This is a genomic window from Nonomuraea sp. LPB2021202275-12-8, from assembly GCF_037044575.1.
Lineage (GTDB): Bacteria > Actinomycetota > Actinomycetes > Streptosporangiales > Streptosporangiaceae > Nonomuraea.
In genome coordinates this window covers 1-55,596 of the sequence record NZ_JBAHWD010000018.1, presented here as the reverse complement: position 1 = coordinate 55,596, position 55,596 = coordinate 1, and the positions used below count along the sequence as shown (strand labels likewise).

Annotated in this window: 57 protein-coding genes (1 of these 57 only partly in view); 36 read left to right on the top strand and 21 right to left on the bottom strand. The window is 70.3% G+C overall.

The features are described 5' to 3' along the window. Together V5E28_RS28760 and V5E28_RS28755 are read left to right on the top strand one after the other, a co-directional pair. Positions 1-1,197, top strand: partial view of a glycoside hydrolase family 3 protein gene (locus tag V5E28_RS28760; RefSeq protein ID WP_336211272.1) — the 3' portion only. The gene continues 282 nt to the left of window position 1, outside the view; only the last 1,197 of its 1,479 coding nucleotides appear in the window; its start codon lies off the left edge, out of view; its stop codon occupies positions 1,195-1,197. Between the two features lie 4 nt (positions 1,198-1,201). Next, positions 1,202-1,873 carry a pentapeptide repeat-containing protein gene (locus V5E28_RS28755; protein WP_336211270.1) on the top strand — a complete coding sequence of 224 codons (672 nt, stop codon included), beginning with the start codon at positions 1,202-1,204 and terminating at the stop codon, positions 1,871-1,873. Positions 1,874-1,892: 19 nt separating this feature from the next. On the opposite strand, the gene V5E28_RS28750 is transcribed toward V5E28_RS28755, so the two are convergent. Beyond that, the gene (locus tag V5E28_RS28750; RefSeq protein WP_336211268.1) at positions 1,893-2,549 is read right to left on the bottom strand and encodes an NIPSNAP family protein; all 657 of its coding nucleotides are present in this window, start codon (positions 2,547-2,549) and stop codon (positions 1,893-1,895) included. Between the two features lie 216 nt (positions 2,550-2,765). Between V5E28_RS28750 and V5E28_RS28745 the strand changes: the two genes are divergently transcribed. The 3 genes from V5E28_RS28745 to V5E28_RS28735 all read left to right on the top strand — a co-directional run bounded on the left by V5E28_RS28745 (position 2,766) and on the right by V5E28_RS28735 (position 4,300). Beyond that, on the top strand, positions 2,766-3,023 hold the full coding sequence (locus V5E28_RS28745; RefSeq protein WP_336211264.1) for a hypothetical protein: 258 nt from the start codon (positions 2,766-2,768) through the stop codon (positions 3,021-3,023). A gap of 88 nt (positions 3,024-3,111) precedes the next feature. Then, positions 3,112-3,375, top strand: a complete 264-nt coding sequence (locus V5E28_RS28740) for a hypothetical protein (RefSeq protein ID WP_336211261.1) — start codon at positions 3,112-3,114, stop codon at positions 3,373-3,375. 94 nt (positions 3,376-3,469) lie between these two features. Beyond that, complete coding sequence (locus V5E28_RS28735) at positions 3,470-4,300, top strand: ATP-grasp domain-containing protein (RefSeq protein ID WP_336211258.1); 831 nt, start codon at positions 3,470-3,472, stop codon at positions 4,298-4,300. Here V5E28_RS28735 and V5E28_RS28730 read toward each other — a convergent pair. Genes V5E28_RS28730 through V5E28_RS28720 form a run of 3 tightly spaced genes read right to left on the bottom strand, consistent with a single transcriptional unit; the run spans position 4,290 to position 7,603 of the window. Beyond that, positions 4,290-5,036 carry an SDR family oxidoreductase gene (locus V5E28_RS28730; RefSeq protein WP_336211256.1) on the bottom strand — a complete coding sequence of 249 codons (747 nt, stop codon included), beginning with the start codon at positions 5,034-5,036 and terminating at the stop codon, positions 4,290-4,292. The two genes, V5E28_RS28735 and V5E28_RS28730, sit on opposite strands and share 11 nt — an antisense overlap. 46 nt (positions 5,037-5,082) lie before the next feature. Continuing rightward, on the bottom strand, positions 5,083-6,285 hold the full coding sequence (locus V5E28_RS28725; protein ID WP_336211253.1) for an ATP-grasp domain-containing protein: 1,203 nt from the start codon (positions 6,283-6,285) through the stop codon (positions 5,083-5,085). Positions 6,286-6,307: 22 nt separating this feature from the next. After that, positions 6,308-7,603, bottom strand: a complete 1,296-nt coding sequence (locus V5E28_RS28720) for a DUF2252 domain-containing protein (RefSeq protein ID WP_336211250.1) — start codon at positions 7,601-7,603, stop codon at positions 6,308-6,310. A 257-nt stretch (positions 7,604-7,860) separates the two neighbouring features. Here V5E28_RS28720 and V5E28_RS28715 point away from each other — a divergent pair, with 257 nt between their 5' ends. Then, positions 7,861-8,334 (top strand): phosphatase domain-containing protein, encoded by a 474-nt coding sequence (locus tag V5E28_RS28715; RefSeq protein ID WP_336211248.1) that lies wholly within the window; start codon positions 7,861-7,863, stop codon positions 8,332-8,334. A gap of 115 nt (positions 8,335-8,449) precedes the next feature. Here V5E28_RS28715 and V5E28_RS28710 read toward each other — a convergent pair whose 3' ends face one another. Continuing rightward, positions 8,450-9,193, bottom strand: a complete 744-nt coding sequence (locus V5E28_RS28710) for a flavin reductase family protein (protein WP_336211245.1) — start codon at positions 9,191-9,193, stop codon at positions 8,450-8,452. Positions 9,194-9,339: 146 nt separating this feature from the next. On the opposite strand from V5E28_RS28710, the gene V5E28_RS28705 reads away from it, so the two are divergent. The 5 genes from V5E28_RS28705 (at position 9,340) to V5E28_RS28685 (ending at position 13,801) form a co-directional block, all read left to right on the top strand. Continuing rightward, positions 9,340-10,497 carry a thiolase C-terminal domain-containing protein gene (locus tag V5E28_RS28705; protein WP_336211242.1) on the top strand — a complete coding sequence of 386 codons (1,158 nt, stop codon included), beginning with the start codon at positions 9,340-9,342 and terminating at the stop codon, positions 10,495-10,497. Between the two features lie 51 nt (positions 10,498-10,548). After that, positions 10,549-10,968, top strand: a complete 420-nt coding sequence (locus tag V5E28_RS28700; protein WP_336211240.1) for a Zn-ribbon domain-containing OB-fold protein — start codon at positions 10,549-10,551, stop codon at positions 10,966-10,968. A gap of 477 nt (positions 10,969-11,445) precedes the next feature. Further along, a complete protein-coding gene (locus V5E28_RS28695) occupies positions 11,446-12,201 on the top strand; it encodes a GntR family transcriptional regulator (protein WP_336211237.1) in 756 nt (251 codons plus the stop codon). Between the two features lie 196 nt (positions 12,202-12,397). Further along, complete coding sequence (locus tag V5E28_RS28690) at positions 12,398-13,000, top strand: GNAT family N-acetyltransferase (protein WP_336211235.1); 603 nt, start codon at positions 12,398-12,400, stop codon at positions 12,998-13,000. 120 nt (positions 13,001-13,120) lie between these two features. Further along, positions 13,121-13,801, top strand: a complete 681-nt coding sequence (locus V5E28_RS28685) for a copper homeostasis protein CutC (protein WP_336211233.1) — start codon at positions 13,121-13,123, stop codon at positions 13,799-13,801. 30 nt (positions 13,802-13,831) lie between these two features. On the opposite strand, the gene V5E28_RS28680 is transcribed toward V5E28_RS28685, so the two are convergent. The 5 genes from V5E28_RS28680 to V5E28_RS28660 all read right to left on the bottom strand — a co-directional run bounded on the left by V5E28_RS28680 (position 13,832) and on the right by V5E28_RS28660 (position 20,122). Beyond that, positions 13,832-14,992, bottom strand: a complete 1,161-nt coding sequence (locus tag V5E28_RS28680; protein WP_336211231.1) for a DUF6986 family protein — start codon at positions 14,990-14,992, stop codon at positions 13,832-13,834. Between the two features lie 16 nt (positions 14,993-15,008). Continuing rightward, on the bottom strand, positions 15,009-16,310 hold the full coding sequence (locus tag V5E28_RS28675; RefSeq protein WP_336211228.1) for an FAD-dependent oxidoreductase: 1,302 nt from the start codon (positions 16,308-16,310) through the stop codon (positions 15,009-15,011). Between the two features lie 102 nt (positions 16,311-16,412). Continuing rightward, complete coding sequence (locus V5E28_RS28670) at positions 16,413-17,969, bottom strand: AMP-binding protein (RefSeq protein ID WP_336211225.1); 1,557 nt, start codon at positions 17,967-17,969, stop codon at positions 16,413-16,415. 36 nt (positions 17,970-18,005) lie between these two features. Continuing rightward, positions 18,006-19,058, bottom strand: coding sequence for a hypothetical protein (locus tag V5E28_RS28665; RefSeq protein ID WP_336211223.1), 1,053 nt, complete (start codon positions 19,056-19,058; stop codon positions 18,006-18,008). Further along, positions 19,055-20,122 carry an LLM class flavin-dependent oxidoreductase gene (locus V5E28_RS28660; RefSeq protein WP_336211221.1) on the bottom strand — a complete coding sequence of 356 codons (1,068 nt, stop codon included), beginning with the start codon at positions 20,120-20,122 and terminating at the stop codon, positions 19,055-19,057. The genes V5E28_RS28665 and V5E28_RS28660 overlap by 4 nt, the downstream gene beginning before the upstream one ends. Before the next feature lie 94 nt (positions 20,123-20,216). Between V5E28_RS28660 and V5E28_RS28655 the strand changes: the two genes are divergently transcribed. The 4 genes from V5E28_RS28655 (at position 20,217) to V5E28_RS28640 (ending at position 24,177) form a co-directional block, all read left to right on the top strand. Further along, on the top strand, positions 20,217-20,675 hold the full coding sequence (locus tag V5E28_RS28655) for a hypothetical protein (protein ID WP_336211218.1): 459 nt from the start codon (positions 20,217-20,219) through the stop codon (positions 20,673-20,675). 109 nt (positions 20,676-20,784) lie between these two features. Further along, positions 20,785-21,456 carry a hypothetical protein gene (locus V5E28_RS28650; protein WP_336211215.1) on the top strand — a complete coding sequence of 224 codons (672 nt, stop codon included), beginning with the start codon at positions 20,785-20,787 and terminating at the stop codon, positions 21,454-21,456. Between the two features lie 70 nt (positions 21,457-21,526). After that, the gene (locus tag V5E28_RS28645) at positions 21,527-23,275 is read left to right on the top strand and encodes a proline--tRNA ligase (RefSeq protein ID WP_336211212.1); all 1,749 of its coding nucleotides are present in this window, start codon (positions 21,527-21,529) and stop codon (positions 23,273-23,275) included. Between the two features lie 110 nt (positions 23,276-23,385). Then, positions 23,386-24,177 (top strand): class I SAM-dependent methyltransferase, encoded by a 792-nt coding sequence (locus V5E28_RS28640; RefSeq protein ID WP_336211209.1) that lies wholly within the window; start codon positions 23,386-23,388, stop codon positions 24,175-24,177. A gap of 33 nt (positions 24,178-24,210) precedes the next feature. On the opposite strand, the gene V5E28_RS28635 is transcribed toward V5E28_RS28640, so the two are convergent. Continuing rightward, complete coding sequence (locus V5E28_RS28635; protein ID WP_336211206.1) at positions 24,211-25,170, bottom strand: ferritin-like domain-containing protein; 960 nt, start codon at positions 25,168-25,170, stop codon at positions 24,211-24,213. A 264-nt stretch (positions 25,171-25,434) separates the two neighbouring features. On the opposite strand from V5E28_RS28635, the gene rimP reads away from it, so the two are divergent. From rimP to truB, 8 genes are all read left to right on the top strand, one after another. After that, on the top strand, positions 25,435-25,920 hold the full coding sequence (rimP, locus tag V5E28_RS28630) for a ribosome maturation factor RimP (RefSeq protein ID WP_336211204.1): 486 nt from the start codon (positions 25,435-25,437) through the stop codon (positions 25,918-25,920). Positions 25,921-25,931: 11 nt separating this feature from the next. Further along, positions 25,932-26,936, top strand: a complete 1,005-nt coding sequence (gene nusA / locus V5E28_RS28625; protein WP_336211200.1) for a transcription termination factor NusA — start codon at positions 25,932-25,934, stop codon at positions 26,934-26,936. After that, positions 26,920-27,219, top strand: a complete 300-nt coding sequence (locus tag V5E28_RS28620) for a YlxR family protein (RefSeq protein WP_336211198.1) — start codon at positions 26,920-26,922, stop codon at positions 27,217-27,219. Before nusA ends, V5E28_RS28620 begins: the two co-directional genes overlap by 17 nt. A 126-nt stretch (positions 27,220-27,345) precedes the next feature. Next, the gene (gene infB, locus V5E28_RS28615) at positions 27,346-30,498 is read left to right on the top strand and encodes a translation initiation factor IF-2 (RefSeq protein ID WP_336211195.1); all 3,153 of its coding nucleotides are present in this window, start codon (positions 27,346-27,348) and stop codon (positions 30,496-30,498) included. Positions 30,499-30,616: 118 nt separating this feature from the next. Continuing rightward, the gene (locus tag V5E28_RS28610; protein ID WP_336211192.1) at positions 30,617-30,913 is read left to right on the top strand and encodes a DUF503 domain-containing protein; all 297 of its coding nucleotides are present in this window, start codon (positions 30,617-30,619) and stop codon (positions 30,911-30,913) included. Positions 30,914-30,955: 42 nt separating this feature from the next. Next, entirely contained in the window at positions 30,956-31,411 is a 456-nt protein-coding gene (gene rbfA / locus V5E28_RS28605; RefSeq protein ID WP_336211190.1) for a 30S ribosome-binding factor RbfA, read from the top strand. Further along, on the top strand, positions 31,408-32,451 hold the full coding sequence (locus V5E28_RS28600) for a DHH family phosphoesterase (protein ID WP_336211188.1): 1,044 nt from the start codon (positions 31,408-31,410) through the stop codon (positions 32,449-32,451). The genes rbfA and V5E28_RS28600 overlap by 4 nt, the downstream gene beginning before the upstream one ends. Further along, entirely contained in the window at positions 32,451-33,323 is an 873-nt protein-coding gene (gene truB, locus V5E28_RS28595; protein ID WP_336211185.1) for a tRNA pseudouridine(55) synthase TruB, read from the top strand. Before V5E28_RS28600 ends, truB begins: the two co-directional genes overlap by 1 nt. On the opposite strand, the gene V5E28_RS28590 is transcribed toward truB, so the two are convergent. Beyond that, a complete protein-coding gene (locus V5E28_RS28590) occupies positions 33,320-34,339 on the bottom strand; it encodes a TRM11 family SAM-dependent methyltransferase (RefSeq protein WP_336211182.1) in 1,020 nt (339 codons plus the stop codon). The genes truB and V5E28_RS28590 overlap by 4 nt on opposite strands. A gap of 85 nt (positions 34,340-34,424) precedes the next feature. On the opposite strand from V5E28_RS28590, the gene V5E28_RS28585 reads away from it, so the two are divergent. Then, positions 34,425-35,351, top strand: coding sequence for a bifunctional riboflavin kinase/FAD synthetase (locus V5E28_RS28585; RefSeq protein WP_336211530.1), 927 nt, complete (start codon positions 34,425-34,427; stop codon positions 35,349-35,351). A gap of 4 nt (positions 35,352-35,355) precedes the next feature. Here V5E28_RS28585 and V5E28_RS28580 read toward each other — a convergent pair whose 3' ends face one another. After that, entirely contained in the window at positions 35,356-35,943 is a 588-nt protein-coding gene (locus tag V5E28_RS28580) for a TetR/AcrR family transcriptional regulator (RefSeq protein ID WP_336211180.1), read from the bottom strand. A 77-nt stretch (positions 35,944-36,020) separates the two neighbouring features. On the opposite strand from V5E28_RS28580, the gene V5E28_RS28575 reads away from it, so the two are divergent. The 6 genes from V5E28_RS28575 to V5E28_RS28550 all read left to right on the top strand — a co-directional run bounded on the left by V5E28_RS28575 (position 36,021) and on the right by V5E28_RS28550 (position 42,146). Continuing rightward, positions 36,021-36,422, top strand: coding sequence for a VOC family protein (locus V5E28_RS28575; protein ID WP_336211178.1), 402 nt, complete (start codon positions 36,021-36,023; stop codon positions 36,420-36,422). 176 nt (positions 36,423-36,598) lie between these two features. After that, positions 36,599-36,868, top strand: a complete 270-nt coding sequence (rpsO, locus tag V5E28_RS28570) for a 30S ribosomal protein S15 (protein ID WP_336211175.1) — start codon at positions 36,599-36,601, stop codon at positions 36,866-36,868. Between the two features lie 275 nt (positions 36,869-37,143). Then, complete coding sequence (locus V5E28_RS28565; protein WP_336211173.1) at positions 37,144-39,468, top strand: polyribonucleotide nucleotidyltransferase; 2,325 nt, start codon at positions 37,144-37,146, stop codon at positions 39,466-39,468. Further along, positions 39,468-40,775 carry a M16 family metallopeptidase gene (locus V5E28_RS28560; RefSeq protein ID WP_336211528.1) on the top strand — a complete coding sequence of 436 codons (1,308 nt, stop codon included), beginning with the start codon at positions 39,468-39,470 and terminating at the stop codon, positions 40,773-40,775. The genes V5E28_RS28565 and V5E28_RS28560 overlap by 1 nt, the downstream gene beginning before the upstream one ends. A 21-nt stretch (positions 40,776-40,796) precedes the next feature. After that, on the top strand, positions 40,797-41,534 hold the full coding sequence (gene dapB, locus V5E28_RS28555) for a 4-hydroxy-tetrahydrodipicolinate reductase (RefSeq protein ID WP_336211171.1): 738 nt from the start codon (positions 40,797-40,799) through the stop codon (positions 41,532-41,534). Positions 41,535-41,672: 138 nt separating this feature from the next. Continuing rightward, positions 41,673-42,146 carry a GNAT family N-acetyltransferase gene (locus V5E28_RS28550; RefSeq protein WP_336211168.1) on the top strand — a complete coding sequence of 158 codons (474 nt, stop codon included), beginning with the start codon at positions 41,673-41,675 and terminating at the stop codon, positions 42,144-42,146. 28 nt (positions 42,147-42,174) lie between these two features. Here the strand turns inward: V5E28_RS28550 and V5E28_RS28545 are convergent, their stop codons facing one another. The 5 genes from V5E28_RS28545 to V5E28_RS28525 form a co-directional block, all read right to left on the bottom strand. Continuing rightward, positions 42,175-42,900: a GAF and ANTAR domain-containing protein gene (locus V5E28_RS28545; protein ID WP_336211164.1), complete on the bottom strand. Its 726-nt coding sequence runs from the start codon at positions 42,898-42,900 to the stop codon at positions 42,175-42,177. 113 nt (positions 42,901-43,013) lie between these two features. Continuing rightward, on the bottom strand, positions 43,014-43,889 hold the full coding sequence (locus tag V5E28_RS28540; RefSeq protein WP_336211161.1) for a 1,4-dihydroxy-2-naphthoate polyprenyltransferase: 876 nt from the start codon (positions 43,887-43,889) through the stop codon (positions 43,014-43,016). Positions 43,890-43,901: 12 nt separating this feature from the next. After that, complete coding sequence (locus V5E28_RS28535) at positions 43,902-44,510, bottom strand: GNAT family N-acetyltransferase (protein ID WP_336211158.1); 609 nt, start codon at positions 44,508-44,510, stop codon at positions 43,902-43,904. Between the two features lie 44 nt (positions 44,511-44,554). Continuing rightward, on the bottom strand, positions 44,555-45,067 hold the full coding sequence (locus tag V5E28_RS28530) for a CGNR zinc finger domain-containing protein (RefSeq protein ID WP_336211155.1): 513 nt from the start codon (positions 45,065-45,067) through the stop codon (positions 44,555-44,557). Positions 45,068-45,091: 24 nt separating this feature from the next. Further along, positions 45,092-46,489 carry an aminotransferase-like domain-containing protein gene (locus V5E28_RS28525; protein WP_336211152.1) on the bottom strand — a complete coding sequence of 466 codons (1,398 nt, stop codon included), beginning with the start codon at positions 46,487-46,489 and terminating at the stop codon, positions 45,092-45,094. On the opposite strand from V5E28_RS28525, the gene V5E28_RS28520 reads away from it, so the two are divergent. From V5E28_RS28520 to V5E28_RS28510, 3 genes are read left to right on the top strand one after another with little or no spacing between them, the layout of a single operon-like run. Further along, entirely contained in the window at positions 46,488-47,402 is a 915-nt protein-coding gene (locus V5E28_RS28520; protein WP_336211148.1) for a DMT family transporter, read from the top strand. The two genes, V5E28_RS28525 and V5E28_RS28520, sit on opposite strands and share 2 nt — an antisense overlap. A gap of 45 nt (positions 47,403-47,447) precedes the next feature. Beyond that, a complete protein-coding gene (locus tag V5E28_RS28515) occupies positions 47,448-48,470 on the top strand; it encodes a hypothetical protein (RefSeq protein WP_336211146.1) in 1,023 nt (340 codons plus the stop codon). A 15-nt stretch (positions 48,471-48,485) separates the two neighbouring features. After that, positions 48,486-48,884, top strand: coding sequence for an ASCH domain-containing protein (locus V5E28_RS28510; protein ID WP_336211142.1), 399 nt, complete (start codon positions 48,486-48,488; stop codon positions 48,882-48,884). A 251-nt stretch (positions 48,885-49,135) separates the two neighbouring features. Here V5E28_RS28510 and V5E28_RS28505 read toward each other — a convergent pair whose 3' ends face one another. Beyond that, complete coding sequence (locus V5E28_RS28505) at positions 49,136-49,612, bottom strand: GntR family transcriptional regulator (protein ID WP_336211139.1); 477 nt, start codon at positions 49,610-49,612, stop codon at positions 49,136-49,138. Between the two features lie 290 nt (positions 49,613-49,902). On the opposite strand from V5E28_RS28505, the gene V5E28_RS28500 reads away from it, so the two are divergent. The 3 genes from V5E28_RS28500 (at position 49,903) to V5E28_RS28490 (ending at position 52,174) form a co-directional block, all read left to right on the top strand. After that, positions 49,903-50,025 carry a hypothetical protein gene (locus V5E28_RS28500; RefSeq protein WP_336211136.1) on the top strand — a complete coding sequence of 41 codons (123 nt, stop codon included), beginning with the start codon at positions 49,903-49,905 and terminating at the stop codon, positions 50,023-50,025. A gap of 556 nt (positions 50,026-50,581) precedes the next feature. Then, positions 50,582-51,121, top strand: a complete 540-nt coding sequence (locus V5E28_RS28495; protein ID WP_336211134.1) for a DinB family protein — start codon at positions 50,582-50,584, stop codon at positions 51,119-51,121. A 234-nt stretch (positions 51,122-51,355) separates the two neighbouring features. Continuing rightward, positions 51,356-52,174 (top strand): NmrA family NAD(P)-binding protein, encoded by an 819-nt coding sequence (locus tag V5E28_RS28490; protein WP_336211132.1) that lies wholly within the window; start codon positions 51,356-51,358, stop codon positions 52,172-52,174. Positions 52,175-52,866: 692 nt separating this feature from the next. Here V5E28_RS28490 and V5E28_RS28485 read toward each other — a convergent pair. After that, on the bottom strand, positions 52,867-53,523 hold the full coding sequence (locus V5E28_RS28485) for a JAB domain-containing protein (protein WP_336211128.1): 657 nt from the start codon (positions 53,521-53,523) through the stop codon (positions 52,867-52,869). A 941-nt stretch (positions 53,524-54,464) separates the two neighbouring features. Then, entirely contained in the window at positions 54,465-55,181 is a 717-nt protein-coding gene (locus tag V5E28_RS28480; RefSeq protein WP_336211124.1) for a GntR family transcriptional regulator, read from the bottom strand. Positions 55,182-55,596: the final 415 nt, after the last annotated feature.

The window sequence follows — 55,596 nt, the reverse complement described above, 5'->3', positions numbered from 1 at the left end:
GGCGTGGTGGACGACGTGGCGCTCACCGAGGCGCTCGCCAGGGACCTGGGCGGCGACCTGGCCGCCGCCGGGATCACGATCGACTTCGCGCCCTCGGCCGACGTGAACTCCAATCCAGACAACCCGGTCATCGGCCTGCGGGCCTTCGGCGCCGACCCCGATCTGGTCGCCCGCCACACCAGGGCGTTCGTCCGCGGCCTGCAGTCCACCGGCGTCGCCGCCTGCGCCAAGCACTTCCCCGGCCACGGCGACACCTCGGTCGACTCCCACCACGGCGTGCCCACGGTGGCGCCCGGCGGGATCGAGGACGCGCTGCGCCCCTTCCGGGCGGCCATCGAGGAGGGCGTCAGGGCCGTCATGACCGGCCACCTGCTGGTGCCCACCTACGATCCTGAGCTGCCCGCCACGCTCAGCCCCAAGGTGCTCACCGGCCTGCTCCGCGAGGAGCTCGGCTTCGAAGGCCTGATCGTCACCGACGGGATCGAGATGGCCGCCGTCTCCGGCGCCCACGGCATCGGCGGCGCCTCCGCCCGCGCCATCGCCGCCGGAGCGGACGCCATCTGCGTCGGCGGCGAGCGGGCCGACGAGGCGACCGCGACCGGGGTCCGCGACGCCATCGCCGCCGCCGTGACCGATGGACTGCTGCCCGAGGAACGCCTGGCAGACGCCGCGCGCCGGGTCCGCGAGCTGGCCGTCTGGACCACCTCCTCGGGCAGCGTCCCTGCCGCGAACGGCCACATCGGCCTGGCCGCGGCCCGCCGCGCCGTCCGCGTCACCCGCCGGTCCAGCGCCCCCGTGCTGCCGCTCACCACGGCCGCGCACGTGGTCGAGCTGACCCCCGAGATGAACCTGGCCATCGACAAGGGCACCCCGTGGGGGGTGGCTGGGCCGCTCGCCGAGCTCCTGCCCGGCACCGCCGTCACCAGGTTCGCCGTGGGCCAGGCCACCGGCGCCGCGATCGAGGACCTGCTCGCCCGCGCCGCCGGGCGCCCCCTGGTGGTCGCCGTCCGCGACGTGCACCGCCACCCCTGGCAGGGAGAGGCGCTGCGCCACCTGCTGAGCGCCCGCCCCGACGCCGTCGTGGTGGAGATGGGCCTGCCCGAGCGTTCGGACCTGGGCGCGGTGCACATCGCCACGTACGGTTCCGCGATGGTCTGCGGCCGGGCCGCGGCCGAGGTGATCACCGGTACCCTCTGACTCCGTGAACTTCGACGGCGAGGATCTGTCCCACAAGTCCCTGACCGACCGGCTCGCGCCGGACGAGACGCACGTCTTCCGCGGCTGCGACCTCACCGAGTCCGACATGTGGGGAGCCTCACTGGCCGGGGCCCGGTTCGAGTCGTGCGTGCTGGAGCAGACCGACTTCCGCAGGGCCGACCTCGACGGGGCGGTCTTCGCCGGCGGCGGCGGGCTGCGTCTCAGGTTCGGCGACGCCGACCTCATCGACGCGACGTTCACCAACGTCGACCTGTCCTCCGCCCAGTTCGGCGGCGCGCTGCTGACGGACGCGTCCTTCACCGGCTGCCGCCTCATCGGCGCCCTCCTCACCGGGTCGCGCGGCACCGGCTTCAAGGTCACCCGCTCCAACCTCACCCTGGCCAACCTCGGCGGCTGCTCGCTGCGCGGCGACCTCATCGAGGGGGTCCGCTTCGACGAGGCGGACCTGTCCGGCTGCGACTTCACCGAGGCCACCTTCAGCGACTGCAGGCTGCGCGGCGCCAAGCTGCTGAAGACCGTGTTCACCAGAGCCGACCTGCGCGGCGCCGATCTCGGCGAGATCGACGACGCCAGGCTGCACGCGTTCGCGGGCGCGACGATCAACAGGGCCCAGGCCGACGCCATCCTCGCCGCTCGCGGCATCAACGTGCTGTGAGCCCCGGTGCGGCAGGCGCTCAGCGCAACGCGGACCGGGCGGCGGGTGCGAGACGCATGCGCCGCGGTGGCGCGGTCAGGTGCTCGTCCAAGGCTGGCACGTGCACTTCGCGCTCGTCCTCCGCCCGCTCGAAGCGGGCGAACCACACGAAGACCTGCTCACCCGTACGTACGGGCAGCGCCGGGTAGGTGTTCTCCGCGTGCTCGCTCTCGAAGCAGGCGACCGGCGCCGCCCCGCCCTCGGCCAGCACTGGCGCCACCTGCTCGGCGAAGAACTCGGCGAAGCCCGGGCCGACGCCGGAGCAGATCGTGGCGGTGTACAACGAGGACGGCGGAGCGCCGGACCCGGCGGGCGGGCGCCGAGACCGCTGGAAGCCGTGGCCGGCGGGCCGCAGCAGGAGGACGTCGTCGGAGTCGATCATGGTGGCGTTGGCGGCGTCGCGGTTGGCCTGCCAGACAGGGCCGGTGTAGAAGGCGGTCAGGGCGGCCTTGCGACGGTCCATGTCGGGGAACGCCCTGATCCAGGGGAAGGTGTCGGAGGCGTCGAGGTCGCGGAAATGGCCCACGACGTCCATCCCGGCGGCCTCCTGTGCCTCCACGAACTCGCGCTCGAACAGCTCGATCAACGTGTCGCGCAGGCCGGGACGCAGCGTGTACCGCCGCAGCTCGTAGATCATGCGGGCGACGCTATGCCGCGTTCACTGACACCTCTTGTCAGCGGCTTTGCCAGAAGAATCTTCTAATTACTCAGCGCTACCGATCCCTGACCCACAGTTATATGCTCGCTTTGACCTTGACCCCCCTGGGTCAAGAAAGGTCAAAGGAGCTGGTGGTGCGCCTGTGGGCCCGGGCGTCCGCCTTCCCCCTTGAAGCCAACCGGCGAAGGAGCTGAAGTGATCAAAAAGCTGTGCGCCACGGGAGTCGTGGTCGCCGCCGCAGCGGGTGTGACGTTGCTGGCGGCACCCGCTCACGCAGACAGCTGGACCGACAACTGGAGCACCAACACCGAGTCGTCCCAGACGGGGAACAACTTCTCCAACATCGGCGCGGTCAACCGCGGCTGGGGCCGGTCGACCAACGTCAACAACATCAACGGCGTTGCCACGACCGCGTCCAACGGCAGCATCTCCGTGACCTACGTCTTCTACTAGGCCGATCGCGCCTTCCTGCCCGCCGGGCCAGACCACCCGGCGAGCGCATGAAATCCCTCGAGCAAACCTCTGTGGAAGGAACATCGACATGCTCAAGAAGCTCTGTGTGACCGGGTTCGTCGCCGCTGCCGCCGCCGGCGTCACCCTCATGGCCGTGCCGGCCCACGCCGACACCGACATCGAGAACTCCAGCTGGAACGAGGAGGCCTCCCAGTCGGGCAACAACTTCAACAACGTCGGCACCGCCAACACCGGTGGCTGGGCCTCGACCAACGTCAACAACATCAACGGCAACGCCGTCGTGGCCACCAACCGTAGCCGCGCGGGCTTCGCCGTTCGCATCGACGACTAGTCCGATCCCGGCACGCGTGCCCCGCGCTCGGCGCGGAGCGCGGGTACGCGTGCCCGCGCAGGTGTCTTTCGGAGGCGGGCATTAGCATCGCCGGATGACTACCTGCGCATATGTGACGTTCGACGACCGTGATGAACATGATGACGAGCGGGGGCCGGCCCTCGAGGCCTGGCATGCGGTGGGCATCGAGGGCCGGACGGAGCGCTGGGACGATCCGGAAGCCGACTGGAGCGCCTATGACGCCGTCGTGGTCCGCTCGGCCTGGGACTACCTGGACCGCAGAGCCGAATTCCTGGCCTGGACCCGGCAGGTGGAGTCCGTCACCCGGTTGCTCAACCCGGCCGCCGTCATCGAGGCCAACACCGACAAGACCTACCTGCGCGATCTCGGCGTTCCGACGGTGCCCACGCACTGGTCGTCGCGGGAGCTGCCGCGCTGGGACGAATATGTCGTGAAGCCCGCGATCTCCGCGGGCGCCCGCGACACGATCAGGACCACCGACCGAGGTCGCGCGCAGGCACACGCCGCCGCTCTGGAGTCCACCGGGCGCACGCCCATGGTCCAGCCCTACCTCGACATGGTCGAATCCGAGGGTGAGACCTCACTGCTCTACTTCAACCGCCGCTTCAGTCATGCGGTCAGGCGCACGCCTATGCTCGTGCCGGGCATGACCGGCGCGGACAACCCACGGGCGCAGTCGCGCACCCCGGCCCCGGACCAGGTCGAACTCGCGGAGAAGGTGCTTGCCGCCATCCCTCAGGCCCTTCTGTACGCCAGGATCGACCTGGTCCGGCTCCATGACGGCAGCCCGGCGGTCATCGAGGTGGAGCTGAGCGAGCCGTACCTCTACCTGCGATACGAGCCCACGGCGGCCGCGAACCTCGCCACCGCCCTGCGTGAGCTGGTCGAGCCGATCAGCAGGTGATGCCGCCGTCGACGGGGATGACGGTGCCGGTCAGGTAGGCGCCGGCGCGGGAGGACAGGAAGATCGCCGCCCCGGCCATGTCGTCGGGCCGGCCGATGCGGCCCAGGGGAACGTTGGCGGCGATGGCGTCGCGGGTGGACGGGTCGTCGAGGGCGAAGGCCATCATCTTGGACTCGAACGGCCCCGGAGCCAGCGCGTTGACCGTGATGTGCTCGCGGGCGAGCTGCTTGGCGAGGTGCCTGGTCAGCATGTGGACGCCCGACTTGGTGGTCGAGTAGGCGAAGGTCTCCAGCGCTGGCACCCTGATCCCGTCGACCGAGCCCACATTGATCACCCGCGCCGGGTCGTCCGCGCTCGCGGCCTGCCGCAGCCGGGGCAGGAAGTGCTGGGTCACGTAGAAGACGCCCTTGACGTTGATGTTCCAGAGCTTGTCGAAGGCGTGTTCGGGATACTCCTCCAGCGGCGCGCCCCAGGTCGCGCCGGCGTTGTTCACCAGCACGTGCACCGGCCCGTCGACGGCCGACACCAGCGCCTCCACCCCCTCGGGGGTGGACAGGTCCGCGACCACGGACGAGCAGCCCAGCTCGGCGGCCGTCTTCTCGACCTCGGCGGCCTTGCGCGCGGAGATGTGCACCTTCGCGCCCGCCTCGACGAACCCGGCCGCGATCATGCGTCCGATACCCCGCGACCCCCCTGTGACGACGACGGTCTTGCCTTCCACCGAGAACAGAGTCATGTTCCGGAAGCATGCCATACCAACCGGTCGGTTGCCATCCCTCTGCTCAGCCGTTGTCCTTCACCCACAGGGCCAGCAGCCCCCGAAAGTGCGCGACGAACCCGTCCCGTTCCCGCGCCGGGTATGTCGCCGTCACCGTGTCCACCAACAGCCGGTCGAAGTCCGGCCCGGCCACCCAGTCCAGCACGATCTCGTCGAGATGTCCCAGCCGGCTGTCGCAGAACTCCTGGTATCGCTCGGTCTCGAAGTAGGCGTCGGCCAGCCGCCGGTAGCTCGCCAGCCGCTCCTCGTACGACCCGGTCACCGCGAAGTATTCACGCGGGTCCAGGTCCAGCCGGGGACTGCGCCCGGTGGCCACGCAGAACACGCTCCAGCGCACCAGCGCCTTGATCGCCCAGGGAAAGTAGTAGTGCAGGCTCGTCAGTGCCACGTCCGGGCAGGCGTTGGCGTAGTCGATCGGGTGCACGTCCGCGCCCTTGACGAGCGTCTCGCAGGAGTTGAACTCCCACCTGAAGAAGGCGTTCACCAGCCGGCCGATCGTGACGACCTCCTCACCCACCTCGGGGGAGAGGAACTCGTGGTCCACGGCGTAGCGGTCGTGCATCGGCTCGTCGGGCCGAAAGCGCATCACCATGGTCTCCGCCCCGATGGACAGCGACCGCGCGAACACGTCGTAGCCCTCGACGGCCTTCTGCAGGTGCATGAGCATCTCGCCGCTCTCGTCGTAGGCGCGGTGCAACGCCTCCCTGTCCCGCACCAGCGACACCCCGCGCCACGCCCCGCCGTCGTAGGGCTTCATGAACAGCGGATAGCCGATCCGCTCGGCGACCGCGTCGAGGTCGAACGGCTGGTTGTAGCGCGCCGCCGTGAAGGCGTACCGCGCGTTGTCCGGCGGGTTCTTGTACGGCACGAGCACCGTCTGCGGCACCTTCAGCCCGAGCCGGATCATCGCGCAGTAAGCGGCGTGCTTCTCCATGGACTGGAACGTGAACGGGCTGTTCAGCAGGTAGACGTCGTCCATCATGGCGATCTTCTTCAGCCACTCGCGCGGGTGGTAGTACCAGTACGCGAGCCGGTCGATCACCAGGTCGTGCCGGGGCCTGTCACGCAGGTCGAACGGCTCGATCGTGATGCGTTCCACGCCGAACTCCCCGGCGCCCGCGATCGGCCCCAGCCGCTGCAGGACCGTCTCGAACGCTGCAGGCCAGTCCTCCTCGGTCCCCAGCAGTAACCCGATGAGCCGCTTCACCGTGCATTCCTCCCACTGGCCGTCAGACTCCGGGGAGACGGCCGTTGCGGAACAGGTCGACGAACCGTTGATGGTCTTCCCGGGCCTGTGCCCCATAGCGGTGGGCGAAATCCACCAGGGTCGCGGCGAATCCGGTCCCGTCGCCGCCCACCACCGCCACGATCGCCTCCTCGGTGGAGAAGCTGACCAGGTCATGGCTGGACTCGTCGTCGGCGACCGAGTGCATGCGCGCCACCGCCCGGCCCAGATCCCGGACGATCGCGTGCAACTCCGCCGGCTCGTTGACGTCGTCCCAGTCCAGGTCCGCGGAGTACGGCGAGACCTCGGCCACGAGCTGCCCGACGCCGTTCAGCGCGGTGTAGCCGAGCCACGGGTCGGCGTAGGCCTGCAGCGCCCGCTGCGACTCGGCCGTCCGGTGCCCCTGGTGGCGGAAGTAGCGCGTCACCTTCTCATCGGTGACATACCGCGCCACCGCCGGCACCTGCGCCTGCTTCATGTAGAGGATGACGTCGTTCTCCAGCGCCTGCGACCGTCCTTCCAGCAGCAGGTTGTAGGAGGGCAGCCCGGCCGAGCCGATGCCCACGCCCTTGCGCAGCGCCATGTCCTTGATGACGTGCTCGACCGGGTTCGACGGGGTGGGCAGCGTCGTCAGGTAGTCCTCGAACGCCGCCAGCACCGCACCCCGGATCCCGGGGTCGACGGGCTCGCGCCCCTCCATGAACGCGAAGCGCCGGTCGTAGTCCTCGACCACCGTCTCGACGTCCAGCATCGCCACCCGCGTGCTCAGCCGGGCCGTCTGCAGCACCCGGTGCAGCACGCCCGAGGTGGTGTCGAGCGTGAGCGCCCCGATGGCGTCGTCGCCGCCCCGCGAGATGGCGGTCAGCTCGGTCAGGTAGGCCCCGGCGAATCCGCTGACCAGCCCGCCGATCGCCTCGTCCGACAGCGCCTTGGCGTAGCCCAGCAGCGCCACGCTGGCGGCGAAGCGCTTGAGATCCCAGATGTACGGCCCGACGTACGCCTCGTCGAAGTCGTTGACGTTGAACACCAGCACGCCGGAGGCGTTCATGTAGGTGCCGAAGTTCTCCGCGTGCAGGTCGCCGTGGATCCACACCCGGCTCGTCGCCGGGTCGAGGTGGGAGTCGTCGGCGTACGGCCCGGTCAGGTCCGCGTAGAACAGGCACGCGCTGCCCCGGTAGAACGCGAACGGTGAGGCCGCCATCTTCCGGAACTTCCTCCTGAAAGCGGGAGGATCACGCTTGATCGATTCGCCGAACTCCGCCATGAGGACATCGAGCAGGTAGGAAGAGCGTGTGCCCATACTGCGGACACTAGATCGCGCCCGCCTTCCCGCCTAGTCCGGCTCCGGCCAGGCGTGTTGCGAGGTGGCGTTCGGTCGTGCTCGGGCTGCTGGCGGAGAAGTCCGACGGGCCGGACGATGTCCCACCTCGTGGACGCGACGCGGACGAACCCCTCGACCGGGCGGCTGGGGAGATGATCTCCAGAGGGTGAGCCTCGTGGCTCTCGCGCATGAACACTGGGGAACGTCGCCCCCTGAGAAACACAAGGAGTTCTCCGATGGACAGCACGATGGACGAACCGAATGGCCGCCCGGTGAGCGAGCCGCCGCTTCTGGGCGCGTTCCGGCTCCCGGACGGTTCCTGGATCCGCGGCCGCGGACTGCGTCACCCGCTGCCGGAGGGATCATTGCCCGATTTCGGCCTTTACCTCGGCTCCGGGCGGCTCGTCCGCCGCCATGAGGATGGGCTGCGGTGGCCGCACGCTTGGATCGAGTGGCCCGACTTCCTGCTGCCTCGCGACCACGACCTGGCCGTACGGCAGATCCGCGCGCTGCACGAGCGGGCGCGGGCGGGCGACGCGGTGGAGGTCGCTTGTGGAGGCGGCGTCGGCCGCACCGGTACGGTCATCGCCTGCCTGGCGATCCTGGCCGGCCTCGATCCGGTCGACGCCGTCGTCTGGACGCGCGAGCACCACCACCAGCGAGCCGTGGAGACCCCGTGGCAGCGCCGTTGGGTCCTGCGCTTCCGATGAGGACATCCCATGAGCCGGCCGGCGTGGCCGTACCTGACAGTCCGGAGTCGTTGACGCCACGTCCAGCCGGCAGGGTGCCTCGACCATCGCGTCGGACAGCGCCGCCACCGGCGCCTCAGCCCGAGGGGTCGACGAACGCCCCGTAGCCGCCTCGGAAGAACACCAGCGGGCCGCCGTCGGCGTGGGTGTCGAGCTGCAGCACCCGGGCCACCACGATCATGTGGTCACCGGCCGGGTGCTCGGCCTCCACCGAGCAGTCGATCCAGGCCAGCGCGCCGTCGAGCACCGGGTTGCCGCCGGGCGAGCCGGTCCAGCGCAGTCCGGCGAACTTGTCGCCGCCGCGGCTGGCGAGCTGGGCGCAGACGGCCTGCTGGTCCTCGGCCAGGACGTTGACGGTCAGCACCTTGGCGCCGCGCACTCTGGGCCAGCTCGTGCTGGTGTGCGCCACGCAGAACGCCACCAGCGGCGGGTCGAGGGACACCGAGGTGAAGGAATTGGCCGCCAGGCCGTAGGGCCGGCCGTCCGCCGGGTCGATCGCCGTGATCGCCACCACGCCGGTGGCGAACCGGCCGAGCACCGACCTGAACGTCCGGCTGTCGAGGTGGCCGTTGCCGCTGGAAGGGCCGGTCGGCATGGCGGCTCCGTTGCGAGTCCTGCGCTGGCGAGGCGTCAAGGGCGCGACCCGCCGCTCCGGCGCGATCACCTTGGGCGCGTGCGTGCTCGTCGCGGCCAGGCCGGCCGCGTGCGTGGACGGCACGACTCCGGTCGACGGCGTGCTCGGTGCGAGCCCCGGCGTGTGCGGCGCGCTCGCGCCGGCCTGCGTGCCCGGCGCGATCAGCCCGGCGGCGTGCGTGCCCATGGTCGCCTCCTCTTCACCCTGTCGCAGCAATCATACCAAGCGCTTGCTTGGACGGTAGGCTCGTCCCCGAAAGGCTGTCAAGCGGAATGCCGTACGCGTTGACATGTCGCGAAATTTCGACCTAGCTTGACCTTGTGGCCAAGCGCTTGCTTGAATTTCGGAACCGTACGGCCGTGGCCGGAGTGGGGTACACGGCCTTCACCAGGGACTCCGGGGTCAGCACGCTCACCCTGGCCTGCCGGGCGATCATGGCGGCCCTCGCCGACGCCGGGCTCGGTCCGGACGATGTGGACGGTCTGGCCACCCATCGGGTGGGAGACTCGGCGGCGCCCTCGCTCGTCGGCCCGGCGCTCGGCGTGCACGATCCCACCTGGTACCTGGACCAGTTCGGCGGCGGCAGCGTCTCGCACGCGGTCGTCGCCCAGGCGGCGCTCGCGGTGGCGGCGGGCATGGCCGACACCGTGGTCTGCTATCGGGCGATCAACGCCCGCTCGGAGTTCCGCATGGGAGGCACCGGCCGGGGCCTGCCGGTCAGCCCGGAGGTCCAGTTCCAGGCCCCGTACGGGTACTTCGCGCCGCCGCAGCAGTACGCCATGTACGCCCGCGCCCACATGCTGAAATATGGCACTAAAGCGGAGCATTTCGGGCAGATAGCCGTCACCCAGCGCGCGTCTGCGGCCAAGAATCCCCGCGCCCTCATGCGGACCCCCGTCACCCTCGACGACTACCTGGCCAGCAGATGGATCGCGGAGCCGTTCAGGCTCCTGGACTGCTGTCTGGAGACCGACGGCGCCTGCGCCCTGGTCATCACCACTGCCGAGCGCGCCCGCGCCCTCCGCAGCCCTCCGGTGCTCATCTCGGCCGCCGCCTGGGGAGGTGGCGCCTCCCACCTGTCGGGCGGCGCCCCGGACCCCACCACGACCGCCGCCGCCCGCCTCGCCCCGCGCCTGTACGCCCAGGCGGGACTGGGGCCCTCGGACATCGACGTGGCGCAGCTCTACGACTGCTTCACCTACTCCGTGCTCGTCCAACTGGAGGACTACGGCTTCTGCCGCAAGGGCGAAGGCGGCCCGTACGTGGCCTCGGGCGCCACCGCCCCGGACGGCGCGCTCCCGGTCAACACGCACGGCGGCTTCCTCTCGGAGGGCTACGTGCACGGCATCAACCACATCGCCGAGGCGGTCTCCCAGCTCCGCGGCGAGGCCGCCGACCGCCAGGTGCCCGGCGCCGAGGTGGCACTGTCCACCGCCCAGCCCGGCTACATCCTCCCCGCCACCTCCGCCCTCATCCTCACGAAGGCCTGAGCGCGGGGATGGCCAAGCCCGGACCGCTCCCGGTGTCAGAGAGGCTCGACCGTGTCTGAAAGACCACTTCCCGCCCGCGGCAGGCCGGCTCCGGTGCCCGACCGTGACTCGGCGGCGTGGTGGGAGCGGCTGGCCCGGCACGAGTTCGCGGTCCAGCGCTGCGGCTCCTGCGGCGCCGCGCGCTTCCCGCCCAGAGCCTTCTGCCCCGAGTGCCGCGGCGAGGGCGGCGACTGGGAGCCGGTGGAGCCGGTGGGCACGGTGGAGAGCTGGATCGTCAACCACCAGGCGTTCGGGTTCGGAGGCGCGGAGCCGTACGTCGTGGTGATGGTGCGGCTCGCGGCCGTGCCCGGATGCTTCGCCTACGGCAACTGGCGCGGCGACCGGGAGCCGCGGGGCGGAGAGGCCGTGCTGGGCGTCTACACGCGGGTGGACCAGGAACTGTCGCTGCTGGACTGGCGGCCGGCCGGATAGCGGCCCGGAGCGGAGCCGGACGGCGGCCCCGGACGGAGGAACGCGCGCCCTGGCGGGCGTGGGGGACCCGCCAGGACGCGCTTCCTGCCCCGTGTGCGGCGGCGCCAGGACTCCGGCGAGGGATGGAGTCCTAGCTCGCGTGTTCGCGCACGGAGTGGGTGGGGGAGTGAACCCGTCTTCGGACCACACGATCGGCTCGGTCGACGTGGAGAGCGGAACTGCCGCGCCCATTGCTCTGGTTGATGTGGGTGAATCCCTGGCGACGCAACGCGTAACGCAGTAAACGTGTTGCTTCGCGGGGGTAGTCCCAGGGCAGGTACGGCGTACCCGCGCGGACCGGCACCACCGGCCCTCACCCCCTCACCGGCCTTTCGATGGATTTGTACCAACGAATGGATGATGCGGCTGGCGATGCCGTCCGGTCAAGGGGTGATGGCCTGCTAGAACCAGATCGTCTAAATTGTTGGAACAAAAGGGGTGAAAGTGGCAAGGTCGGTGCTGTATCAGCAGGTGGCTTCGGAGCTACGAAGGGCCATCTACTCCGGCGTACTCGGCCCCGGAGCGCAGCTGCCGACTGAGGCGCAACTCATGGAAGACCATGGGGTGAGCAGGAACACCGTCAGGTTGGCCCTCGGTGAGCTGGTGAATGAGGGACTTGTCACGCGCACGCCACGACGCGGCACAGTGGTCAGGGATCGCAGGCCGCTCCTGATCTACCCCCAGCGGGAGCTGGAGCCGCAACCCGCAGGGGAGCTGCGGGAGGCCTTCGCGTTCGCCGTCACGCAGGAAGGCCGCGCGCCCAGCCAGTACATCGAGGTGCTGACCGTGTCTCCTGTCGAGGAGATCGCCAGCAGGCTGGAGTTGGCCGACGGAGAGCTCGCGGTGGTGCGGCGCCGCCTGCGGTTCGTGGACGGCCAGCCCTACAACACCAACGACTCCTACTTTCCCCGGGAACTGGTGGGCAACTCAGAGATCGCCCGTCCCGGCGACATCGCACGAGGCGCCAACCGGGTGCTGGAAGAGCTGGGACACGCGCAGGTGCGCGTGGTGGACGACATCTGGGCGCGCATGCCCAACCAGGAAGAGTCTGAGCGGCTCCAGTTGGAGCTCGGCACGCCAGTTGTGGTTTATGTCCGAGTCGGATACGACGATGGGGACATGCCGGTGCGCGTTGCGGTGTCGGTGCTACCTGCCGACAAACATCTGATCAGATACGAGCTCGACGGCCGCTGACCGAGCTCGGTTGGGGGTGATCCGCCCGGCCGCGGCGCAGCGAGCTTGCAGTCTCGCTGGGCGCGGGGAGTCGTGCACGCTCCCCTAATAGCGATTTATCCGTATATATCGGGTTATCAGCCCAATTGGGGTTGCGTCCCATAAACCCATTACACACCGCATTCGTGTCAACACTCAACGCAACGAGAGGTGACCCATGCACGCCAACACCCTGCTGCACCCGCTGACCCTCCGGCGGGCCGAGCCTGACGATCTTCCGGGCGTTCTCGCCCTCCTCGCCCACACCGCCGAGTGGCTGCACTCGCGGGGCGTCCGCCAGTGGCCCCGCGACGGCTTCGGCCCCGATCGCATCGCGCCCCTCATCGAGGATCGGGTGCTGTTCCTGCTCGACGACGAGTTGCGCTACTTCGACGCGGGCGAGCCGGTCCCGCCGGTGGCCACGATCGCCCTCGACGGGCACGCGGACGCCGACTTCTGGACCCCGGACGACGATCCGCGCGCGGCGCTGTACGTGCACAAGCTGGCCGTGGCCCGCCCCTGGTCGGGCAGCGGCCTGGGCGATGCCCTGCTGGACTGGGCCGGAGTCACCGCCTACGAGTCCGGCCTGCCATGGCTGCGGCTCGACTGCGCCAAGGGCAACGCGCGCCTGCAGGGCTACTACCGCAGCCGGGGTTTTCGGCATCTGCGGACGGTCGACCTCCCCCACCGCGCCTCAGGCGCCCTCTTCCAGCGCCCGGCGACGGACGCGGCGATCACGGCCTTCCGTGATCTCGCCTTCCCGGAACTGATCAGCGCCTGATCGGTTCCGCACCTCCGAGCTCCGGGCCCGGGTATCCGGGCCGCTCGGAGGATTTTTTCTGCCTCGGCAGTTCCGTCGGCCCGGGCTAAAAGGTGCAGAGCACCCTATAACCTCTGCTGCATGACCGGATCCCTCCTTGAGGTGATCGCGCTGAACGTGCGCGACGCCGTGGCCGCTGAACAGGGTGGCGCCGACCGTCTGGAGGTCGTCGCCGACATGGCGGCCGACGGGCTGACCCCGTCGCCGGAGACGGTCGCGGCGATCGCCGCGGAGTGCCCGCTGCCGCAGATGGTGATGCTGCGCAGCCGCGCCGGGTTCACCGCCGACGCCGCCGAGCTGGACCGGTTGCGCCGCGATGCCAGGGCGCTGGCTCAGGCCGGTGCGGCGGGCTTCGTGTTCGGATTCCTCGACGAGGCCGGCGCGGTGGACCCGGCCGCCACGGACGCGCTCATCCACGGGGTGTCGCCGCTGCCGTGGACGTTCCACCGCGCCGTCGACCACGCGGCCGACGTGCAGGCCTCCTGGCGCGCGGTGCGGCTGCTGCCCAACCTGGCCACGGTCCTCACCGCGGGCTCGCCCCACGGCGTCGGCGACGGCCTGCCGGTGCTGAAGGGCCGCGCCGACGCGGGCGACGGCTCCATCATCCTTGCGGGCGGCGGACTCAAGCCCGCCCACGTGCCGGACCTGCTGGACTACGGCGTGCGCGCCTTCCACGTCGGCTCGGCCGTGCGGCAGAGCTGGTCGGAGCCGGTCGACGCGCGTCTGGTCCGCCGCTGGCGCGCCCTGGTCGAACGCGACTGACCCTGACGGCAGCCTCGAGAGCCTCCGCAGTCAGCTCAGCGCCGAGTCGGCTCTGCGGAGAGCGGCCGCCAGCGTCCTGATCGTCGCGGGCTCGTCCATGACGCCGCCCCCGGCAGCCCGCCGCTCCTCCCAGGCCAGCACCCGATCCCGGTAGGAGTCGTAACGTGCCAGGTGGAAGGCGTAGACGGTGGCGAAGCGGCTCACCAGATGCGCCGGGTGCATATCCCACCCCTGGTAGAAGCCGTGCGCGAGCGAGTGCCTGACCAGCTCGGCGTGCCGGCGCCACAGCGCGTGGACGTCCCCGGCCGAGCCGGAGGCGGGCGAGGCGGCGAGCGACCCGTCGGACAGCTCGACCCCGGTGCCCGCGAACGCCGTCTGCATCACGTGCCTGGCATGGTCGCAGGCGGGATGGTCGAGCCGCTGCTCGTGCGGCGGCAGCCCGATCGCGGCGGTGTAGTCGAAGACCCCGAAGTGGGCCGCGGCCAGCCGCCCGCCGAGCGCCTCGGCCAGGTCCCCGCGCAGGAACAGCACCGTCTGCGGCGCCTCCACCTGGATCTCGAACCGGAGCCTGCCCCCCAGCCCGAGCCCCTCCTCCAGCCGCTGGAGAAAGCCGGCGAACTGCGCCAGATAGTCCTCCATCACGACCTTGGGGAACGTCACCGTGAATCCGCCGGGCAGTTCCCCGGCTCGCTCCACCATCCCGGTGACGAAGCCGTCCAGCGTCCGCAGCGAGCGCGCGGGGTCGCCGTCGGCGAACGACTTCACCCGCGGCCCCCACCGGCGCGGCAGCGTCCCGCTCTCGTGCATCCGGGCCAGCGCCTCGACCGCCTGCTCGACGTGGCCGTCCTCCTCCTGTGGCCGCACCCCGTACCCGTCCTCGAAGTCCACCCGCAGGTCCTCGACCGGCTCGGCGGCGAGCTTGCGCAGCACCCTGTCGTGTACGGCGGTCGCCAGGACGGCGGGCAGCCCGAACACCTCGGCGAGCTCGCCCGGGCCGGCCAGGTGGGCCTTGGCCAGGGCCAGCGCCTCGTCGCCCCACGCGGCGACGGTGCCCGCCGAGAACCGGTCGGCCGGCACGTACACGGTGTGCACCGGCTGCCAACCGGGTTCGGCCACGGGATAGCGGGCCTGCTGGACCGCGTGGGCCTCCTCGAATCCGTCGGCGTGATGGCCGCTCGCGGTGACGCGCATGTGTTCCCTTCGCGGATCAGGGCCTGCAGGCCCGCAGCATGGCTTCCAGCCCGACCAGCTTGACCCGCTCGCCGCGGCCCAGCGACCTGGCGAGCTCGGTCTCGGCCGCCTCGATGGCCTGCCACTCGGTGTATGTCACGGGGTGCACGCCCCGCTCGGCCAGCAGCGAGTCGATGGACGCGGGCCGTGGCCGCTCGGCGCCGGCCAGGTCGGACAGGAGCGTGCGGACCGTCTCGGCGGCGTCGGACTTGTTGGTGCCGATCACCCCCGTGGGCCCGCGCTTGAGCCAGCCCGCCACGTATTCGCGCTCGCGCACCCGGCCCGCCTCGTTCGGCACGGTCATCGTCCGCTCCGAGAACGGCACGCCCGGCAGCGGCACGCTCTGATAGCCGACCGAGCGCAGCACCATGCCGACGGGCAGCGTCTCGTACTCGCCGGTGCCCACCACCCGGCCCTCCTCCGACAGCCGGGTGCGTTCGAGTCTGAGCCCTTCCACCCGGTCGGCGCCCAGGATCTCCACCGGGCGCAGCCAGAAGCGCACGTCCAGGCGGCGCGGGCGGCCGACGGGCGCGCGGTCCGCCCAGGAGCGCAGCACCTCGATGTTGCCGCGGATCTGCCGGGGGAAGTCGCCGCCCAGCACCACGGCCTCCTCCTGGCGCACGCAGACGTCGGCGTTGGCCAGGTCACCGAGCTCGCGCAGCTCCTTGAGGGTGAACTTGGCGTGCTCCGGGCCCCGCCGGCCGATCATGTGGATGGCCTTGACCTGGCTCTCCTCCAGGCGTTCGAGCACGTCGTGCGGCACGTCGGTGGCGCTCAGCTCCTCGGCGGTCTTGGCCAGGACGCGGACCACGTCGACGGCCACGTTGCCGACGCCGATCACCGCGACCTCGGGGCTGTCCAGCGTGAACCTCGACGGGTCGACGTCCGGATGGCCGCAGTACCAGTTGACGAAGTCGGTGGCGGCCACGCTGCCCGGCAGGTCCTCGCCCGGGATGCCCAGCTTCCTGTCGACCATCGCGCCGGTGGCGTAGACGACGGCGTCGTAGTGGGCCAGCAGGTCCTCCACCGACAGGTGCTCGCCCAGGGTGACGCCGCCGAGGAAGCGCACCTCGGGCAGCTCCAGGACCCTGCGCAGGTAGTTGGCGATGGACTTGATAGAGGTGTGGTCGGGCGCGACCCCGTATCTGACCAGCCCGTACGGGGTCGGCAGGCGTTCCAGCACGTCCACCTCGACGGGCCCGGCCGACTGTTTCACCAGTGCTTCCGCCGTGTAGATCCCGGCGGGGCCCGACCCGATGACCGCCACGCGCAACGTCACGTTGCCTCCCTATACCGGCATACCGGCGCACCAGGTACAACCGGTCGGCGTGATCGATGTATCCCGGCTCGATACTGATCCTCCTCCAGGAGAGCCGGGCTCTCAAGGACGTCGTGGTACCGGTCGCTCGCGCAGCGCGGGCTTGTCGATCTTGCCGTTGGCGTTCGTGGGCAGGAAGTCCACCACGATGATCCGCTTGGGCACCTTGTAACCGGACATGTTGGCCCGCGCCCAGGCGCGCAGCTCCTCGGGATCGGCCGTGACGCCGGGTCTGGGCACCACGTAGGCCAGGCCCGCCTCGCCGGACACCGGATCGGGCACGCCGACCACGGCGGCCTGGGCGAGCGAGCCCTCGAGTAACAGGAGTGATTCCACCTCGGCGGGGGAGACGTTGAAGCCGTTGACGATATATAGGTCTTTCTTCCGGTCGACTATCGCGAGATTTCCGGACTTGTCCAAGACGCCGATGTCGCCGGTGTGGAGCCAGCCGTCCTCGTCCACGGCCTCGGCGCTCTTGTCCGGCTCGCCCCAGTAGCCGCGCATCACCCCGTAGCCGCGCTGAAGGATCTCCCCGCGTTCCCCGGTCGCCACCTGTTCGCCGTGGTCGTCCACGATCCGCACCTCGATGCCCGGCACCGGCCGGCCGGTGGTGGACGCGATCACCTCGACCGGATCGCCGGCCCTGGTCATGGAGACGACCGTGCCCTCCATCAGACCGTACGCGTTGATCATGCGCTCCAGCCCGACCCGCTCCACCAGGCGGTTGATCAGCGCGGGCGGCACCGCGGCCGCGCCGCAGATGGCCACGCGCAGCGACGACACGTCCCACTCGCCCCGGTCCAGCTCGTCGAGCAGCCGGTAGAAGAGCGTGGGCGGCCCGGCCAGGATGCTCGCCCGGCCCGCGGAGATCAGCGACATCAGCGCGTCGGGCGCGAACACCCGGATGGGCATCATCGAGGCCCGCCGCAGCACGCAGGCCACCAGCCCGGCGTTGAGCCCGAACCCGTGGCTGAACGGCGCGATCACCGGATAGCGGTCGTGCTCGTCCAGCGTGACGATCTCCGACCAGTCCCAGTAGCCGCGCAGGACCTGCGCGTGATCGAGCATCACCCCCTTGGGCGTGCCGGTGGTGCCGGAGGTGGACATGATCTCGCACAGGTCGCCGGGCCGTACGGCGAGTGCCCGCTCCTCGACGGCCCGCGGCTCGACGTCCGCGCCGCGCTCGCGCAGCTCGGCGGCGGTCCGCCCGGCCTCCGGGCCGGGCGCGATCACGTGGCGCAGGACGGGCAGCGGCGGCAGCAGACCGGCCGTCGGCGTGCCGTCCGGCCCCTCACCGCTGATGAGGACGCTCGCGCCGGTCTTCTCGATCAGGGCGGCGGCCTCGATCCCCTTGTACCGCGGCGAGAGCGGCACGAGCACGGCGCCCGCGTCCCAGACCGCGAAGGCGTGCACCGCCCAGGAGGGATCGTTCACCCCCCACAGGGCCACCCGGTCGCCCGGACGCACGCCGAGCGCGACGAGCCCGCGCGCGGCGTCCGCGGCCGCCGCGCGCAGCTCCGCCATGCTCGTCCGGATGTCCCCGTCGACGATCACGGTACTGCCGGGGTGGCGCGCGGCCTGGTCACGCAGCATGCGGGGGAGGGTCCCCCAGTCCGGCATCGATCCCATCGTCAACTCGTCAACGCCCTTCGAGCCTCAGGTGACCAGCGCCCGGTCGCGGCCCAGGTGGTGGCCGCGAAGGTCGTTCACCACGCCCGGCCGCGCCGCCTCCGCGACCTCGGGGGAGATCTCCACGCCGATGGTCACCGGGGTCAGCGCCCGCAGCCCTTCCCGGATCCTGGAATTCCACATGGGGTTCCCGACCAGGCTCTGGCGGCCGAAGGTCACCGTCAGCACCGCCGAGTCGAGCGTCCCCTGCCGGCTGATCGCCAGCTCCCACCCGGACACCCCGTCGATCTTGGACAGCGCCTTCTCCAGGCGCGGCAGCGAGAGCCATACGCCCCTCACCAGCACGTGCTCGCCCACCGTGTGCCCCGGCGCGGGCAGAGCGCCGCTCCCGTCGCGCGCCACCTGCCCGGTCCGCAGCACGGCGTCACCGGACGCGGGATGCCCGGTGGGCATGATCACCAGCTCGGCGGGCCCGTCGTCCCGGTACGGCTCGTCCTTGTTCAGCGCCGCAAGCCCCAGGACGCCGTCCGCGACGGGTGTCAGGGGGTCCTCCTCCGCTGCCCGCCAGGCCAGCGCGCCACCGCTGAACGGGCTGGAGTACGCCTCCGACACCGTCGCCCCGAACTCGCCCGCCAGGTGGGCGAGCGTCCGCTTGGCGGCGATCTCGCCGGTGAGCACGATGTGCCGGAGCCCGAGGTCCAGGGGGTCGAGCAGGAACTCCAGATGCAGCCTGGCCAGGAAGTCCATGGCCCCGGTCGGCGTGGCGACGAGCGTGGTCGCCTTCAGCGCGGTCAGCGCATGGTGCAGCCGCATCCTGCCCCGCGGCCCCACCGAGGCGGCGGCGGCCGCCACGTCCGCGGCGGCCGAGGTCCAGAGCGCGGCCGCGGGCTCGGCCAGCGCCACCACCACCCGGTCGGCCGCGCCGACCCCCACGGCTCGCAGCACTTCACCCGTCATCTCACGGTCCGCGGGGGTGAGCGGGAAGACGCTGGACAGGTCCGGGGCGGCCAGCAGGAGCCCGGTCGCGGATCCGGCGCCCGCGCCGAGATCGTCGCGGGTCAGCCATCGAGCGGCCTTCATCGCATCACCTCGTCCATGAACAGGGCCATCGAGGCGCACACCCGGTCGTGGGCCAGCCCACCCACCTGCGCCTGCAGGATCAGGTCGGTGGCCCCGGCCTCGGCGATGCGGGCCAGCGCCTTGCGCGAGCCCTCCACGTCGTCCACCACGACCATCAGGTGCTCGCGCAGGGTGGCCATCGCCTCCTCGGGCGGCATCCCGGCCGCGAGCTGGCCGAGCACCCGGTGGGTGGCGTGGCGGGCGTCGTAGTAGTCCGGCGGGGTGACGAGGTTGACCTGGCGGCGGATGTACCACAGGACCGCGTCGGCGGCGCTCTCGGTGGCCTCGTCCCGGGTCGGGGCGACGAACCAGGGGATCATCAGCGCCACGCGCCTGGTGGCCGGGTCGAAACCGCTGTCGGCCAGGACCTCCCGGTAGCGGGAGATGTCCTCGGCCACGTCGTCGATGCCCTTGAGCATGGTCATGCCGAGCAGGTTGTAGCCGTGCCTGGCGGCCGCCAGGTAGCCCTCCAGGGAGGTGGAGGCCACCCAGACCGGCGGGTGCGGCCGCTGCGCGGGACGCGGGTAGACGGCCACGTCCGGGATCTCGAAGAACTCGTTCGACCGGCTCACCGGCTCCCCGTCGGCCTGCCAGATGGCCAGCGTCGCCTCCAGGCAGTCCTCCCAGATCTGCCGCGACTTCTCGAAGGGCCGCTGGAACGCCTGGTATTCCAGCGGCGAGGCGCCCCGCCCGGTCCCGAACTCCACCCGCCCGCCGCTGAGCACGTCCAGCGTGGCCACCCGCTCGGCGGTGCGGATGGGCGACTGGAACGGCAGCAGCACCACGCCGAGCCCCAGGTGGATGCGCTCCGTGCGCTGGGAGATGGCCGCCAGCACCAGATCGGGCGCCGAGGAGTGGGAGAACCCCCTGGTGAAGTGGTGCTCGACGAACCAGGCCGTGTCGAAGCCCAGCCGATCGCCCAGGACGACCTGGTCGATCACGTTCTGGAACGCCTGCTGCTCGACCTCGCGGGTGCGCCCGCGGACCTCCAGCTCGTAGCCCAGGCTGATCCGTAGGGCCGTCATCGCGCCTCCGCCGAAGTTGTGAACCAAGCGCTCGCTTGGTTGAGCCTACCAGTAGCCACCACTTGCGGGAAGGGTGCCGTCGCGATCAAAGTGGATGCTCGTGAGGCGAAAGCACGCGCTACGGCGGCCGAAGGACCTGGGGACCGCGGCGGGCGCCGGCGGCCTCCCGCTCGCCGATGCCCGACGCTACGAGGCGTTCGGCCGCGTGATGGCGGCGCTCGCGACCAAGGCGGAGTTCATCGAGTCGTGCCGCGACCTGACCTGGTGGCCGGGCCCCGACGACAGCTGGCACATCGAGTGGCGCGACGGCCCCTTCGCCTCCGAGGTGGCGGCGCTGCTCGCCGAGCACGTGCGCAGCGCCGACGCCGATCCGGGCGATGACCTCTCCGCGCTGCTCGACGTCATGGGCGTGCGCTTCGAGCTGCGCGCCATCGACCCGATGGGCCGGTCGCGAGCACGGTCCCGCCCGCACTTCTGGCGCCTGGCCGAGGCGCTCGACACCACCCGCCGCACCAACACCCGCCACCCGTGGGAGGAACTGCTCGGCGGTTAGCGAAGGTAGATTCCGAACGGTTGCCCGAAATTTGCCTTTTTTGTACGGCCGCATAATCTGGTTGTGTCTCCCTTGACGATTCGCAGGGAGAAATGGCCGGGAAATGGACATGGAAAAAAGCGCGATCACCTATGCGGACTTCGCCGAGTTCGAGCGGCGGCAGCGAGGCATCGAACGCCATTTGCTGGCGGCATTCCTGGGCGGCCTGCTCGTCGGGCTCCTCGGCATGCTCACCGCGGGCCTCGGCCCCGGATGGTTCGGACACGTCTACGACCCGTACGCCTACCTGGCGCTCGCCCTGGCCGTCGGGGCGACCGCGTCCGGCTTCGGCTGGGCGCTGCTGACCACCTTCCTCGCCGCGGTGTCCACGCTGGTCGCGGCCATGGGCGGCAGCGCGCTGCGCGGCAAGGCGGACTTCGACGTCATCGGCGGCAGCGCCGCCGGACTCAACTGGATGCTCGCCCTGCTGGTCGGCATCGGCCTGCTGGCCTACGTCACCCGCAGGAGCGACCGCTGGGGCGACTACGCGGCCGGCGTCATCGGCGCCGCCGTGCTCGCCGACATCGTGGACCGGGCGACACCCGGCTTCATCGGCAACGAGCGCTCCTTCTGGCCGCTGCCCGCCGTGGTGATCGGCGCGGTCGCCGTCGTCACGGTGATCGCGCTGCGCAGGAGCACCGGCGCCCGCGTCAGGGCGCTGGCGTGCGCCGTGGTGCTGGCAGGGCTGTTCGCCGCCGGCCTGGCCGCCTCGCTGGGCGGCTGGATCACCATCGCCGTTTAAGCGCGCGCCGCGGGTGGCTCCGAGTCGATAGCCTGTAGTCCTTCACATCAGGCCCGAGCAAGGAGTAGCCGTGTTGCTGCGCATGTCGTCGTTGTTTCTTCGCACCCTGCGGGACGACCCGGCAGACGCGGAAGTGCCGAGCCACAAGCTCCTCGTTCGCGCCGGCTACGTCCGCCGCGTCGCGCCCGGCATCTACTCGTGGCTGCCCCTCGGCAAGCTGGTGCTGGAGAACGTCACCCGCGTCGTCCGCGAGGAGATGAACCGGATGGGCGGCCAGGAAGTGCTCTTCCCCGCCCTGCTGCCCCGCGAATACTACGAGGCCACCGGCCGCTGGACCGAGTACGGCGACACGCTGTTCCGGCTGCGTGACCGCAAGGGAGCCGACTACCTGCTCGGCCCCACCCACGAGGAGCTCTTCACCGACATGGTCAAGGGCGAATACTCCTCCTACAAGGACTATCCGGTCACGCTCTACCAGATCCAGAACAAGTATCGCGACGAGGCGCGGCCCCGGGCGGGCATCCTGCGCGGCCGCGAGTTCCTCATGAAGGACTCCTACTCCTTCGACCTCGACGACGACGGCCTCAAGCGCTCCTACGAGGCGCACCGCGAGACCTACATCAGGACGTTCGACCGGCTGGGCATCAGCTACAAGATCGTGTTCGCCACGTCCGGAGCGATGGGCGGTTCGGCCTCGGAGGAGTTCCTGGCCCCCACGCCCACCGGCGAGGACACGTTCGTGTCCTGCCACTCCTGCGGCTACGCCGCCAACGCCGAGGCCGTCACCACCACCGCCCCGGCCGCCCGCGAGCTCGACGGCCTGGCGGAGCAGCGGGTCCTCGACACCCCCGGGACCCCGACGATCGAGTCGCTGGTGTCGTACGTCAACGAGCACCACGGCCTGTCCGTCACCGCCGCCGACACCTTGAAGAACGTCGTCGTCAAGGTCACCACCCCCGGCAGCGGCAAGGTCGAGACCCTGGTCATCGGCGTGCCCGGCGACCGCGAGGTCGACTTCAAGCGCCTGGAGGCGGCCCTGGCCCCCGGCGAGCCCGCCATCTTCGAGGCCGAGGACTTCGCCAAGCACCCCGGTCTGGTGCGCGGCTACATCGGCCCTCAGGTCCTGCGCGACCTCGGCATCCGCTACCTCGTCGACCCCCGCGTGGTCGCCGGCACCTCCTGGGTGACGGGCGCCAACCAGCCCGGCAAGCACGCCGCGGACGTGGTCGCGGGCCGCGACTTCGTACCCGACGGCACGATTGAGGCCGCCGAGGTGCGCGCCGGCGACCCCTGCCCCCGCTGCGGCTCGACGCTGTCCATCGACCGCGGCATCGAGATCGGACACATCTTCCAGCTCGGCCGCAAGTACGCCGACGCGGCAGGGCTCGACGCGCTCGGCCCCGACGGCAAGCCGATCCGCATCACCATGGGCTCCTACGGCATCGGCGTCTCGCGCGCCGTTGCCGTCATCGCCGAGCAGGCCCACGACTCCCTCGGCCTGGTGTGGCCGCGCGAGGTCGCCCCCGCCGACGTGCACATCGTGGGCACCGGCAAGGAGCGCCAGGTCGAGGCGGCCCTGGAACTGGCCGTCGAGCTGGAGTCGCGCGGGCTGCGCGTCCTGGTGGACGACCGGCCGCAGGTCTCGCCCGGCGTCAAGTTCAAGGACGCCGAGCTGCTCGGCCTGCCCACCATCGTCGTGGTCGGCCGCGGGCTGAGCCAGGGCGTGGTGGAGCTGCGCGACCGGGTGTCGGGCGAGCGGAGCGAGATCCCGCTGGCCGAGGCCGCCGACCGCGTCGCCGCCGCCTGCGCCGCCTCCTGACTTCGCGCGTACGGCCCCGCGCTCACCACGCGGGGCCGATCCACGTACATGGAGGCACGAGCGGGGCGGCCGGTTTGACGGGGCGGTGAGGGACTGTAAACCTCGGTGCGATGAAGCCACACGTCGAACTGAAAGACTTCTGGGAGCGCCGCCTGGAGTCCGACTGGACCGAGAGCGGCGTCGGATACAAGGCCCTCGGCCGGGCGTTCAACATCTGGATGTACCGGGTGCGCGCCGAGGGCTTCCGCCGTGAGGCCGCCACCATCGGGCTGGACCTGCCGAAGGCGCGGGTGCTCGACATCGGCTCGGGCACCGGCTTCTACGTCCGGCTGTGGCGGGAGCTCGGCGCGCAGTCCGTCACCGGCAGCGACCTCACCCAGGCGGCGGTGGAGCGGCTGCGCTCGCGCTTCCCGAGCGCCTCCTTCCTCCAGCTCGACATCGCCGAGCCCGGCGACTCGCTCGAGCCCGCCTCGTTCGACGCCGTCTCGGCGATGGACATGCTCTTCCACATCACCGACGACGACCGCTACAAGGCGGCCCTGCGCTCCATCGGCGAGGCAGTCAAGCCCGGAGGCGCGTTCGTGCTGTCGGAGAACTTCCTGCAACGGCCCGAGCAGCGCTCCGACTACCAGGTCAACCACACCCTGCCGTGGATCACCGCGGCCCTCGACGAGGCCGGGTTCGACGTGGTCCGCCGCGTCCCCATGCTGGTGCTGATGAACGCCCAGGTGGACGCCAGCCCTGCGTGGCGCAAGCTGTGGGGCGGGTTCCTGCGCGCGGTGACCCTGACCGAGGTGACCGGCTGGCTGGCCGGGGCCCTGCTCTATCCCGTCGAGCGGCGCCTGGTGCGGATGCTGCGCGAGAGCCCCACGACAGAGTTCATGATCTGCCGCCGCCGTTGACGGTCCCGATCACGTGCCGATCCCGGGCGCGCGTCAGCCGCCTGGAGTCGGGGTCGCGGGCTTCGGGGTGGCGGGCGCGGGCATGCCGGGGAAGGCCGTGGTGATGGCAGGGCGGAAGGAGTAGGAGCGGGTCGCGGCCTCCTGCATGGCCACCGCCGCATACTCGCGCAGCTCGGCGCCGGCCGCGGCCACCAGCTCCAGATAGGCGGCCGTGATGCCGCTCTCCACGTGCGCCGCCAGCCGGGAGGCCGCCTGCGCGGTCGACGGCACGAACGGCAGCGCGTAGGAGGGCTCCGGCTCCGACGGCTTGCCGCCACGCGCCGTGATCAGCTCGCGCAGCTCGTCCCTGCGGTCGCGGTGGGCGTCGAACGCCCCGGTGATCCGGGCCCTCAGCGGCCCGGTGGTGCGCGCGCCGATCAGGCCGTAGGCGAAGACCGCGGCGTGCTCGGCGGCCAGTGCCTTGCGCAGCTTGTCCACATCGCCCGCGTCGATGCCGTCGCCGCCCGGCTCCGGCGCCTTGACCGGCGTCAGGGAGTGCAGCGCCTCGCAGGCGCCGATGCTGGCGATGAGCTGGGCCAGCTGCGGTGAGACGCCGGAGAGCTGGCGCGGGCGCTGCGCCGCCGCCCTGCGTTCGAGGCTGCGCAGCCGGGACAGCGACACCTTCGGCGCCGCGGTGGGGGAGGCCGTCGCGGACTGTGTGGCCGACTGCGCGGCGGAGGGGGTGGCCTTGGGGAAACGCCTGCGCAGCTCCGCGAGGTGCGCCTCGTGCCGGGCCCTGAACGGGACGAGCCTGTCGCCACCCTTGGCGATCATCGTGCTGTAGAGGGCGATCGTCTGCTCTTTCTCCGCGATCAGCCTGCGGGCGAGCACCAGCTCGGGAGAGTCCTGTGCCGGTGGCGGCGGCTGGACGGCCGGGCTGCTGCATCCCGCGAGCGCCACGACGACCGCTCCGCCCGCCAGCACGGCTCGCCGGGAGAGGTGAGGCTGGCGCACGAGCAGGGACCTCCAGTGTCACGGACCGCAGATAGCATCGTAAGGGCTCGTGCCCGCACTCGCCGTCAGGCGCGGCCTGCCGGCTGTGAGGTGGCGCTCGTCGCCCGCGGGGGCGAGGCTCGCCATCCGGCCGCGCCGAGTGACGCTCTCTGCGTGCCTTCCTACAGATAGGGTGTCAACTGTCGTCGCTGGCCGTACGGCCATGCGGCGGAGAGCCAGAGGCGAGGTCCGCCCGGCTGAGACATGACAATAGGGGAGGTCGATATGGGCAGCGCATCACCCCGCGACCACCTGATGAAGCTCCTTGAGCCTGTGGTCAGCGCGGAGGGCCTCGATCTGGAGGACGTCACCGTCACCCAGGCCGGCAAGAGGCGGTTGCTGCGCGTGATCGTCGACCGTGACGGCGGCGTGAGCCTCGACGACGTGGCCGACGTGAGCCAGGCCGTCTCGGCGGCCCTCGACGAGGACGACGCGATGGGCCACTCGGCCTACACACTCGAGGTGTCCTCGCCGGGCGTCGACCGGCCGCTGACCGAGCCCCGCCACTGGAGGCGGGCGGCCAAGCGGCTGGTGAAGGCAGAGCTGCGTGACGGCACGGTGATCGAGGGCCGGGTGCTCGCCGCCGACGAAGGCGGCGTCGACCTCGACGTCGAAGGAGCCGGACGACGGCTCGACTATCAGGACCTGACCCGCGGACGGGTGCAGGTGGAGTTCCGCCGTTTCGACGACGTCGACGGCGACGAAGGCTAAGGGGAAGCCTCGTGGACATCGACATGAGCGTCCTGCGCAGCCTGGAGCGGGAGAAGGACATCTCCTTCGACCTGGTCGTCAAGGCCATCGAAGACGCGCTGCTGATCGCCTACTTCCGCACGGACGGCGCCGGGGCCAAGGCGCGCGCCGAGCTCGACAAGACCAGCGGGCACGTGACCATCTGGGCGGCCGAGCTCGACGAGGACGGCGAGATCGTCAGAGAGTACGACGACACGCCTGGAAACTTCAGCAGGATCGCCGCCACCACTGCCAAGCAGGTCATCCTGCAGCAGCTGCGCGACGCCGAAGACGAGATCAACTTCGGCGAGTTCGCCAGCCGCGAGGGCGAGCTGGTCTCCGGAGTCATCCAGCAGGGCAAGGATCCGCGGGTGGTGCTGGTCGACCTCGGCAAGATCGAGGCCGTCCTGCCGGCCCACGAGCAGGTGCCCGGCGAGGACTATGTGCACGGCGAGCGCATCCGCGCCTACGTGGTGCAGGTGAAGAAGGGCCACAAGGGCCCTTCGGTCACGCTGTCGCGCACGCACCCCGGCCTGGTGAAGAAGCTGTTCGCGCTGGAGGTGCCGGAGATCGCCGACGGCACCGTGGAGATCGCCGCGGTGGCCCGCGAGGCCGGTCACCGCACCAAGATCGCGGTCCGGTCGCGCAGGCCGGGCGTCAACGCCAAGGGCGCCTGCATCGGCCCGATGGGCTCGCGGGTGCGCAACGTGATGACCGAGCTGCACGGCGAGAAGATCGACATCATCGACTGGTCGGAGGACCCGGGCGAGTTCGTGGGGAATGCCCTGTCGCCCGCACGTGTTTCTCACGTTGAGGTCCTCGATCTCGATGGCCGGGTGGCGCGGGTGATCGTGCCCGACTACCAGCTTTCGCTGGCCATCGGCAAGGAGGGGCAGAACGCCCGGCTTGCCGCGCGGCTGACGGGCTGGCGCATCGACATCCGTCCGGACACACAGGCCGAGGATGCCGCCGGTTCCGTAGATGCGTCGACACGGTAAGCTGGAATATGGTTGCCACGCGGCCCCACAGCGCACCTGTGTGGGCTGCAGGGGCCGCACGGCTAAGTCCGAGCTGCTCCGGTTGGTGCGGGTCGAGGACCAGGTGGTCCCTGACCTGCAAGGACGGCTTCCTGGCCGGGGTGCATCGCTGCATCCGACCGTAGGCTGTCTGGAGCTTGCCGAGCGTCGCCGAGCGTTTCTGCGCGCTTTCCGCGTGCCGGGACCGCTTGACGTCTCGCGGGTGCGAGCGCACCTAGAAGGAGAACCACGAAATGTCATGTAGGACGCCGAGTTGATGGGGCGGAGTCAGATTGCTATGAGCGCCTGATGAGCACGCGGCGATGAAGACGTCAACGTAACGACGGTCCGGACGGCACAGCCAGCCTCCCGGGCCAAGTAAGGGAGTGCAGTGGCGAAGGTCCGGGTATACGAGCTCGCTAAGGAGTTCGGCGTTGAGAGCAAGGTCGTCATGGCCAAGCTCCAAGAGATGGGGGAGTTCGTCCGTTCGGCGTCCTCGACCATCGAAGCGCCGGTCGTCCGCAGGCTCACCGAAGCTCTGGGCGCATCCAAGGGTGGGCCCTCCAGGGGCGGCGGTTCGTCGTCCCACAAGCCGCAGCCGCCGAAGGCTGCTCCCCGGCCGGCGGACAGCCAGGCCGGTAACGGTGTCCAGGAGACGCCGACCTCATCCGTTCCGCGTCCGGGTCCCAAGCCCGGTCCGCGTCCGAGTCCGAGTCCGAGTCCCGCGGCCGGCCCGTCGCGTCCCGCGGCGCCCGCGCCGCAGCCGCAGGCACAGCCTCCGGCGCAGCAGCCGCAGGCACAGCAGCCGCAGGCACAGCAGCCGCAGGCACAGCCTGAGGCCGCTCGCGGCGAGACGTCCGGAGCCCCGCAGGCCCGCTTCGAGAGCGGCACGCGCCCGGCTTCCGGCCCGCGTCCCGGTCCGGCGGCCCGTCCGGGTCCCAAGCCCGGCCCGGCGGCGCCCCGTCAGGGCACGCCTTCCGGTGGCGGTCCCAGCCAGGCACCTCGTCCCGGCGCTCCCGCCGGTGGCGGCGGTCCCCGTCCGGGTCCCGGCCCCAAGCCGGGTCCGCGCGGCCCGCGTCCTGGTAACAACCCGTTCTCTTCCAACGCCAGCGGCATGGGCCAGTCCCGGCCGCCGCGTCCCGGAGGCAACCGCGAGGGCGGCGCAGCCGGCCCGCGCGAGCGCCGTGACGGCCCGCCTCGTGACGGCGCGATGCCGCGTCCGCCGCAGAGCCGTGGCGGCGACGCCAGGCCGGGCGCCGCGGGTCCGCGTCCGGGTCCGCCCGGTGCGGCCGGTCCGCGTCCCGGACCGGGTGCGGGTGGTCCGCGTCCCGGTGGTCCGCGTCCCAACCCGATGATGATGCCGCAGGGCCGTCCTGCCGGCCCCGGCGGAGGCGGCGGAGGCCGTCCCGGTGGTGGCGGCGGTGGCGGTCGTCCCGGTGGCGGTGGCGGTGGCGGTCGTCCCGGTGGCGGTGGCGGTGGCGGTCGTCCCGGTGGTGGCGGCGGTTTCGCCGGTCGTCCGGGTGGCGGCACCGGCCAGCGCACGGGCACCGGTGGTCCGGGTGGCGGCGGCGGTTTCGCCGGCCGTCCCGGCGGCGGTGGCCGCGGTCGTGGCGGTGGCACGGCGGGAGCCTTTGGGCGTCCCGGTGGCCGTCCCGCGCGTGGCCGCAAGTCCAAGCGCCAGAGGCGCCAGGAGTTCGACAACATGTCGGCACCGGCGATCGGCGGCGTGCAGGTCTCGCGCGGTAACGGCGCGACGATCCGCCTGCCGCGCGGAGCCTCGCTGGCGGACTTCGCCGACAGGATCGGCGCGAACCCCGCGGCGCTGGTGCAGATCATGCTGCACCTCGGCGAGATGGTGACCGCCACGCAGTCGGTCAACGAGGAGACGCTGCAGCTGCTCGGCGCCGAGCTGGACTACAACATCCAGGTCGTCAGCCCGGAGGAGGAGGACCGCGAGCTTCTCGAGGCCTTCGACATCGAGTTCGGCGAGGACGAGGGCGACGAGGCCGACCTGGCCGCGCGTCCGCCGGTCGTGACCGTCATGGGTCACGTCGACCACGGTAAGACCAAGCTGCTCGACGCCATCCGCAAGACCAACGTGGCGGCGCGCGAGGCCGGTGGCATCACCCAGCACATCGGCGCTTACCAGGTCGCCACCGAGCACGAGGGCGAAGAGCGCAAGGTCACCTTCATCGACACCCCGGGTCACGAGGCGTTCACCGCCATGCGTGCCCGTGGCGCCAAGGCGACCGACATCGCGGTGCTGGTGGTCGCGGCCGACGACGGCGTGAAGCCTCAGACGATCGAGGCTCTCAACCACGCCCAGGCGGCCGACGTGCCGGTCGTGGTCGCGGTCAACAAGGTCGACAAGGAGGGCGCCGACCCCAACAAGGTCAGGGCCCAGCTCACCGAGTACGGCCTGGTGGCCGAGGAGTTCGGTGGCTCGACGCTGTTCGTCGACATCTCGGCCAAGAACGGCACCGGCATCGAGAACCTGCTCGAGGCGATCATCCTGACCGCCGACGCCGAGCTGGACCTGCGGGCCAACCCGACGATGGACGCGCAGGGCATCGCGATCGAGGCGCACCTCGACAAGGGCCGCGGCCCTGTCGCGACCGTCCTCGTCCAGCGCGGCACGCTCCGCGTCGGCGACTCCATCGTCTGTGGCGAGGCCTTCGGCCGCGTCCGGGCGATGCTCGACGACAACGGCGACGCGGTCGAAGAGGCCACGCCGTCCCGTCCGGTCCTGGTGATGGGCCTGACGGCCGTGCCGGGCGCCGGCGACAACTTCATCGTTGTCACCGACGACCGGATGGCCCGCCAGATCGCCCAGCAGCGCGCGGCGCGCAAGCGCAGCGCCGACATGGCGAAGTCGAGCCGTCGTCTCACCCTCGAGGAGCTGTTCAGCAACCTCGAGAAGGGTCGCGTCGACGAGCTCAAGCTCATCATCAAGGGCGACGTGTCCGGTTCGGTGGAGGCGCTGGAAGACGCGCTGCTCAAGATCGACGTCGGCGACGAGGTCAGGCTCCGTGTCCTGCACCGCGCCGTCGGTGCGATCACCGAGTACGACGTCAACCTCGCCGTCGCCGACGACAACGCGGTCATCATCGGCTTCAACGTCCGCCCCGAGCCTCGGGCGCGCGACCTGGCCGAGCGCGAAGGCGTCGACATCCGCTACTACTCGGTCATCTACCAGGCGATCGAGGAAATCGAAGCGGCGCTCAAGGGCATGCTCAAGCCCGAGTTCGAAGAGGTCCAGATGGGCACGGCGGAGGTCCGCGAGATCTTCAAGGTGCCGAAGATCGGCAACGTCGCCGGTTCGCTGGTCCGCTCCGGTGTGATCGTGCGCAACAGCAAGGCCAGGATCATCCGCGACGGCGTCGTCGTGGCGGACAACCTGACCGTCTCGTCGCTGCGCCGGTTCAAGGAGGACGCGACCGAGGTCCGCGAGGGCTTCGAGTGCGGTATCGGTGTCGGCTTCAGCGACATCAGGATCGACGACGTCATCGAGACGTTCGAGATGCGGGAGAAGCCGCGGGCCTGACCCGTGGCCGGGCGCCCGGCGGAGCATCCGCCGGGCGCCTTCCGCACGCTTCGGCCTGGTCGCCGCCGCACCAGGACCGGCGTGCTTTCGACACCAGTGCAAGCGGCGGTTGCCAACGATGTATGTGGGTGCCCTTACCCTGGACATCCTGCTCGGCGAGGTGCACTCGCTGAAGCAGAAGCGATCGGTCGTGCGTCCGCTGGTCGCCGAGTTGCAGCGGCGTTTTCCCGCTGTGGCCGTGGCCGAGACCGGCCACCTCGACCTGCATCGAAGAGCCGAGGTCGGCATCGCGGTCGTCTCCGCCTCAGCGGGTAACTGCAAAGAGGTGATGGACTCCTGCGAACGGCTGGTGGCCTTCCGCCCCGAGATCGAGCTGCTGTCGGCCAGGCAGCGGCTCTACAACGACGAAGAGTGAACGAACGCACGACGGCCTGTCGTGCCTGAGGGGGGAGCGAACATGGTGGATGCAGCACGAGCGCGCAAGCTTGCCGATCGCATCCAGCAGATCGTCGCCGAGATGCTGGAGCGCCGGATCAAGGACCCGCGCCTCGGCTTCGTCACCGTGACCGACACACGCATCACGGCTGACCTGCGTGAGGCCACGGTCTTCTACACGGTGTTCGGTTCCGACGCCGAGCGCGCCGACAGTGCGGCCGCGCTCGAGAGTGCCAAGGGCATCATCCGGTCCGAGGTGGGCCGCCAGACCGGTGTGCGCTTCACCCCGACGCTGGCGTTCAAGCACGACCCGCTGCCCGACAGCGCCCGCCAGCTCGACGACCTGATCAACGCCGCCAGGGCCAGGGACGCCGAGGTGGCCCGGCGCGCAGCGGAAGCCGACTACGCGGGAGAGCCCGACCCGTATAAGAAGCCCGACGAGGAAGACGACGAGCAGGCGGGACACCCGGCGCCGTGACGCCCGACGTTCGCGACAGGCTCGACCGCCAGTCTCGCGTCACCCCGGGTACGGCGCAGCCTTCCGGCTCGCCCGTGCCCGAGGCGGCGTGGAGCCGGGCGCTCCAGCTGATCTCGCAGGCGGACGAGGTGGCGCTGGCCTGTCATGTGTCGCCCGACGGCGACGCGCTCGGCTCGATGCTGGCCGTCGGCTTCGTGCTGCGGTCGATGGGCAAGCGCGTCTCCGCCTCGTTCGGCGACCGTGACTTCACCGTGCCGAGGCTGCTCGGCTTCCTGCCGGGCCAGGACATGCTGGTGCCGCCGGCGGACTACCCGGCGGCACCCGACCTGATGATCACCTTCGACTCGCCGTCGATCGGCCGGCTGGGCCTGCTCGCCGGCAGCGTCAAGCGGGCACGCGAGCTCATCGTGGTCGACCACCACCCGTCCAACGACGGCTTCGGCACGCTCGACCTCATCGACCCGAGCTCGGCGGCAACGGCCATGCTGGCCGAACAGCTCATCTACCGGCTCGGCGGCGCGCTCGACCACGACATCGCCACCTGCCTGTACACAGGGCTGGTGACCGACACCGGGTCGTTCAGGCACTCGTCCACCACGCCGGCCGCCCACCAGATGGCGGCCCGCCTGATCGCCACCGGGCTGCGCACCGACGAGATCGCCAGGGAGCTGTGGGACCGCTCCCCGTTCGGCTACCTCAAGGTGCTCGGCGCCGCGCTGGAGCGGGTGTCGCTCGACGACGGCCTGGTGTGGACGTACATCACCCGGGTCGACAGGGCGGCCCACGGCCTGCCGTACTCCGAGCTCGAAGGCGTCATCGACATCGTGCGGCGCACCGACGAGGCCGAGGTGGCCGCGGTGCTGAAGGAGGACGACCAGGGCGCCTGGCAGGTGTCGACCAGGTCCAAGGGCCACGTCGACGTGGCGGCGGTCTGCGCCGAGCTGGGCGGCGGCGGTCACCACAACGCGGCCGGGTTCACCTCGCACGACAGCGTCGAGGAGACCATGGCGAAGTTCCGGAACCTGCTGAGAGAGGCTTGATGGCCGAGAGCGGCTTGATCATCGTCGACAAGCCCGCCGAGTGGACATCCCACGACGTGGTGGCCAAGTTGCGCCGCTTCGCGGGCACCCGCCGCGTCGGGCACGCCGGCACGCTCGACCCGATGGCGACGGGCGTGCTCGTCGTGGGCGTCGAGAAGGCGACCCGGCTGCTCGGGCACCTGGCGCTGACGGAGAAGGTGTACGAGGCCACGATCCGGCTGGGCGTGACCACCAACACCGACGACGCCGAGGGACAGGTCACCTCGACCGTTTCGGCGGCGGCCGTCACGCCCGAGCGGGTGCGGGACGGCGTGGCCGCGCTCACCGGCGAGATCATGCAGATCCCGCCGCAGGTCAGCGCGATCAAGGTGGACGGGCAGCGCGCCTACAAGCTCGCCCGCGCGGGCGAGGACGTGGAGCTGGCCGCCCGTCCCGTGACCGTCTACGACTTCGACGTCACCGACGTGCGCCACAAGGACGACGTGGTGGACGTGGACGCCACGGTGCGCTGCTCGTCCGGCACCTACATCCGGGCGCTGGCCCGCGACCTGGGCGCCGGTCTCGGCGTCGGCGGGCACCTGACCGCGCTGCGCCGCACCCGCGTCGGCCCGTACGACCTGTCCGGAGCCGCCACCATCGAGCAGCTCGCCGAGGAGTGCTCGGTGCTGCCGATCGGGGAGGCCGTGGCGGCGGCGTTCCCGCGCAGGGACGTGACCGACGAGGAGGCCCGCGTCGTCAGGCACGGCGGCCGGCTGCCCGCGGCCGGGATCGGCAAGGGCCCGATCGGCATGTTCGGCCCCGACGGCGAGCTGCTCGCGCTGGTGGAGGAGCAGGGCCGGCTGGCCAAGCCGCTGGCCGTCTTCGTCTCCTAGACGGGCTTGCGCGCCACCATGATGTCCCGGACGATCGCCTGGTCGACCCAGTGCTCGAAGTCCGGATAAGGCACCACGTCGAGGCCCGCCGAGGCGAGGATCGCGGCGAGCTCGTCGCGGCCGCCGCCGTAGGTGTTCCAGGAGATGCCGAGCGCGCCGCCGGGCCGCAGCAGCTCCGCCCAGAGGGGGGCGGCCTGCTTGATCAGCTCCAGTGGGCTGCGTGACAGGCCGCCGCCGCCCTTGCTGCCGTGCTGCACCCCGTAAGGGGCGTCGGTGGCGATCACGTGGAACGAGCGCGGCTTGAAGAAGTCGCGGCTGCGCATGGTGTCGGCGTTGACGACCGACACCTGCTGCGTGTCGCCCTCCTTGAACGCCTCCTTCGACAGCGCGAACGTGACCGCGAGCCGCCGCCCGATCAGCGCCCGCTCGCGCCGCACCGGCACGGTCTCGGCGGTGTGCTTGAACCGCTTGTTCTTCAGCCAGGTCTTGAGGAAGCCCGCGTAGGCGTCGAAGTCCTTGCCGTCGACGTCGAGCCCGTAGGCGTCGTAGCCGTACATCAGTGCCTGGTTGAGCGTGGTGCCGCGCCCGCACATCGGGTCGAACACCGACAGCCTGCCGTCGAGCGGGAAATCTGAGGCCAGCGCGGTGACGTTGAGCAGCAGCTTGGTGAAGTGCTCGTTGGTCTTGCCGGCGTACTTCTGGATCGTGAGCAGGTCGCTGCTCAGCCGGTCGAGCGGGCGCATCGCGAGCGGTCGCAGCAGCTCGCCCTCCACCCCGAACAGGGCATAGACCGACGACAGGTTGGACAGCAGCGCCACGTCCGCGTCGCCGAGCGGCTCGGCGGTCTCGAACGTCACATAGGGCAGGCCGCCGATCTCGCTCTCCTCGATGCCCGACACGCCGGCCGCCAGCGCCCTGTCGCTGAAGACGGCCAGCTCGGCGCGGGTGAGACGGGCGGAGCTCTGCCCGTAGACGCGGTTGAACGCGGGCAGGATCAGAAGTGCGTAACGAGGCATGGTGGCAACGATCGTACCGCCCTCGGTTTCGGGGAATGCGGGCGAGCATGGCAGGCTTGTGGAGGGAGTGATCCGCCACAAGCGAATGGGGCCGGGCGTGCGGGGTTCGGAGAGGTCTGTCGTCACGATCGGCATGTTCGACGGCGTGCACCGTGGCCACCGGCGGGTGGTCGAGCGGGCCGTCGCCGTCGCCCGCGAGCGCGGACTGCCCTCCGTGGCGCTCACGTTCGAGCCGCATCCGGAGGAGGTCGTGCGGCCCGGCCACCGGCCGGCTCGCCTGACGTCGCCGCGGCGCCGGGCCGACCTGCTGACCGGGCTGGGCGTGGACGAGGTGCGGGTGCTGGCGTTCACGCTGGAGCTGTCGCGGCTCAGCCCGGCGGAGTTCGCCCAGAAGGTGCTCGCCGACGGGTTGCACGCCGCCTGCGTCGTGGTGGGGGAGGACTTCACCTTCGGCCACCGCGCCGAGGGCGACACCGAGACGCTGCGCGCGCTGGGGGAGAAGTACGACTTCACGGTCGAGGTGGTCACCCTGCTCGACGCGCTGTCCTCCACCGAGATCCGCGAGCGGCTGGTGTCGGGCGACGTCCACGGCGCCGCCGCCGACCTGGGCCGGCCGCATCGGGTCGAGGGCGTGGTGGTCCGCGGCTACCAGCGCGGACGGCAGCTCGGCTTCCCCACGGCCAACGTGGAGACGCCGCCGCAGACGGCCATCCCGGCGGACGGCGTCTACGCGGGCTGGCTGGAGTGCGTGCCGGTCGCCAACCTGCCCGCCCTCTACGAGGGCGAGCGCTGGCCCGCCGCCATCTCCGTCGGCACCAACCCCACGTTCGAAGGGGTGCCGCGCACCGTCGAGGCGTACGCGCTCGACCGCGACGACCTGGAGCTGTACGGCGTGCACGTGGCGGTCGAGTTCGCCGCGCGGCTGCGCGGCAACACCCGCTTCGACTCGATCGAGGAGCTCGTCGCCCAGATCCACGCCGACGTGGACGAGGTCCGCCGCCTGACTTCCTGAGATCTCATCGGCGGCGCAGCGACTCCAGCAGCACCGACAGGGCCGCCAGGGTGTCGGCCAGGTCGTCCGGCCCCGCCGACTGGGCCAGCCACAGCACCGCCTCGTTCATCGCGCCCGACAGCAGGCGGGTGAGCGGGGCGACCGGCTGGGCGGGGATGGTGCCGTCCTCGATCAGCTCGGCGAGTGCCTCGGCCAGATGCCTGGCGGAGTTCGCCTCGTCGATCGCCCGCCACTCGTTCCAGCCCAGCACCGCCGGGCCGTCGATCAGCATGACGCGCTGGACCTCGGGATCGGCGCCGGCTGTCACGAAGGCCGCGCACCCGGCCCGGAGCCGCGACCACGGATCGTCCGCGGCGTCGGCGGCGGCCGCCACCCTGGCCGCCACCTCCTGCTGCACCTCGTTCAGCACCGCGCGGAACAACTCGGCCTTGCCCTCGAAGTGGTGGTAGAGGGCGCCCTTGGTCACGCCGGACTCGCGCACGATCTCGGCCAGGCCCACCGCGCCGTAGCCCCTGCTAGCGAACAGCCGCCGGCTGACGGCGAGCAGCGTTCGCCTGGTGTGCTCCCGCTGCTCAACTCTGGTCCTGGTCATCGCGCCTCACTTTGACATACCGACGGTACGCCAACTAGCGTACCGTCACATACCGTTGGTATGCGAAAGGGGACGACATGGAACTCACCGGCTTCTATCCGGTGATCTGCACGGACAGGGTCAGCGAGTCCCGGGACTTCTACGTCCGGCTGTTCGGGTTCGAGGTGACCTTCGAGGCGGAGTGGTACGTGAGCCTGCGCCGCGGCTCCTACGAGCTGGCGCTGCTCGACCACACGCACCCGACGCTGCCCGAAGGGCGCCGCGCGAAGGCCGCGGGGCTGCTGCTCAACTTCGAGGTGGCCGATACCGACGCCGAGTGGGAGCGCCTCGTCGTGGGCGAAGGGCTGGCACCTGAGCTGGCACTGCGCAGCGAGGACTTCGGCCAGCGCCACTTCATCGTGGCCGACCCCAACGGCGTGCTCATCGATGTCATCACGCCGATCGAGCCGTCCCAGGAGTACGCGGAGCAGTACGTTTGACACGTGGAAGGCGACACGGAACGCGAGCACCCGGTCCAGGATGGTAACCTTGCATGTCGGCTCTGTGACGGCAGCGCTGTGCGCTGCCCTGAAGGCCTTCGCCGCGGCGACTGTAGGCACGCACGGTCGTTCGCACCAGCTTTCCGTTAGCGCGTGCCCGTAGATGAAGGAGAGCCGTGTCCCTCGACACCGCTGCCAAGAAGTCCATCATTGCCGAATACGCGACGGTCGACGGTGACACAGGGTCGCCCGAGGTGCAGATCGCGCTGCTCAGCAAGCGCATCAGCGAGCTCACCGAGCACCTGAAGACGCACAAGCACGACCACCACAGCCGTCGTGGCCTGCTTCTGCTCGTCGGTCGCCGGCGCCGCCTGCTGAAGTACCTTCAGAAGGTCGACATCGCGCGTTACCGTGCGCTCATCGAGCGCCTCGGCCTGCGGCGATAACATGAAAGGGAGCGGCGGCCTACGCCGCTCCCTTCTCATATGGTCCGGCGAGTCGAGCGGCTCCGCGCCGCGCGCCTGACGTACAACTGAATATCCGAGACACTTAGAGCCCCCGCGTCCGCTCAGCACCATGCGACCCGCGACGCCTGCGGGCCGGTCCTCGGTAGTGGCTTCCGGTAACCAAGACCGGGCGCTTCGATCGAAGACCGGCGCTGCACCTAACGAGGGTGCCGGTGTACAGGGCGCGGGAGACCGACTGACCAAGGAGGTCCCCCGTGGAGGGTGTCCACACCGCTGAAGCCGTCATAGACAACGGCTCTTTCGGCACGCGCACGATCCGGTTCGAGACCGGACGGCTCGCACAGCAGGCGGCAGGCAGTGCCGTCGCCTATCTCGACAGCGACACGATGGTCCTGTCCGCGACCACCGCGTCCAAGAACCCGAGGGAGAACCTCGACTTCTTCCCGCTCACCGTGGACGTCGAGGAGCGCATGTACGCCGCGGGCCGCATCCCCGGCTCGTTCTTCCGGCGTGAGGGCCGTCCCTCCGAGGACGCCATCCTCACCTGCCGCCTTATCGACCGCCCGCTGCGCCCCTCGTTCGTCAAGGGCCTGCGCAACGAGATCCAGGTCGTCGCCACCGTCATGGCGCTCAACCCGGACCACCTCTACGACGTGGTGGCCATCAACGCCGCCTCGCTGTCCACCCAGCTCGCCGGCCTGCCGTTCTCCGGCCCGATCGGCGGCGTCCGCGTCGCGCTGATCGACGGCCAGTGGGTGGCCTTCCCGACCCACCACGAGCTCGAGCGCGCCACGTTCGACATGGTCGTGGCCGGGCGGGTGCTCGCCGACGGCGACGTCGCCATCATGATGGTCGAGGCCGAGTCCACCAAGGACACGCTCAAGCTGGTCGCCGAGGGCGCCGTCGCGCCCACCGAGGAGACCGTGGCCGAGGGCCTGGAGGCGGCCAAGCCGTTCATCAAGGTGCTGTGCGAGGCGCAGTCCAGGGTCGCGCAGGTCGCCGCCAAGGAGACCGCCGAATACCCGATCTTCCTGGACTACCAGGAGGACGTCCTGGGCGCGGTCGAGTCCTCGGTGAAGAACGAGCTGGCCGCCGCGCTGACCATCGCCGGCAAGCAGGAGCGCGACAACGAGCTCGACAAGGTCAAGGCGGTGGTGGCCGAGAAGCTGCTGCCCGAGTTCGAGGGCCGCGAGAAGGAGATCTCCGCCGCCTTCCGCTCGGTGATGAAGAAGCTCATGCGCGAGCGGGTCATCAAGGACGGCGTCCGCATCGACGGCCGTGGCACCAAGGACATCCGCGCCCTGTCGGCCGAGGTCCACGTGGTGCCGCGGGTGCACGGCTCGGCCCTGTTCGAGCGTGGCGAGACGCAGATCCTCGGCGTCACGACCCTGAACATGCTGCGCATGGAGCAGGTCATCGACACGCTCAACCCCGACCGGACCAAGCGCTACATGCACAACTACAACTTCCCGCCCTACTCCACCGGTGAGACCGGCCGGGTGGGCTCGCCCAAGCGCCGCGAGATCGGACACGGCGCGCTCGCCGAGCGCGCGCTGATCCCGGTGCTGCCGGCCCGCGAGGAGTTCCCGTACGCCATCCGCCAGGTCTCCGAGGCGCTCGGCTCCAACGGCTCGACCTCGATGGGCTCGGTCTGCGCCTCCACGATGGCGCTGCTCGACGCCGGTGTGCCGCTCAAGGAGATGGTGGCCGGCATCGCGATGGGCCTCATCGGCGAGGGTGACACCTACGTCACGCTGACCGACATCCTCGGCGCCGAGGACGCCATGGGCGACATGGACTTCAAGGTCGCCGGCACCAAGGACGTCATCACCGCGCTCCAGCTCGACACCAAGCTCGACGGCATCCCCGCCTCGGTGCTGGCCGGCGCGCTCAAGCAGGCCAAGGGCGCCAGGCTCGCGATCCTCGACGTGATGCAGGAGGCCATCGACTCCCCGGCGGAGATGAACCCGACGGCGCCGCGCATCATCACCATCAAGGTCCCCGTGGACAAGATCGGCGAGGTCATCGGCCCGAAGGGCAAGATGATCAACCAGATCCAGGACGACACGGGCGCCGAGATCACCATCGAGGACGACGGCACCATCTACATCGGTGCCACCGACGGCCCCTCCGCGGAGGCGGCCCGCACGGCGATCAACGGCATCGCCAACCCGCACATGCCGGAGGTCGGCGAGCGCTACCTGGGCACGGTCGTCAAGATCGCCGCCTTCGGCGCGTTCATCTCGCTCATGCCGGGCAAGGACGGCCTGCTCCACGTCTCGCAGATCCGCAAGCTGCACGGCGGCAAGCGCATCGAGAACGTCGAGGACGTGATGAGCGTCGGCGAGAAGATCCAGGTCGAGATCGCCGAGATCGACCAGCGCGGCAAGCTCTCTCTCGTGCCCGTCGAGGTCATCGAGAAGGAGTCCGCCGAGAAGGAGGCCGGAGGCGACTCCGGCGAGAGCCAGCCCGAGGAGTCGGCCCCCGCGGGTGACGACAAGTCTCGCGAGGAGCGCCCGCGCCGCACCCGCACCCGGGTGCGCGCCCCGCGCAGCGACGGGGACGACCGCAACTCGTGATCACTACCACGCTGCATCCCGGCCGGGACGGGGCCGGGGTGGTCAGGCGCACCGTCCTCCCCGGTGGGCTGCGCGTGGTGACCGAGACCATGCCGACCGTGCGTAGTGTCGCGGTCGGCATGTGGGTCGGCATCGGCTCGCGTGACGAGGCCCCCGAGCACACGGGAGCCACCCACTTCCTCGAACACCTGCTGTTCAAGGGCACGCCGACTCGTGACGCCATGGAGATCTCGGCGTCCATCGAGGGCATCGGCGGTGAGATCAACGCCTTCACCGCCAAGGAGTACACCTGCTACTACGCGCGGGTCCTCGACGAGGACCTGCCGGTGGCGGTGGACGTGCTCGCCGACGTGGTGACCAGTTCGCTCATCACGGCCGACGACGTGGAGTCGGAGCGTGGCGTGATCCTTGAGGAGATCGCCATGCACGACGACGACCCGTCGGACGTGGTGCACGAGCAGTTCGCGGCGGCTCTCTACGGCGATTCTCCGATCGGGCGGCCCATCCTGGGCACGGTCGAGTCCATCAACACCCTCGGCCGCGACCGGATCGCCGAGTACTACCAGCGCTACTACCAGCCCCTGCGCACGGTCGTCTCGGTGGCGGGCAACGTCCGCCACGAGGAGGTCGTCGAGCTGGTAGCACGGGCCTACGAGCGCTCGGGCACGCTGACCGGCCCCGCCGAGTACGCACCGCCCCGCACCAGCGGGCCGGGCGCGCGCACGTCGTCGGTGGCCAAGGTCCTCGACCGGCCGACCGAGCAGGCCAACCTCGTGCTGGGCACCAGCGGCCTGGCTCGCACCGACGAGCGCCGCTTCGCGCTCGGCGTGCTCAACGCCGCGCTCGGCGGCGGCATGTCCTCCCGGCTCTTCCAGGAGATCAGGGAGAAGCGCGGCCTGGCGTACTCCGCCTACAGCTACACCTCCGCCTACGCCGACACGGGCCAGTTCGGCATCTACGTCGGCTGCCTGCCGTCGAAGATCGACGACGTGCTCAAGATCTGCCGGGACGAGGTGGCCAGGGTGGTGTCCGACGGCCTGACCGAGGACGAGATCGTCCGCGGCAAGGGCCAGATGCGCGGCGGCCTGGTTCTAGGCCTGGAGGACACCGGCTCGCGCATGTCCCGCATCGGCAAGAACGAGCTGGTCTACGAGGAGTTGCTCTCGGTGGACGAGGTGCTCTCCAGGATCGAGTCCGTCACCGCCGGCGAGATCGCCGAGGTGGCCACGGACGTGCTCAGCAGGCCGCTCACGCTCGCCGTGATCGGCCCGTACGGCGACAAGGACTTCTCCGACGCCATCTCCTGACCTCGGTATAGGCTTGACCGTGTGATCAAGGTAGGTGTGCTCGGCGCCCGAGGCCGCGTGGGCGTGGAAGTGTGCAAGGCGGTCGAGGCGGCCACCGACATGGAGCTGGTGGCCGCGCTCGACAAGGACGACCCCATCGAAGGGCTCGAAGGGGCCGAGGTGGTGGTCGACTTCACCCATCCCGACGTGGTGATGGGCAACCTGGAGTGGGCGATCGCGCATGGTGTGCATCCGGTGGTCGGCACCACCGGCTTCGACGCCGCGCGGCTCGACACCGTCCGCGGCTGGCTGGCGAAATCCCCCGGCGCCAACTGCCTGATCGCCCCCAACTTCGGCATCGCGGCCGTGCTCATGATGCACTTCGCGCAGCAGGCGGCCCGGCACTTCGAGTCCGTCGAGATCGTCGAGCTGCACCACCCGAACAAGGCCGACGCCCCCTCCGGCACCGCCCGGCGCACCGCCGAGCTGGTGTCCGAGGCGCGGGCCAAGGCCGGCCTCGGTGCGATGCCCGACGCGACCAGCACCGAGCTCGACGGCGCACGCGGCGCCGACGTCGGCGGCGTCCACGTGCACGCGGTGCGGCTCGCCGGGCTGATCGCCCACCAGGAGGTGTTGCTCGGCGGCGACGGCGAAACCCTCACGATCCGACACGACACCATGAGCCGCTCCGCCTTCACTCCCGGCGTCCTGCTAGGCGTGCGCCGCGTGCGGGAGCTGCCCGGCCTCACCGTGGGCCTGGAGCCTCTGCTCGACCTCTAGACAGACGCCGTGCCCACCACCTGGTCAAGGTCGCGGGCACGGTGTGAGGAGGGGGTCCCGGCTCCGCACAGCCGAGCCTACGATCATCACACTAATATCCAGAGGCGGCCGCGACCTCGAACATGAGACCGTGTCGGCATGGCGCGATGGGCAAAGGCTGATGATCTTGCAGGTCTGGTTTTCGTGGAGGTCGCGGCCGACGGGCTTTTCGAGCAGGTGGGGATCACCTTCCCGCCCGGTACGACGATGATCGAGGAAGTGGACGACCCCGGCTCGGTGCTGGTCGAAGGCGATCCGCCGGCGGGGTTCGCCCTGGTCAGCCGGGTCGACGGCAACCTGCACCTCGACCAGCTCGCCGTCCATCCCGAACGGATGCGGCGGGGGATCGGCGGGCGGCTGGTCGAGGCGGTGCTGGACCACGCACGAGCGGCCGGCGTTCCCGCGGTGACGCTGACCACGTTCAGAGACGTACCGTGGAACGCGCCCTGGTACGAGCGCCACGGCTTCACCGTGCTGCCCGCAGAGGAGTGGGGGCCGGAGCTGCGCGCGCTGGTCGAGCACGAGCGGGAGCTGGGCATCGAGGTCGCGCCCCGGGTGGTCATGCGCGCCTAGCCGCCGCTGGGCCCTCCCGCCGCGGATATCAGAGTCGACTGACCTCGTGCGGCGGGGGAGGGTCGTCGAAGTGCGGACGCTGGGGTGGCTGGCCGCTGACCGCCTGTACGATGTCCGCCGCGATGTGGTGCACCTTGACGTTCCTGCTCTGCGAGCTGCGGCGCAGGATCTCGAAGGCCGCAGGCGCGGTGCAGCGTCGCCGGGCCATGATGATGCCGAGCGCCTGGTCGATGATCATCCGGGTGGTGAGCGCCTCTCGGAGCTGCTCGATGACCTCTTTCAGGCGGGCCTCGTGCTGCACCGACCGGAGCAGCACTCCCGCCTGCTCCGCCGTCACCTGAGCGGCGACGCGCGTCTCCCTGGCGAAGCCGCCGCACCGCTCCGAATAGAGGTTCAGCGCTCCCCGCACCTGGCTGTCGAAGGTCAGCGGCTGCGAGTGCAGGCTGCGCACACCTTTGGCGGCAAGTCCGGCGGCCGAGCCGTGCCAGCGCGACTCGGCGGCCAGATCAGTGGCCAGGACGGCCTGCCCGCTCTCGATCGCCTCCAGGCACGGTCCCTCGCCGGCGCTGAACTGCAGCTCGTCGAGCGTCGCGGCGTCCGTGGCGGAGTAGGCGACGGTGCGCAGCCGGCCGTTCTCGCACACGGCGACCGACGCCAACGGCGCATCGGGCATGGCCCGGGACGCGATGGCGAGGATCTCTCGTAGTGGTTGCTCGAAGGCTGGGGTTCGCGTGAGGTTGCTGAGCGGGTCCAACGCCTTTCCTCACGAGTGCGTAGCGGGGCCGCGCCTCCACCGGCTGCATCGGCAATGAAGGCCATCAGGGTGTGGACCATGCGAGCTGCCCCGGATCGGCGACTCATAACGTGTCACAAGGTGACGGCCAGGCCGATCGCGAGGAGCAGGCCGTAGGCCATCTGGAGCTTGCCCGTCTGCTGCAGGGCGCTGATCAGGGCGGGCCCCGCGGCGCCGCTCAGTACGGTCCGCACCGGGGAGATCGCCAGGGGGGCCGCGAGCAGCGCGAGTGCCGCGGCGGGCGCGACCACGACCATGGCGAGCGCGACCGCGAACGGCACGATGAGGCACGTCGCGTAAAGAACGCGGGTCCGGGGCGCGCCGAGCACGACCGCCAGCGTCCGCTTGCCCGACTGCCCGTCGGTGCCCACGTCGCGCAGGTTGTTGACCACCAGCATCGAGCACGACAGCAGCCCGACCGGCACGGACGCCACCAGCGCCGGCCACGAGAGCTGCTCGGTCTGCACGAACGCGGTGCCGACCACGGGCACCACACCGAAGAACACGAACACGGCCGCCTCGCCCAGCGCGCGGTAGCCGTACGGGCTCTTGCCGCCCGTGTAGAACCAGGCGGCGGCGATGGCCGCCGCGCCCACCAGCAGCACCCACCACGCGCGGGTGGCGACCACGAGGACCAGACCGAGCACCGCCGCGGCGGCGAAGCAGCCCAGCGCCGCGCCGAGTACCTGCGGTGGCGTGGCCACCCGCGAGCCCACCAGCCGCATCGGGCCGACCCGCTGGTCGTCGGTGCCGCGGATGCCGTCGCTGTAGTCATTGGCGTAGTTGACGCCGATCTGCAGCAGCAGCGCGACGAGCAGCGCCAGAACCGCACGCCACCAGCTGAAGCCGCCCTCGCCGATCGCCACGCCGGTGCCCACCATGACCGGGACGACCGCGTTGGGCAGCGTGCGCGGGCGCGCGCCGGCGAGCCACTGACCAGGGGTTGCCATGCGTTGAATCCTCTAGCTGATGTCGGTGGTGAGCCTGACCATGCGGATCGGCCGGCCCATGTCGAGCACGCGCTCGGCCATGTCCTCGCCCCATCCGGCCGACTCCAGGAAGCCGAGGACGGCGTAGTTGTCGGAGAAGACCCAGGTGACGATCTGGCGGTAGCCGTCCTCGCGCAGGTGGTCGACCGTGGCGTTGAGCAGGCGACTGCCGTGGCCGCGCCGGACGAAGTCGGGGTCCACCAGCAGTGTCAGCATCTCGGCCACGACGGTCGGGTCGAGGTCGGGGTCCTCGGCGGGAGCGTGTGAGGCCAGCCCGACCACCCGCTCGCCGCCACGCGGCGTCGCGGGGGCGGCGTTGCCGCCGGCTCCCAGCGCGGGGAAGCCCTCGGTGTCGAGAATGGTCTCCACCGCGACCAGCACGCGATGCCGTGAGGTGGGCGGCGCGACGATCGCCTCATCCCACTGGCGCAGCCACATCTTCTCGGCCGCCGGGCCCGTCATCTGCTCGAGAGGACCCTCGGGCAGGAAATCCCGGTAGCCGAAACGCCAGGCACGGACCTGGACGTTCGCCACCTGGAGCACATCCTCGCGCCGGGCCGCCCGGACGCCTACGTCTGCCATCTCGGCCCGCTCCTTCGCCTGCTCTTCATGCCACAAGGCACGAGTTACACCGTATCGGTGTTTGAACGTTGGAGACGACGCGAACCCTGCTTCCTCGCCCGGTACGCGCGCGTTTTAGTACGGTTGCCGCATACCCTCATCGAGCACCACGAGCGGGAACGGTTTCTGGACGAGTCGACGAACGCCCACTGGCAGGAGTCCTCGGCGCACACTTTCAGCCGGTCCCACGAGCTGTCCGTCACCGCCGCGGCGATCCCGGCCAGCCCGCCCGCGACCCCGCCGGCCACCGGCACCAGGCCGGGCCGCACCCCGAACGCCACCCTGAGCGGCAGCACGGGCAGCTCGATCACAGCCTCCCCGCGCAACGCGGCGCGCAGCCCTTCCCGAAGGGCGATCGCGGTCGCCAGGTCGTCGTCCGTGGCCCGGTCGGCCTGGCCGATGAGCTCACGCTCGCGCAGCCAGACGGCCAGCTCGGCAGGGGTGCCGAGCTCGTCGCTGTCGGCCTCGACTTCGTAGGTGTTCACGAAGTCGCGTATCAACTCCGCAAGCGCCAGCATGTGACCACTGTACTTGTTCTGTGATCATCCGACGGTGTTCAGCGCCTCCGCCAGCCGTCGCACTCCTTCGGCGAGCTCCGCCAGGTTCGCGGGCGCGATGTGCGTGACCCGGATGCGCGGCCCCGGTGGCTCTGACGGGTAGTAGATCCTGCCGGGGCTCACCAGGACGCCGTTGCGCTTGGCCGCCTCCACCAGGGCCCGCTCGTCGGTCCCCGCGGGCAGCCGCAGCCACAGGTGCATGCCGCCGCCTGGCAGCAGGTACGGCTCCGCCTGCGGCATCCGCGCGGCCAGCGCGGTGGCGAGGGCGTCGCGCCGGGTGGCGATCTCGGCGTGCACCGCCACCAGGTGCCGCTGCCAGGCCGGGGAGCCGACGAACTCCAGCGCCGTCTCCTGCAGCGGCCGGGCCACGAAGAACGACTCCACGAGCTGACTCGCCCGCAGCCGGTGCGCCGCCGGCCCCCGCGCGATGACGGCCGCCAGCCGCATGCTCGGCGAGAGGATCTTGGTGAGCGAGCGGATGTGGACCACGGTGCCGTGCGTGTCCAGGGACACCAGCGGCGGCGGCGCCTGGGCGGTCAGGTGGCGGGCGTAGTCGTCCTCGATCACGAACGCCCCCGCCGCCCTGGCCACCTCCAGCACCTGCCGCCGGCGTTCGCCGCCGAGCGTCGCGCCCGTGGGGTTCTGCAACGTCGGCTGGCAGTGGAACACCCGCGCCCCCGACACCGCGAACGCCTCCGCCAGCAGGTCGGGCCGCACCCCGTCCCGGTCGATGGGCACCGCGGTGGCCCGCAGCCCCGCAGCCTTGGCCGCCGCCAGCGCCCCCGGATACGTCGGCGTCTCGACCAGCACCTGCGTCCCCGGGGCGGCCAGCGCCCTGAAGGAGTGGGTCAACGCGGCCTGACCGCCGCTCACGATCAGCGCGTCGGTCTCCGTCACGTCCCCGCCCGCCTGGGTGGCGAACCATCTGCGCAGCTCGCCCAGCCCGTTCAGCGGGGGCATGGCCCACGCGTCCGGCCTGCGCACCGCTCTGGCGGCCGCCGCCGCGAGCTGCCGGTCGGGCCTGAGCCCGGCAGGCAGATAGCCGCCGGTCAGCGGCACCGCACCCTCGGGTGGCACGCCGAGCAGCGCCGCCACGGGCTCGTCGTCGATCACCCGGTCGCCGAGCGCGACCGTCTGCCAGGAGAAGTCGGCGGCCTCCCGTGCCCACTCCCGCCGTGGCGCCACGAAGGCCCCGCTGCCCGGCCTGGTGATCACCTTGCCCTCGGCGGCGAGCTGCCCGAGAGCCCGCGACACGGTGACCGGGCTCACGCCGTGGCGGCGCATGATCTCCCGGCTGGACGGCAGCCGGTCGCCCGGACGTAGCCGGGTGACCTCTTCGCGCAGGATCGCGGCGATCTGACCGATACTGCTATCGTGATCCATGAAAGGCAACGATAGCGCTACCGTCACGGTCGCAGTAGCGGTCCCGCCGAACGCCCGGCAGGGCACGGCACTCGCGTTCCTGGGTGTCGTGGCCTTCTCCGGCTCCTTTCCGGCGACCGTCTACGCGATGCAGGGCTTCGACCCGTGGCTGGTGGCGATAGGCCGCGCCTTCATCGCCGGAACCGTGGCCCTGGTCTGCCTCAAAACGGCAGGGCTCCCGCTGATCCCCCCGAGAGCGCAGTGGCGCCCGTACGCCCTGATCTCCCTGGGTGTCGTCTTCGGCTTCCCCGTCTTCAGCGGCCTGGCCCTGGACCTCGGCGCCGGCACCGCCCACGCCGCCGTCGTCATCGGCCTCCTGCCGGCCGCCACCGCCGCCTTCGCCGTCCTGCGCGCCGGCGAGCGCCCGCGCCCGCTCTTCTGGGCAGCGTGTACGGCAGGCGCCGCCGCCATCACGGTGTTCACCCTGACCAGGGGAGAGGCCAGCGCGGCCTGGCCCGACCTGCTCCTGGTGGGCGCCCTGATCTCGGCCGCCGTCGGCTATACCGAAGGCGGCACCCTGTCCAGGACCACCCCCGGCTGGCAGGTCATCTCCTACGCCCTGGTCCTGTCCCTCCCTCTCACGACCCCGATCACCGTGGCCCTGGCGCTCACCACCCCGATCACCCCCACTCCCGCCTCCCTCGCGGGCTTCGCCTACGTGGGCCTGATCTCGATGTTCCTCGGCTTCTTCCCCTGGTACGCGGGCCTGGCCAGAGGCGGCATCGCCAGAGCCGGACAGACCCAGCTCACCCAGCCTCTGCTCACGCTCGTGTGGGCCTGGTTCCTGATGGGGGAGAGGTACGGCGCCGCCACGATAGCCGCGGCGCTGGCCGTACTCGCATGTGTCGCCATCACCCAGCGCGCCCGTACTTGAAAGCCGTGACGCCTGGCCGCAGGATGGGGGGTGGAGGTGTCACACATGGCGGACCTCACGATCCCTGAAGGCGGCTTCTGGCCTGCCCCGGAGATCCCGCAGCCCAACATCTACCCGATGGAATGGCGAGTCGAGACCCACAAACTCGCGGCCATCTACGAGAAGTCCAAGCGCACCCTGTGGAACCCGGCCGACCTGCCGTGGGACGACCTGGACCCTGCCGATTTCAGCCGCGAGCAGCGGCTGGGCATCATGTACTGGTTCGCGGTCCTGGCCAACTTCGACGCCTCGGGGCCCGCGGTCTTCGCCCGCGCCACCATCCAGGCGTTCGAGAAGCACGAGGAGGACCCGGTCAGGAAGTGCTTCTTCTCGATCACCCGTGACGAGATGAACCACGAGGAATGCTGCCAGCGCAGCATCGCCAAACTGTGGCCGGGCGGCCCCCTCGACTGGATCCCCACGGACGACCTGGAAAAGGCCGCCCACAACAACATCGGCTGGCTCTATCACAACGGCGGCCGCTACTGGACCGGCTACAACACCGCCGTGGGCAAGTATTCGCTGCCGATCCTCTTCACCAGCTTCATGATGGGGGAGATGGCGGCCTCCACCCTTTTCAGAGGTATGGCCTCAGGCGCCCAGCACCCGGTATTCGAGGAGATGTTCCAGCGCATCGGCCGCGACGAGTCCCGCCACCTCCAGATCTGCATGACGATCCTGGAGAACGAGTGGCCCGGCCTCACCGAAGAGACCCGCGTCCTGATCACCCGCCAGCTCCGCGCCGGCTTCGTCTTCCTGTCCATGATCCTCTGGGAGCCGCCCGAGGGGTTCTGGGAGCTGCCGCCCTACTTCCTCGCCAACCACCGCGTCCTCATGGACCACGCCCGAGACGCCGGCCTGGGCGTGCTCTCCTTCGAGGAGCAGGCCGAGAACTGGCGCGTCGCCATGGCCCGGGTCCGCGCCATCGTCGAACGCTGGGGCATCGCCTTCCCCGCCATCCCCGAGCTGGACCTGGAAGGCGTCCCCGTCGACTTCATCGACCCGGAGGACATCATCCCGGTCTTCTGACGTACGATCCCGCTCATGTGGGGACGGGCGAACGGGCTGCGCGTCGTCGAGCTGGGCACTCCCGGCGAGATGCGCACCTGGCTGACAGACCTGGTGCTGGCGGGCTCCAAGAAGGCCACGGCCGGCCTCCTGGAGCTCGACTATCAGGCCGAAGACGAGGAGCTCGAGCACGTGGGGGAGCACCTGGCCCTCATCTACGACTCGGGCTCCCACGTGGCCACGCTCGAGGTGGTCGAGGTCGCGCTGGTGCCCTTCGCGGAGGTGAGCTGGGAGTTCGCCCAGTCGGAGGGCGAAGGTTACGGTGCGATCGAGGACTGGCGCGAGGCGCATCGGCGCTACTGGCAGGGCGAGGGCTACGAGGTGGACGACGCCACGACCGTCGTCTGCCTTTCCTTCCGGCTGGCGACCTCGTAAGGGGTGACGGCTCCTTCAAACGGCCGTTTCCGCAACCCCGTGCTGGCGCATCTTGGCTCTCTCACTTGCTGTGGGCTATCCCGAACCCGACTTTCAGGCGCGCCTCGCTCGGCACGGGGGCGCCGACCCGTAGCTGTCCGGCGCAAATGTGATCTTGGATGATATCCACGATCTGGAAGTAGAGCGGATTGGTCCTTCGCGATCTAGCATCTACGAAAGCTAGACGTTTGGATACAAGCAGTCGAGTGGGCTCAATCCTGAGGCCATGACTCCTTGGGGGACACGTAGCTGCCACGCTGGGCGACGGTGTAGATCCAGCCCTGCTCCCGGAGAAGTGCCATGGCTCTACGTATGGTTTCCCGGGCGACCTCGTACTGCTGGAGCAGCGCCGTTTCGCCAGGAATCGGCCTCCGTGGTTGAAACTGCCCCGCCTTGATCTGATCTGCGATATCCAGGGCGATCTGCTGATACAGCGGGATTTTCCGCGGCTGGCGTGGCGCCGCATCCGGGGCGCCGACGAACGTGCCCTCTCCCTGCACGGTGTAGATGAGGCCTGCCTCGCGAAGCACGTGGATGGCACGCCTGGCCGTCGTCCTGGCAACCCCGAACTCGCCCTGTATGTCGGCCTCGCTCGGAACGGGATGCCCCGAGGAGAGTCCGGCGACTCGCCGCCGCAGAATCTCGGCGATCTGGAGGTAGAGATGAGTGTCTCCATCGTAGTCGAGCACATACCAAAGATAGGCGAAGCCATACGAGACCCCCCATAACGCTTCGGCCGTTCAGGTGAATCTACATTTACGTATGGTCAGGAGGAGACAACTAGACGTATGCTCCATGCGTGGCTCAACGTCTTCCGGTGCCCCATGATGACTGTTCAAGTCCCCACGTCGCAGCAGTGCGTACCGATCACATCCACATCGATTGGAGTCCAATGCGGCCTCAGGCCGGGCGAGTCCGGGTGCGGGACTACACATGCGATTGCCAGTCCTCGTGGTACGAGCTGTGTCAGTCGGGCGGCGTGCGATTCATTCGCCGGACGAGCAGGCGCGGTGGCCGGATGGTGGTCGAGGAGTGTCAGCGGGAGAGCGTCGCCCGGATCGACGCGCTGTGGGCCAAGCTGCTGACCGGAGCGGCGCGATGATCTCGCGACGCCGCCCGTCTGCCCTGGCCCGAGTCCTGTTCTTCCTGGTGGGACGGCGAGGCGGTCGCCGCAGACGATGCAAGGGGCGGTGCTGTGCGCCGTGACGTGCTCGAAGCTCCCGGTCGGCTTCCCTGCCGCCACAGAGAAGCAGGCCGGGTCCCATGGCTCCGCACTGAAGGGATGAAGGGTGCTGCGTAGCCATGATCTACGGATCGCACACGGCCGCCGACGCGATCCGTTCGACCGAACAGGCACTGGTCCCGCCTGTCCGATCCCCCGGCAGGTGTCATCCCAATGCACCACGCCTGCCGGGTCCAACTCCCTAGCAAGCCCTTGCCTCGGGCTCAGGTTTGCGAGGGCCGCGGGGCCCTCCGGCGAGCTCTCCAAAAGGAAAGAGCAGGCTCGACGCCATGTCGCGATTTATCATTTCCGATCCATTTGCAATAAGCAGCTGTTTCAAGCCCTACCCGAATGCAATGGTCTTTTCCTCAGCGCCCTGTCGGTTGACCTCTGTCCACGCGGGAGCGCCGGGGATCCGCCGGTAGGCTCACCACCCATGATCCCCCTTGACGAGCAAGGACGCCCGGAGCCTCCTCTTGCGGCCGACGAGACAGCCACCCTCCTGGGCTTCCTGGACTACCAGCGCGCGACCCTGGCGTGGAAGTGCGCGGGACTGGACGAGGCAGGGCTGAGGGCGACCGTCGGCGTCTCGTCGATGACTCTGGGCGGAATGCTCAAGCACCTGGCCTACGTCGAGGACGACTGGAGCTCCCGGTGGCTGCACGGGCGAGCCTTCGAGTCGCCTTGGGACAGCGTGGACTGGAGGGCCGACCGCGACTGGGACTGGCACTCGGCCGCCGACGACACCCCCGATCAGCTCCACGCGCTCTGGCAGGACGCGGTGGCGCGCTCCCGCTCCCGGATCGCGGAGGCGCTGACCGATGGCGGGCTGGAGCAGCCGGCCCGGCGCACCTGGCCCGACGGGCGGGCGCCCAGTCTGCGCTGGATCCTGGTCCACCTGATCGAGGAGTACGCACGGCACAACGGCCATGCCGACCTGCTGCGGGAGTCGGTGGACGGGCTCACCGGAGAGTAGCTGCCGGCCTCGGCGTCCCTACGAGGGGCCGGGACTGAGGGGTTTTCTGCCTCGGAGGAGGGCGCTCGCGCTCCAGGTTCGTAGTTTCGCTCTGAAGTGTTGCGGGGGTCGCGAGCCGCCCGGGTTCTGGCCTGCCGATGTCTGATCGTCCTTGGCGGGTTCGCTCCCGGCGGTTGACCTCAGCCAAGGTTGAGGTCCTAGCGTCGAGCGCGAACCTCTGAAGGGGGACAGCGCATGACATATCTCGTGACAGGAGCGACAGGGAGGACCGGGCGCCAGGTCGTCGACCACCTGCTCCAGGCCGGTCAGCAGGTTCGGGCGCTCACTCGCGACCCGGCGAAGGCGGCTCTGCCGCCACAGGTAGAGGTCGTGGCCGGCGACCTCACTGCCCCGGAAACGCTCGGCCCCGCCTTCGATGGGGTGACGGGCGTGCATCTGCTGGCGGTAGGCGGCGACGACTACGCCACCCTGCGGACCGGTCCCGAAATTGTCGAGCTGGCACTGAAGGCGGGTGTCCGCCGCGCCACCGTCCTGTGGAACGGCCACGTGGGGCCGGTCGAGGAGGCCGTCGAGGCCAGCGAACTCGAATGGACCCGGCTCCAGCCCGGCGACTTCATGAGCAACACGCTCGGCTGGGCGGAGCCCATCCGTACGAAAGACGCGGTACGTGAACCGTTCGGCGATGTTCCGTCCGCGATGGTCCACGAGGCCGACGTCGGCGCGGTGGCGGCGGCGGTGCTCGTCGAGCCCGGACACGCGCGCAAGATCTATACGCTGACCGGGCCCGAGGCGCTGAGCTCGCGGCAGCGGCTCGACATCATCGCCGCCACCATCGGCCGCAAGCTGCGATTCGAGGAACTCACCGAGGAACAGGCGCGCGAGGACTGGAGGCAGGCCGGCCACAGCGAGGAGTTCATCGAGGTGCTGGCCACCTGGCGGCGGAATCCGCCCCCGGAGGCGTACACGGTGGTCTCCACCGTCGAGGACATCACCGGCCGCCCACCCCGCACCTTCGCCGACTGGGTCGCGAGCCACGCGGCGCGCTTCAAGTGAGCGGTCTCACGCGGCCGGCTGATGGGCGTGTCGATCATTTTGAGAAGCCTGCTGCCGGGCTGACTGGCCCGTCATCCTCAGCTGAGCCGGTTGCCTTCGATCGCAACTGAGGAGTGTCCGGCAGCAGGCCACATGGTCCCGCGCCCTCCGGGAGGCGCGGGACCACGCACTACGAGCAATTGGCCGGTTTGACGTCCTGAACGGCCTACCCGCAGAAATTAGGATGCCATGGCTTTCTGTAGTGGCGCTGCCCTTCTGCGCTTTCTTGGGGATCATGCGATTTCGTCTGAGGCGAGTAGAAGGCCCTTTAGTTCTGCACAGAATCCTGAGTTCATCGGGCCATAAATGGTCTCCAATTAGGCGCACTAGGGGGAATAGTGCCGGCTTGGCACGTACACCCTCGGTGCGATCATTCCCAAGCGTCGGGCGTCGGGCGTCGGGCGTCGGGCGTCGGGCGTCGGGCGTCGGGCGTCGGGCGTCGGGCGTCGGGCGTCGGGCGTCGGGCGGCGAGGGCGAGGGCGAGGGCGAGGGCGAGGGTTAGGGATCACAGGGCGGGACCTTCAGACGCAGGTCGTAACGTGCTGGGTTGCCTTCAGGTTGGCCGGCTCCGGACCGACATCGGGTCGCCACGGCCGCGCAGTCCTTCCGGGGCCGCTAATGCCCTGCCCTGGCCGGAGGGACACTTACCTGGGTCAGTTGGGGATACGGCGCCACGCCGTGTCGGTGACGATGAGGTGGTCGAGGAACCGCAGCCCCACCGTCTCGGCAGCTTCCATGAGGCGGCTCGTGGCTGTCAGGTCGTCGTCGCTGGGATTCAGCGAGCCGCTCGGATGGTTGTGAGCGATGCCGAACGCGCCGCCCCCTGCTGTGAGCACCGCTGTGATGATCTCCCGGATCGGGACTGCTGTGTGATCCGCACCGCCCTCCGTGAGCACCGTGCGCCGCAGCACCGCACCCCGAACATCACAGACGACCACGACCAGCCGTTCGTGCGAGTGTCCGCGCAGGAGAGGAGCGGCCACCGAGGCCAGGTCCGCTGTGCTGGTGACCCGCGTCCGTGTGGGCTCCGCCTCCGCGCGCCGTACAAGATGGAAGGCCGCCGCCACCCGTGCCGCCTTGGCGGGGCCCACGCCCGGCACGGCGAGCAGCCGGTGCGGCCCCGAGCGCGCAAGCCCGTCGAGGTCGCCGCAGTGCGCGATGACCTGAGCGGCCAGGTCCATCGCGCTTGTCCCACGAAAACCTGAGCCGAGCAGCACGGCCAGCAGCTCGCGATCGGCCAGCGCCGCAGCCCCGCTCTCCATGAGCCGCTCCCGCGGCCGCTCTCGCCTCGGCAGATCCTTGACTCGCATCCCGCACCTCCCGAACGATTTCTATCAACGAGCACCGACAACCTCTGGCCTGCGCGTTTCCCGGCGTCGCAATGACCGATCCGCCGGACTTGATCCTCGTCGATGTGCTTCCGGCCGCGTCTTGGTGACCGATGCGGACGAGCTGCCCCCGGAGTTGTGGTGATGCTGCGACGAGCGGGAACTGCTCGCACAGGAGGCTGATCCGGGTGAAACCTCTGACGTTTGATCATTGCCGCAGTCGACTTGGGTGCGTCGTTCACCGCATGGTCGGGCGGTACGGTGACGGCGGTCGCGGGCTCGGATACCGCTTGTGAGGTACGTGAAGCGGGGGATTCTCGGCGATGACCGGAATCTCTCCGGGCCAGGGTGGGGATCGGCGGATCTGGCGGACTTGAACTGGCACGTTGTCGGGCAGTCTGCGCATGGCCACGGACATGGAGAGCCGGTGCCCGTGGGACAGCTTCGAGCTGAACGTCCAGTCTCCGATGGTCGCACTCGGCATCCCGGTTTCCATCCGCCCGCTGGAGAACGTCTCGCGCCTCCTCCTAGCTCGGCGCGCTGGACCGAGTGAAGTCGCCAGGTGATTGACGGAATCCTGCGGTGCGCAAGTGGTGAGGAGTCGAGTGGTGGTCGGGCGGTTCCTACGGCGCGCAGGTGGTGAGGAGTCGAGTGGTGGTGTTCGGCCGGATGGAAGCGGGGCCGCAAGCCGATGGTTCAGCTCGTTCTCGGGTTCCGTACAGCGAATCCGTCGAAGGAGTCGCTACAAGCTTGTCGTCCGAGGGGAATGGCCTGTCGAGGACAGGGGCCTGGAAGAGGTGAGCTCCGGACAACGAGGCGGTGTCGCGCCGGAGCTCACGGTGACGTATGGGTCAGACTCGGCATTCCTGGACACCCATGCGGAGCCAGCCGGACCGGAATGCATGTTGATCATGTGGCACTGGTCAGACCGGCATGCTGTAGACCATGCGGAACCGGTCGCCCGGGATGATGATGTCGCTGGTCTCCACTGGGCGGTCGCCGGCCCAGTGGGTCCGTTCGACGTGCAGGACGTGTACGCCGGCCGGCAGGTCGAGGGCGTCGCTCTCAGTCGGGTGGGGAACGCGGCTGTGGATGCTCTCGACAACTTCGGTGATCTTTATGCCGTGCGCGTACATTCTCGCAACCAGGCTGCGTCGCTCTTCCTCATTGTGGGCGGCGAACTCCAGCGGCTCGTAGGCGGTCGCAAGCTGGAGGGGGCGGCCGTCGCCACGGAAGACATAGTGCGTCTTGGTCAGGGTCGCCGACCGGTCGACCCGTAGCCGTCTGGCGAGGTCGGGGCCTGCCTCGGCGGGTTCGCTGTGCCAATCCCATGTCACGCGCCTGCCCTGTGACTGCAGATCAGCAGCGAACGGGGTAGAATGATCAAGAAAACGCCATCGGTGCAATGGAGCGAGATCGGGCCGTTCTCTCACATAGTGGCCCGAGCCCACGCGGCCGATGATGAGGCCTTCGCCTGCTAGCACGCGCAGCGCGTGCCGGGCGGCGGTCTCGCCAACTTGGTACTTGCGGGTCAGCTGCGCCCGCGAGGGGATGGGCGCGCCGGGAGGAAGGGTGCCGTCGTTGATCTGTCGCCGAATGTCTTCGACGACACGCAGGTAGACCGGATCTGAGGTGGCCACTAGTCCATCCCTGGGGGTTCGTGTGAGGCGTTGCCCCATGTTGCCGTATTCGGCAGGTAACCGACCGTCATCGAGGTCTGCTGGAGCCCCAACTTTGCGGTAGCGGAAAATTATCGAAGAAACCCTGTAACGCCGGTGTAAGGGGTGGCGATTCTCCGGTAGAGGTCGTCGATGTGTGTACCCCCGAGCACATATCGGCGACCTCTTCCAATGCGCCCCTTCTGGGCGCAACTGTGCCCTTGGCGGTCCGGCGGCTGGCCAGGCGCCCCACGAGTGAGGCGCGGCCCGGCGATTGCTCCCTGATGAGGGGCGCGCGGCGTCCTCCGTAGCTGGTGGGCAAGGACGGCATAACCCTGGCTTGGCAGAGTGGGTACGGCCTGCCCGTGCGTGGCAGTGGGTACGGCCTGCCCGTGCG

Coding starts and splice junctions, on each gene's coding strand:
- V5E28_RS28580 (WP_336211180.1), bottom strand. CDS start 35,943: ATGACCAGGACCAGAGTTGAGCAGCGGGAGCACACCAGGCGAACGCTG.
- V5E28_RS28680 (WP_336211231.1), bottom strand. CDS start 14,992: ATGCGCGTCACCGCGAGCGGCCATCACGCCGACGGATTCGAGGAGGCC.
- V5E28_RS28510 (WP_336211142.1), top strand. CDS start 48,486: ATGTGGGGACGGGCGAACGGGCTGCGCGTCGTCGAGCTGGGCACTCCC.
- V5E28_RS28750 (WP_336211268.1), bottom strand. CDS start 2,549: ATGATCTACGAGCTGCGGCGGTACACGCTGCGTCCCGGCCTGCGCGAC.
- truB (WP_336211185.1), top strand. CDS start 32,451: ATGGCCGAGAGCGGCTTGATCATCGTCGACAAGCCCGCCGAGTGGACA.
- V5E28_RS28740 (WP_336211261.1), top strand. CDS start 3,112: ATGCTCAAGAAGCTCTGTGTGACCGGGTTCGTCGCCGCTGCCGCCGCC.
- V5E28_RS28715 (WP_336211248.1), top strand. CDS start 7,861: ATGGACAGCACGATGGACGAACCGAATGGCCGCCCGGTGAGCGAGCCG.
- V5E28_RS28620 (WP_336211198.1), top strand. CDS start 26,920: ATGCGTCGACACGGTAAGCTGGAATATGGTTGCCACGCGGCCCCACAG.
- V5E28_RS28665 (WP_336211223.1), bottom strand. CDS start 19,058: ATGAAGGCCGCTCGATGGCTGACCCGCGACGATCTCGGCGCGGGCGCC.
- V5E28_RS28720 (WP_336211250.1), bottom strand. CDS start 7,603: ATGGGCACACGCTCTTCCTACCTGCTCGATGTCCTCATGGCGGAGTTC.
- V5E28_RS28590 (WP_336211182.1), bottom strand. CDS start 34,339: ATGCCTCGTTACGCACTTCTGATCCTGCCCGCGTTCAACCGCGTCTAC.
- V5E28_RS28520 (WP_336211148.1), top strand. CDS start 46,488: ATGAAAGGCAACGATAGCGCTACCGTCACGGTCGCAGTAGCGGTCCCG.
- V5E28_RS28515 (WP_336211146.1), top strand. CDS start 47,448: ATGGCGGACCTCACGATCCCTGAAGGCGGCTTCTGGCCTGCCCCGGAG.
- V5E28_RS28640 (WP_336211209.1), top strand. CDS start 23,386: ATGAAGCCACACGTCGAACTGAAAGACTTCTGGGAGCGCCGCCTGGAG.
- V5E28_RS28730 (WP_336211256.1), bottom strand. CDS start 5,036: ATGACTCTGTTCTCGGTGGAAGGCAAGACCGTCGTCGTCACAGGGGGG.
- V5E28_RS28485 (WP_336211128.1), bottom strand. CDS start 53,523: ATGCGAGTCAAGGATCTGCCGAGGCGAGAGCGGCCGCGGGAGCGGCTC.
- V5E28_RS28655 (WP_336211218.1), top strand. CDS start 20,217: ATGCTCGTGAGGCGAAAGCACGCGCTACGGCGGCCGAAGGACCTGGGG.
- V5E28_RS28525 (WP_336211152.1), bottom strand. CDS start 46,489: ATGGATCACGATAGCAGTATCGGTCAGATCGCCGCGATCCTGCGCGAA.
- V5E28_RS28610 (WP_336211192.1), top strand. CDS start 30,617: ATGTATGTGGGTGCCCTTACCCTGGACATCCTGCTCGGCGAGGTGCAC.
- V5E28_RS28670 (WP_336211225.1), bottom strand. CDS start 17,969: ATGCCGGACTGGGGGACCCTCCCCCGCATGCTGCGTGACCAGGCCGCG.
- V5E28_RS28650 (WP_336211215.1), top strand. CDS start 20,785: ATGGAAAAAAGCGCGATCACCTATGCGGACTTCGCCGAGTTCGAGCGG.
- V5E28_RS28530 (WP_336211155.1), bottom strand. CDS start 45,067: ATGCTGGCGCTTGCGGAGTTGATACGCGACTTCGTGAACACCTACGAA.
- V5E28_RS28495 (WP_336211134.1), top strand. CDS start 50,582: ATGATCCCCCTTGACGAGCAAGGACGCCCGGAGCCTCCTCTTGCGGCC.
- V5E28_RS28710 (WP_336211245.1), bottom strand. CDS start 9,193: ATGGGCACGCACGCCGCCGGGCTGATCGCGCCGGGCACGCAGGCCGGC.
- V5E28_RS28550 (WP_336211168.1), top strand. CDS start 41,673: ATGGCGCGATGGGCAAAGGCTGATGATCTTGCAGGTCTGGTTTTCGTG.
- V5E28_RS28540 (WP_336211161.1), bottom strand. CDS start 43,889: ATGGCAACCCCTGGTCAGTGGCTCGCCGGCGCGCGCCCGCGCACGCTG.
- V5E28_RS28690 (WP_336211235.1), top strand. CDS start 12,398: ATGCACGCCAACACCCTGCTGCACCCGCTGACCCTCCGGCGGGCCGAG.
- V5E28_RS28535 (WP_336211158.1), bottom strand. CDS start 44,510: ATGGCAGACGTAGGCGTCCGGGCGGCCCGGCGCGAGGATGTGCTCCAG.
- V5E28_RS28660 (WP_336211221.1), bottom strand. CDS start 20,122: ATGACGGCCCTACGGATCAGCCTGGGCTACGAGCTGGAGGTCCGCGGG.
- V5E28_RS28585 (WP_336211530.1), top strand. CDS start 34,425: ATGGGGCCGGGCGTGCGGGGTTCGGAGAGGTCTGTCGTCACGATCGGC.
- V5E28_RS28735 (WP_336211258.1), top strand. CDS start 3,470: ATGACTACCTGCGCATATGTGACGTTCGACGACCGTGATGAACATGAT.
- V5E28_RS28575 (WP_336211178.1), top strand. CDS start 36,021: ATGGAACTCACCGGCTTCTATCCGGTGATCTGCACGGACAGGGTCAGC.
- V5E28_RS28685 (WP_336211233.1), top strand. CDS start 13,121: ATGACCGGATCCCTCCTTGAGGTGATCGCGCTGAACGTGCGCGACGCC.
- rimP (WP_336211204.1), top strand. CDS start 25,435: ATGGGCAGCGCATCACCCCGCGACCACCTGATGAAGCTCCTTGAGCCT.
- rbfA (WP_336211190.1), top strand. CDS start 30,956: ATGGTGGATGCAGCACGAGCGCGCAAGCTTGCCGATCGCATCCAGCAG.
- V5E28_RS28490 (WP_336211132.1), top strand. CDS start 51,356: ATGACATATCTCGTGACAGGAGCGACAGGGAGGACCGGGCGCCAGGTC.